This window comes from Flavobacterium sp. RSP49, from assembly GCF_003968735.1.
Classification (GTDB): Bacteria; Bacteroidota; Bacteroidia; order Flavobacteriales; family Flavobacteriaceae; genus Flavobacterium.
Genome location: NZ_RYDN01000004.1, coordinates 115,343 through 173,013, shown reverse-complemented (window position 1 = coordinate 173,013; position 57,671 = coordinate 115,343). Strand labels below are relative to the sequence as shown.

Genomic DNA, 57,671 nt, shown 5'->3' with positions numbered 1-57,671 from the left:
GGGATTTAACTGGACCGAGGAATTGTATTCTTCTGATTATTTTCAGCAATTGTATGACTGGGCAATTTTGATGATTAAAAAGGGAAAAGCATATATAGACAGCCAATCCTCGGAAAAGATGGCATTGCAAAAAGGAACGCCAACACAAGCAGGTGTAGATGGGCCTTTCAGAAACCGTACTATAGAAGAAAATCTCATTTTATTTGAAGGAATGAAAAATGGAGATTTTCCGGAAGGAAGTCATGTTTTACGTGCGAAAATTGATATGGCATCTACTAATATGTTGATGCGAGATCCATTGATGTATCGTATTCTACACCGTCACCATCACAGGACAGGCAATCAATGGAATATTTATCCAATGTATGATTATGCACACGGAGAAAGCGATTATATCGAGCAAATTTCGCATTCTATTTGTACGCTTGAATTTGTAATGCACCGAGAATTATACAACTGGTTTTTAGACCAAATTTATGATGACTCAAAAGTACGACCACAACAATATGAATTTGCCCGTTTGAACTTGAACTACACGGTAATGAGCAAACGAAAACTGTTGCAATTAGTACAAGAAAATATTGTAAACGGTTGGGATGATCCTAGAATGCCAACAATTTCAGGATTGCGAAGAAGAGGATATACCGCAGCTTCTATTCGTAAGTTTTGTGATAGTATTGGTGTTGCCAAAAGAGAAAATATAATTGATTTTTCACTTTTGGAATTTTGCCTGCGTGAAGACTTGAATAAAACGGCTCCAAGAGTTATGGCGGTTTTAGATCCTATAAAATTAGTCATCACAAATTATCCGGATGACAAAGAAGAATGGCTTGATGCTGAAAACAATCAGGAAGATGAAAGTGCAGGATTGAGGAAAGTTCCTTTTTCAAGAGAATTATTTATTGAAAGAGAAGACTTTCTAGAAGAGGCTCCTGCCAAATTTTTCCGATTGAGTTTAGGAAGAGAAGTACGTCTTAAAAACGCCTATATTATTAAAGGGGAGCGTGTTGTAAAAGATGCTGCGGGTAATATTACTGAAATTCATGTAACGTATGATGAAGACAGCAGGAGCGGGAGCGGGAGCGAAGCCAGTCAACGAAAAGTGGCCGGAACCCTGCATTGGGTCTCTATACAACATGCTCTAGAGACGGAAGTTCGGCTCTACGATCGCTTGTTTATCGATGAAGCGCCAGACAGTCATAAAGAGAAAAATTTCCTGGAATTTATGAATCCTGGTTCGTTACAAATTGTAAAAGGATTTGTAGAACCAAGTTTGGCAACGGTACAATCTGGGGATAAATTTCAGTTTCAACGATTGGGTTACTTCAATGTGGATAAAGATTCAACTGAAGGCAAAATTGTCTTTAATAAAACCGTTGGATTAAAAGATGCTTGGGAAGAAAAAGGCAAAAAAGAAGAAAATTTATTGATGAACACGCAAAAAGAAATCAATAAATATGTAAAAGAAAAGGATGAAAACAATGCCAATTTGATTTTAAACAACATTGTGACTAATATAAAAAGTATAGATAATTACAGTTTAATTATTCAGACTATTGTCAAAAATATTAAGAATGATAATAACTCGTTATTGTTTTCTAATTTGATTTTACTGCATTCTGATAAGGTTAATATAAAAGATATTGACGAAGAGTCTTTAACAAAATTATATTCGATGTCATTGAAAAGCCAATTGGCAGCGGTTCGAATTTTAGTTATCGAAAACTTACAAAAGGACGGCGGTAATTTTAGTCTTTTTCAATCACAACTTTCAGAAATGAAAAATAATGAAAAAAACGATAAAGTGCTACAGGTATTAAATGATCTTACATTTTAAGAACATATTGCTAAAATAGAGTTTACCAATCAAAAATCCTCTTTTTAGAGGATTTTTGATTGGTATAGTAATTTTTTATAGAAATACTTTTTTTAATATTTTTATCTAATCGGAAACAACATCCATATATTGATTTTAATCGTCTTTTATAGCATAAACAACATCTTTTATAGAATTTAAAAAAACACACAAGAGCTTGCTTTTATTTGCTTTTGGTCTTGTATAATTACACTTTAACGAGTTGTTAACGGGTTGTTGTTTATAAATATGTATCTTTATAAAACGAACATATAAAAGTAAGAATCATGTCGAATAATATAGGAAATACAGTATTGGCTCTTTTAACAGGTGTAGCCATTGGTGCAGGAGTAGGAATTTTATTTGCTCCGGATAAAGGATCTAGAACTAGAGAAAAATTTAAAGATGGTTTTGAGGATGCTAAAAATGAATTAAAAAGCAGATTTGATAGTGCATCTTTAGAATTGAAAGATAAGTTTTCGCTTGCTAAGTATGATCTGGAAGGAACTTATGAGGAGCTGGTGTCTAATATGAGTCACAAGACGGATGATGTCATTTCTTTCTTAGAAGAAAAATTGGCGGAATTAAAATCTCAAAATGCCAAACTTCAAAAGTAATTTTGATTTAATTTATTATTAAAATCTAAAAATAAGTACATGGCTTTTGAAGAACTAAAAGAAAACACAGAAAATATTCAAGAACAGGCTAAAGAATATTTGGAAGCTACAGCTGCTTATTATAAGTTAAGAGGCTTTAAGCTTGCAATGAAATCAACGACAATGATCATAAAAATGTCTTTGATTTTACTTTGCTTTAGTATGGTTTTATTGTTTTGTTCGGTTGCTGCAGCATTTGCAATTGGAATAGCTTTAGATAGTTATGCCTATGGGTTTTTAATAGTTGGTGGAATTTATCTTGTACTGACAATGCTTTTATTTACTATTAAAGATAGAATTATTGAAGGACCCATTTTAGAGAAATTTTCAGAAATCTTTTTTAACGACTAATTTATGGAAATCAAAAAATATTCATCCTATGCTCAAATTGAAAGAGAACTGGAAATTTTAAGGATTGAAAAAGAAATCAGTTATCAAAAATTAGCGTATGGTTTTCAAAAAACAAAAGATAGTATAACCCCCTCAAATATTGTGAGTGGTGTCATAGGATCATCCTTGAATGCATTTTCAGGTTCGTACGGGTCCATATTGACGATTATATTGCCATTTGTGATCAAGTGGATAAAAAAAATAAAAAGAGGCTGATTAGCCTCTTTTTTACAATTTAAATTTAAATTATTCTTCCGTTTCGGGAGTTTTCGGAGTTTCAGTTTTTTCAGTCAACTGATGATCTCTTTTGTTTTCTTTTCTTGCAACTTCTTTCCTATTAGTTTTTTTCATCATTTCACCCACTTGATTGGAAGCGCTAAACGAGGCAATCATATTATTAAGCATGTCACTTCCTGCTTGTGGAGAATTTGGTAATAAAATTAGATTTGAATTTGTGTCAGCACCAATAGCTTGCAGCGTATCATAGTGTTGTGTTACTACAATCAAAGCCGAAGCTTCTTGTGAGTTAATACCAACTCTGTTCAAAACATCTACACTTTCTACTAAACCTTTGGCAATTTCTCTTCTTTGGTTCGCAATACCTTGTCCTTGTAATCGTTTGCTTTCGGCTTCGGCTTCGGCTTTAGCTACAATCCTAATTCTGGAAGCTTCGGCTTCAAATCCTGCAACAGTTTTCTCTCTATCAGCTGCATTAATTCTGTTCATCGCATTTTTCACTTGAATATCCGGATCGATATCTGTTACCAATGTATTGATAATCGTATAACCATACGTAGTCATGGCTTCATTTAATTCTCTTTTTACGGCAATGGCGATATCGTCTTTTCTTTCAAAAACATCATCCAGTCTTAACTTTGGAACTTCGGCACGAACCACATCAAACACATAAGAGGTAATTTGATCGTGTGGATATTCCAGTTTGTAAAAAGCATCATAAACGGTTTCTTTGATAACCATAAATTGAACCGAAACTTTTAGTTTCACAAAAACATTGTCTTTGGTTTTTGTTTCAATTATAACGTCTAATTGCTGTATTTTAAGATTAACGCGACCTGCAATTCGGTCGATTAAAGGAATTTTTAGATGTAAACCTGATTGTCTAATGTTTAAAAACCTTCCAAATCGTTCTACTACTGCAGCTGTTTGCTGTTTGACCGTAAAAAAAGAGGAAAGTAAAATAAAAAATCCAAATACTAAGAGTACTATTAATGGAATGTTCATAATGTTTTTTTTTAGTTAACTAATTAACTGACAATTTACAAAAAATCTTTAGGTTTGTCCTTGTAGATTTCAAATAATATGAGAAATATTTTGTTTGCTTTAGTTTGCGTTTTCATTTCAATAAGTACTTTTGCCTAATACAAATAACAGGATTCCAATAGAGTAGGGATTAGTATTGGAGTCAACCAATTTGCCCTAAACACAAATAACTTTCAAACTAAACTTGAATTAAGTTAGAATGCGGGAATTTCCATGCGTGGAATTTTCTATAATAATTTGGACTTGGTGTATTCAATTTAGTTTAGCTAAAATAATTTTCTGTTGCTACGAACACTTTGATTATAGACCATGAACATGTCAACTATAAATTGTCGTCAGCTCAAGTGTCTTTAGAATTGAGTTACAGGCTTATTAAAAATCATTTGAGCATTGAATTTGGACTCGTGTTACAAGGTAAATGGAAAATTAAATACAAATAACACGGAGAAAAACAATGTGATTTGCGGAATAACTTTATTAGCTAAAGATATTTGGGAAATTTCAAATTTTAATTGTTATCCAACTGTTAGAATAACTTTTGGAATTCGTCATTTAAGAGCTAATATTTCTTATCAATATGGAGTCAATAACAAGCTTGAAAACTTAAACAACAAGATTTAGGAGTCCATTTTAAAGGAAATACTGGAATACTGAATGGAAATATGATAATTTATTTGTAAAATTTTTACTTGTGAATTGTATAAAATATAAAGCTTCTAGCCTTCAAAAGGCTAGAAGCTTTATTAGTTTTAAAGAGTAGCAATTGCTTTTTTAATTCTGTTAATCGTTTCGTCTTTTCCTATTACTTCAACGATATCAAATAGGTGAGGACCTTTCAGCGCGCCAACCAAACTCAAACGAAACGGTTGCATTACTTTTCCCATTCCAATTTCATTTTTTGTCATCCAATCTTTGACAATTGTTTCTATGTTCATCGAAGTGAAATCGGTAATTTCTTCTATGACAGAAATTAATTCTTGCATCAATGCTGGAGTTTCTACTTTCCAATTTTTGCTTGCTTTCTCATCATAGGCTGTTGGAGCCACAAAAAAGAAATCGCTCATTTCCCAAAATTCTGAAACGAAATCCGCACGTTCTTTGATTAAAGAAACTATTTTGGTCAACTTTGTCATTTCGAGCGCAGTCGAGAAACCTTTTTCAGCTAAAATAGGAGTATAGGCTTTCGCCAAAGTTGCATCTTCCTGCTTGATTAAATACTGGTGATTGAACCATTTGTTTTTTTCTGGATCAAATTTAGCTCCAGCTTTATGAACTCTGTTCAAGTCAAATGCTTCCACTAATTCTTCCAGCGAGATTAATTCTTTATCCGTTCCATCGTTCCAACCTAATAATGCTAAAAAGTTGATTACGGCTTCCGGGAAAAATCCTTTTTCTCTGTAACCCGATGAAATGCCTTCTGTAGTTTTCCAATCTAATGGAAATACAGGAAATCCCATTTTGTCACCGTCACGTTTGGATAATTTTCCGTTCCCAACAGGTTTCATAATCAATGGTAAATGTGCAAATTCTGGTGCTTCCCAACCAAATGCTCTGTACAACAAAACGTGCAAAGGCATTGATGGTAACCATTCTTCACCGCGAATTACATGTGATGTTTCCATTAAATGATCATCCACAATATTAGCCAAATGGTACGTTGGCATTCCGTCACTTTTGAACAGTACTTTATCGTCTAAAAGATTCGTTTCAAATTTCACATCGCCACGAATTATGTCATGCAGATGCAAGGTTTCATTCACTGGAGTTTTAAAACGGATGACATAATGCTCTCCATCAGCAATTCTTTTAGCAGTTTCATCTGCAGAAATTACTAGAGAAGTATCCAGTTTCTCTCTGTTATGGTGATTGTATATAAAGGTTTGTCCTTGTTCTTCTTCTAATTTTCTTGCTGCATCCAAAGCTTCGGCTGTATCAAAAGCATAATACGCATTTCCGGAATTGATTAATTCAGCAGCATATTGTTGGTACAAATCTTTTCTTTCGCTTTGACGGTATGGACTAAATTTTTCGTTTTTACCAATAGTCTCATCGGGTGCAATTCCTAACCACTCCAGTGCTTCCATGATATATTCTTCGGCTCCGGGAACAAAACGATTTTGGTCTGTATCTTCAATTCTCAGGAAGAATACGCCATTGTTTTTTTTGGCAAACAAATAATTGAATAATGCGGTACGAACTCCGCCAATATGTAAAGGTCCCGTTGGACTTGGTGCAAAACGCACCCGAACTTGTCTAGACATTGCTGTATTTTTTTTGCAAAGATACAAATTCAAGTAGGCAAACACATCAGCTTTTAAAAGAACCGCAAATCCGCAAATTTATTTTTAGAAAAACTAAATTTTGTGTTTTAGGATGTTAATTAGTGCAATTCTACATCAAGTGGTTTATTTAATATAGATTTTTTTATAAAAATTAGCGAATTAGCGGTAAAAACGTTGATTCTGTTTGCCAAGAGACTTCAATCTTTGATTCAGATATTTTGGAATTTGGATAATTGCCAGCATATAAATTATTACTTTTATTCGTTACAACAAACAAAGCATAAATTTTGGAAAGTCAGGAATTTATTTATCTAAAATTAGAAGCTTTCATCAGGAAGTTTTATACCAACGAATTGATACGGGGAACTATTTTCTTTGTCGGTTTAGGATTGTTGTATTTCCTTTTTACGCTTTTTGTCGAATATTTTCTTTGGCTCAAGCCAATAGGAAGAACCATTTTATTTTGGACTTTCATTGGAGTAGAAGTCTATTTGCTGTTCCGTTTTATTTTGTTTCCCATTTTTAAATTATTCAAACTTCAAAAAGGAATCGATTACAATCAGGCTTCGGAAATTATTGGAAATCACTTTACGGAAGTGAGTGATAAGTTGACTAATTTCCTGCAATTGGCAGATTCGGATATTCATCAAAGTAAATCGGAGTTATTAGCTGCTTCGATTGAACAAAAAGCCAATGCATTGCAACCAATTCCTTTTGGTAACGCCATAAATTATAATGTTAACAGAAAGTATTTCCCTTTTGCTTTAATTCCAATTTTGTTATTTTCTTTCTTTTATTTTTCTGGAAACAGCAGCATGATTTCTCAAAGTTTGAATAGAGTAGTGCATTTCAATTCGGCTTTTTTACCACCGGCTCCTTTTAAATTCGTAGTTTTAAATTCGAATTTACAAACTGAGCAAGGAAAGGATTTTATCCTTCGCATTAAAACCGAAGGAAAGATAGCTCCGGAGAATGTAATGATTTTCATTGGCGATGAAAGTTATTTCATGGAATCTACTAAAACAGGAGAATTTCAATTTAAGATGGGAAAGCCTTCAGGAAATATTTTGTTTCACGTGGAGGGAAATGCGATTGCTTCGCAGGATTATGAATTGAAAGTGATTACCGTTCCTTTGATTGCTAATTTCGAAATGCAATTGAACTTTCCTTCATATTTGAATAAAAAAACAGAAACTATAAATGGAACTGGAAATGCTGTTATTTCTGAAGGAACGCGTGTAACTTGGAAAATAGAAACTCAAGCGACCCATAATATTGCGTGGATGAGCGGAATTTCCAAATCTTCTTTTTCGAAAACAGAAAACTCCTTTATTTTATCCAAAAATATACTTCAAAATACAGATTATCAAATATTTACTTCAAATGATAAGGTAAAAAACCACGAAAAACTCAATTATCAGCTTACAGTTATCAAAGATCAGTTCCCAACGATCAATGTGAATAATACACCGGACAGTTTGAAGATTGCTAAGAACTATGTTTTAGGCCAAATCACGGATGATTATGGATTGTCTAAACTTCAGATTGTTTATTACGAAATAGAGAAACCACAAACCGCAAAACGTGGAACAATTGCTATTAAGAAAAGTGCTTTTGACCAATTCGTGTTTTCGTTTCCAAGTAATCTTTCGGTGGAGCAAGGGGTTTCTTATGAGTATTATTTTGAAGTTTTTGATAACGATGCGATTCACAATTTTAAAAGTACGAAGTCTTCGGTTTTCTTTAATCGTGTTTCCACAGATGAAGAAAAGGAAGATCAAATTTTGCAGCAGCAAAACGACAACATTAACAGTTTAGAGAAGTCTTTAAAAAACCAGGACAAGCAAATGTCCGATATAGAAAAGTTGCAAAAAACCGGAAAAGAGAAAGAAAATTTGGATTTCAAAGATCAGCAAAAAATAAATGATTTTATCAAGCGTCAAATGAAACAGGATGAGATGATGAAAGAATTTACAAAAAAAATGAATGACAACTTGGAGCAATTCAAAACGGATAAAAAAGATGAATTAAAAGTAGTGCTTCAAAACCGAATGGACAAAGCGGAAAGAGAATTGGAAAAAACCCAAAAGCTTTTAGACGAGTTGAAAGAATTGAACGATAAAATTCAGAATGAAGAGTTGTTGACCAAGTTGGATAAATTTAAACAAAACAGTAAAAACCAGACTAAGAATTTAGAACAGTTGGTAGAGTTGACTAAGAAGTTTTATGTTGAAAAGAAAGCGGAACAGTTAGGTGAAAAACTAGACAAGCTTTCTAAAAAACTAAACAAATTATCTGATGATGAAAATGAAAATAAACTCGATAAACAGGAAGATATTAATGCGGAGTTTGATAAAATTCAATTAGATTTAAATGATTTGGAAAAAGAAAATAAGGAATTAAAATCACCATTGGATTTACCAAAGGATGATGCTAAAGTAAAAAGTATTGATGATGATTTAAAGAAAGCTGCTGAGGAATTGAATAAAGATAAAAAGGATAAAGCGAAACTAAACCAAAAAAGTGCTTCTAAAAAGATGAAAGAAATGGCGCAAAAAATGGCGCAAACTTTGGATAAAGGAGATATGGAACAGTTGCAGGAAGATGTTGTCATGTTGCGACAAATCGTAGATAATTTATTAGCTTTTTCTTTGTCACAGGAAGATTTGATGAATCAGTTCAAAAGGCATAAATCAGGGTCTCCAGCGTTCAATAAAAACATAAAAATTCAACAGGATTTAAAGCAACAGTTCAAGCATGTTGACGATAGTTTATTTGCGATGTCCTTGCGTAATCCTAAAATTGCGGAGGATATTACCAAAGAAATTGGTAATGTAGTTTACAACGTCGACAAATCGTTATCTAGTTTAACCGACGCTCAAGTTCCAAAAGGTTTGTCTCACCAACAATATTCGATTTCATCGGCTAACAAACTAGCAGATTTTCTCAGTGACATGCTTTACAATATGCAAATGCAAATGTCAGGAATGGGTTCTGGGAAACCGAAGCCAGGTCAAGGACAAGGAATGCAACTACCGGATATTATTAAAAAGCAAGAAGGTCTTGGCAAGAAAATGAAAGACGGAATTAAGAAAGGAGAGAAGCCTGGTGACGGTCAAAAAGGACAAAATGGTAAACAAGGAAAACAAGGAGAAACCAGACAAGAAAGGGAGGGTGGCGAAGGTGATGCACAAGCTATAATGGAAATTTATAAAGAGCAAAAGCAATTAAGGGAAGCATTGCAAAACGAATTGAATAAACAAGGATTGGGTGGTAACGGACAAAGCGCTTTGGAACAAATGAAGCAAATTGAAAAGCAATTATTGAATAAAGGCTTTATGAACGAAACGCTTCAAAAGATATTGAATGTGAAACAGGAATTGTTGAAATTAAATTCCGCTATTCAGCAACAAGGGGAGGAAAATAAGCGTCAATCTGAAACCAATAAAAAGGAGTTTAACAATCAATCTAATGCGCTGCCAGCTGCTTTATTAGATTATTTGAATAGCATAGAAATATTAAATAGACAATCGTTACCTTTGCGCTCGAATTTTAATAAAAAGGTTCAAGAATATTTTAATAAAAAATGATCAATTTTAATTACGAAACCGACTTTAATTTAGACAACGAAGAAGCTACAGTTGCTTGGTTGGGAAATGTTATTACCTCCGAGAACAAGAAAGAAGGAGAGATAAATTATATCTTTTGTGATGATGAGTATTTGCACAAAATCAATGTTGAGTATCTCGATCATGATACATTAACGGACATCATTAGCTTTGATTATTCTATGGGTAATGAGTTGCACGGTGACATTTTTGTTTCTGTCGAAAGAGTGAAAGACAATGCTGCTGATTTCAATGTCTCTTTTGAGCAAGAATTAAAGCGCGTTTTAGTTCACGGAATTTTACATTACTGTGGCTACAAAGACAAAGGAGAGTCGGAGGAGCTTTTAATGCGTAGTAAAGAAGATGAAAAAATCGCTATGTTTTAGTTGAAATAATAGTATTTTCTTTATTTTAATCCAAAGTGTTTCACGTGGAACATTTAGTTTAGATCTATAGATTAATGAAGCAATGTTTCACGTGGAACAATATGATGAATTTGAAAATCACAATCCTTAATACGGATTAAATTATAAAAGAAGATGTTTTTAAATGAATATGATGTGATAGTTGTGGGCGCAGGACACGCCGGTTCTGAGGCTGCTGCCGCTGCTGCAAATCTGGGTTCAAAAACTTTGTTGGTAACAATGAGTTTGCAGAATATTGCCCAAATGTCGTGTAACCCTGCAATGGGCGGAATTGCCAAAGGACAAATTGTGCGTGAGATTGATGCGCTTGGTGGGTACTCGGGAATTGTTTCAGATAGAACTGCAATCCAGTTCAAGATGCTGAACAAATCCAAAGGCCCTGCAATGTGGTCTCCGCGTGTTCAAAGTGATCGAATGCGTTTTGCCGAGGAGTGGAGAATGATGCTTGAAGGAACTCCAAATCTTGACTTTTATCAGGAAATGGTGAAAGGTTTGATTATTGAAAACGGAAAAATAAAAGGAATCCGAACTTCGCTTGGAGTAGAGATTCGGTCTAAGTCGGTTGTGTTGACTAATGGAACTTTCCTGAATGGATTGATTCATATTGGCGAAAAACAATTTGGTGGCGGAAGAGCTGGCGAGAGTGCTGCACATGGAATTACTGAAGACTTAGTTGCTGCTGGGTTTCAATCAGGGAGAATGAAAACAGGAACGCCTCCAAGAGTTGATGGACGATCTTTGGATTATTCAAAAATGAATGAAGAAAAAGGAGATGCGAAGCCGGATAAATTTTCCTATTCTGATGTGACCTCGCCGTTGATTCATCAAAAATCGTGTCATATGACCTATACATCTCTTGAAGTTCACGATATCTTGAGAGAAGGTTTTGATCGCTCGCCGATGTTTAACGGTAGAATAAAAAGTATGGGACCAAGATATTGTCCGTCGATTGAAGATAAAATTAATCGTTTTGCGGATAAAGAAAGACATCAACTGTTTGTAGAACCAGAAGGATGGAATACCTGTGAAGTTTATGTGAATGGATTTTCAACGTCGCTTCCAGAGGATATTCAATTCAAGGCATTGAGTTCTGTTGTAGGATTTGAAAAAGTAAAATTCTTTCGTCCGGGGTATGCAATTGAATATGATTATTTCCCGCCAACACAATTGAAGCATACTTTGGAAACAAAACTTATTGAGGGATTGTATTTCGCTGGTCAAATAAACGGTACTACAGGATATGAGGAAGCAGCTTCTCAAGGACTGATGGCCGGAATAAATGCGCATTTGAAAGTGCATGAAAAAGCACCCTTAATTTTAAAAAGAGACGAAGCCTATATCGGAGTTTTAATTGATGATTTAATTACGAAAGGAACTGAAGAACCATACAGAATGTTTACGTCTCGAGCAGAATACAGAACGCTGTTGCGTCAGGATAATGCCGATTTTAGATTAACTCCCATGTCACATGAAATAGGTTTGGCCTCAGAAGCACGTTTGCGCAGAATGGAACACAAACTAAATGAATCTAAAAAAATGGTTGCCTTCTTCAAAGAAACGAGTGTTTCGGTTGCGGAAGCAAATCCAGTTTTAGAAGCAAAAGAGACGGCGCTGATTTCGCAAGGGGATAAGATGTTCAAAGTGTTTTCTCGTCCGCAAATTGATTTAGAGGACATGATGAAATTCGAGAAAGTAGCAGCTTATGTTGCCGCCAATGATGTGGATCAAGAAATTTTAGAACAAGCCGAAATCCAAGTGAAATATTCTGGTTACATAGAAAAAGAAAGAAATAATGCTGATAAGTTACTTCGTTTAGAAGATGTTAAAATCCCTGAAAATTTTGATTATGATAAAATTAAGTCCATGTCAATTGAGGCCAAACAAAAACTAAGCAAGATTCGCCCTGTAACCATCTCTCAAGCTTCAAGAATCAGTGGCGTTTCGCCAAGTGATGTTTCAGTATTGTTGATTTATATGGGGCGTTAGAAAGTGATCAGTAGTCAGTTTATAGTGATCAGTTTAATTGTCGATTTATACTGAATACCGCCTCTGAACACGGAACACTAAAATTTGTTCCACGTGAAACTACGCTGTGAAGCCTTGGAATTATTAAAGAATCATAAAAATAAATAATTCAGCCCTGAAAGCATTCGTATGTGTTTTCAGGGTTTTGTTTAAAATTAAAAATATAAAAGACTATTAATTAATGAACATTTCAACCCAACAGCCTTTTTTAACCGTTAAAGATTATTCTGTTTCTCAGGAGATTTTCGACTTGTATCATGACGAGAAGTTGGATATGCTGATTACGTCTCCACAACCCAGTTTAGAAAATTTAGGCAAGTATTACGAAAGCGTGGATTATATTTCGCACACCGATAGCAAACGATCTCTGTTTGAAAAAGCATATCATTTTATAAAAATTATTGCACTTAAAAATAAATTGAATTTAATTAATTCATTACAATCCAACAAAGGGAGTATTTTAGATATAGGTGCCGGAACAGGGGATTTTTTATCTGTGGCCAAAGAAAACGGTTGGCATGCCATAGGAGTAGAGCCAAGTGAAAAAGCAAAAGCAATTGCCAAAAAGAAAGGCGTTTCATTTGTTGGTGAAACCAGTGAGTTAGATAATCATTCTTTCGATGTGATTTCGATGTGGCATGTTTTGGAACACGTTCCTAATTTGGAAAACCAAATCAAAGAACTCAAACGATTATTAAAACCTAATGGAACTTTAATTATTGCTGTTCCAAATTTTAAATCCTTCGATGCAAAACATTACGGAACGTTTTGGGCCGCTTATGATGTGCCAATTCATTTTTGGCATTTTTCTAAAACGGCTATAAAAATGCTTTTCGAGAAAGAAGAAATGAAATTGGTACAAGTGCTTCCCATGAAATTTGATTCGTTTTATGTTGCTTTGCTTTCGGAAAAATACAAAACCGGAAAAATGAATTATATAAAAGCCTTTTTTGTTGGATTGCAATCAAATTGGGAAGCGAAGAAGAATTCTGAGTATTCTTCACACATTTACATCCTAAAAAACACCTAAAAATCATTTTAAGTGTATTTAAGCGTGTTTTTTAATGAAATCGAAGGTGATATCAGATTTTTAAACTAATTCGTTTATTTAAAAGATATGAAGCTCGTTTTTAATAGTCATAGATTATGCATTTGTGAATCACAATAATAAAATCTTATATCATAAAAAAGCAGCATTTTTCAAACTTTATGTCAATACTATCTATTTTTTTATATTTTTGTCACCAATACTCAAAACTAGAAATCCATCAAAATGAAATCGAAGATTCACGACACGAGCGTTAGCGAACTGGCAACGCAATACCAAAAAATAAATATTAAAAACATGAGTAAAAAAGCATTAGTAATTATCGCATTATCAATTTCAATTGTTGCTTGTAACAAACCAGCAGAAATTAAGGAAGTGAAAACTGCTTACGTAGATACTTCTGAATTAATGAAGGAATATACAGAGGCCAAAGATCTTGAAGCAAAATACAAGACAAAAGCAGAAGAAAAAGGAAGACAGCTAGAGGCTGAAATTAATCGATTCAAGCAAGAAGCAGCAGGTTTCCAAGCTCAGGCACAAGCTAACGGGCAGGCTTGGGCACAACAAAAAGGAGCTGAACTGCAAAAAAAAGAACAACAATTGAGCTACGCACAACAAGCGTTGTCTCAGGAATTGCAGCAAGAAAGCGGGAAAGAAATGGATTCTCTGGTAAGTGGTGTGAAAAAATTTATTAAATCCTACGGTAAAGAAAAAGGATATGCCTACATCTATGGAACCGGTGACGCAGCCTCAATTTTATACGCAGAAGATAAATTTGATATCACAAAAGAAATTATCAAAGCCTTGAACGATAAATATAAAGCTCCTGCAAAAACGGAAGAAACAGCAGCGGATAAAAAATAAATTTTTTTATTATTAATTCAAAAGATTGCCTTCGTCTATAGTTAGATTGAAGGCTTTTTTTTTGAAACCATATCCGGCTATCCGCGATAAACGTAGTTCACTGAACTCCAATTGAAATAAAGTATAGTGAAGTAATCTCTCGTGTAGCAAGTGTTTTTTCTAGATTTCTCCGATTTTCGCTGCTATCCGGGCTAAAAAGCAGTCGAGTTATAATCGTAATTGTTTTCCAATTATTCCAATAGTGTTCTTAATTTTCAATACTTTAGCTTTATATACACACGCCCAATGCAAACCATTTCAGAAGCCGCCGCTTATACCTTACGATTCATCAATCAAACCCATCGATCCATTTTCCTGACCGGTAAAGCAGGAACGGGAAAAACCACCCTTTTACGGGAAATTATCCAAACCACGCACAAAAACACCGTTGTGGTGGCACCAACAGGAATTGCGGCGCTAAATGCAGGAGGTGTTACGATTCACTCTATGTTTCAGTTGCCGTTTGGAGGATTTATTCCAGATAATTCATCACCTCAATTTTCCGAAAGTACTAAATTTGAAACCAAAGCTACCTTGCGCAGGCATTTCAAAATGAGTGGTTTGAAGAAATCGGTGATTCGCAATATGGAATTATTGATTATCGATGAAGTCAGTATGCTTCGTGCGGATTTGCTGGATGCAATGGATTATATGATGCAAACAGTACGTAAGCGCAACACCGCTTTTGGAGGTGTTCAAGTCTTATATATTGGTGATTTATTGCAGTTACCGCCGGTCATTCGGGACGAAGAATGGCGTACGCTGAAAACCTATTACAAAGGAAAATTTTTTTTTCATTCGCACGTCGTGCAACAAAATCCGCCTTTATACATTGAATTGTCCAAGATTTTTCGCCAGACTGACGATACATTTATTTCAGTTTTGAATAACCTGCGCAACAATGAGATTTCACAGCAGGACATTCAAACCCTAAACCAATATGTAAAACCCGATTTCGATTTAAAAGCAAATAAAGGATACATCACATTAACCACGCACAACAACAAAGCCGATACGATGAACGCGCAGGCTTTACAAGATCTGGAGGGAAAGCTGGTGGTTTATAAGCCGGAGATTACCGGAGATTTTCCGGATAAGATATTTCCCGTCGAACAACAATTGCAGTTAAAAGTGGGCGCGCAAATCATGTTTGTAAAAAATGATTTATCCTTTGATAAACACTATTTCAACGGAAAAATGGGCGTTATCAAATCCCTTTCGAGTAAAGAAATTCTGGTTCATTTTCCGGAAGAAAATAAAACTATAGAAGTTGAAAGATATGAATGGCAAAACATTCGATACAAAGTAGATGAAACCACTAAAGAAATTGATGAAGAGGTTTTGGGAACTTTTGTGCACTATCCCATCAAATTAGCATGGGCGATTACGGTGCATAAAAGCCAGGGACTAACCTTTGATAAAGCAGCACTGGATGTTTCGCAAGTTTTTCTACCCGGACAGGCTTATGTGGCATTATCTCGTTTGCGCTCACTAGAAGGGCTTATTTTACTATCTCCGTTGCGTATGAATGGCATTTCAAACGATCAGGATGTCATGGATTACTCATTGAATAAAGCTTCGGATTCGTTTTTAGAGAATGCCTTGCATTTTGAAACCAAAAATTTCATCCATAACTATCTGACAAACACCTTTGATTGGAACGATTTGGCTCAGGAATGGCGCAATCATAAATTCAGTTATAACGAAAAATCAGAAATTTCAGAGAAATCCAAACACGCCGTTTGGGCCAAAAAGCAAACAGAAATCATTGAACAGCTTTTAGATCCATCCAAAAAATTCATTTCGCAGTTGAATACCCTTTTTGGTCAGGAAACGGTCGATTTGAATCATGTATCGGAACGCATTCAAGCCGCTTTCAGTTATTTCCTAAAACCAATGGACGAGCTGGTTTTTGAGATTCTTTGGAAAATTGAAGAAGTAAAGCGCATCAAAAAAGTAAAAACGTTTTATGATGAATTAATCGTGCTGGAAGAATTGCAAACCAAAGCCGTTTTACGCTTAATGAAGGCCAAATTATTGATAGAAACCGTTGTGGCAGGAGAAGCCATTTCGAAAGAAAAATTGACCTCTTCAGAAATAAAAAATTACATCATCCGCAAGACCGAAGCCATACAAAATCAATTCAAGGAATTAAATATAACCTTGATTGCCGATGATAAAGACATAGAGCGTTATACTTCGAAAAAAGCAAAAACAACGGTACCTAAAAAAACAACGGTGCAGGAAACCTATGAATTGTGGGTCGAAAAGAAATCAATTGCGGATATTGTAACTATCAGAGTGCTGACCAAACAAACGATTTACACCCATTTTGTAAAGCTGATACAAACCAAAGCGGTCTCAATTACAGAGGTTTTATCGGAGGATAAAATGCAGTATTTAGCAGCTGCTTTTGCAGGATATAAAGAAGAATCACTGAATGCTTTGATGGAAAAATACGGTCATAAATTCTCCTGGGAAGAAGCGAGGATGTACAAAGCAAGTTTGAATTAAAAACGAATAGCCTTAAAACTAAAAAACCCTATTCGGTAAGAATAGGGTTTTTTAGTTATAGTGATTGAATCAATATCCAAGCTTCTGGATTGTGCTTTTCATTGATTTCTTTTTTTGCTTTTTCTGCTTCAGAAAATGTGGCGTAACTGCCATACAAAACCGGAAAATAACCGTTTCGGTTAGGAGCGATTCGCTTGGCATCATATCCTAAGCGATTTAAAATCCGCAGTGTTTTATCCGCATTTTTTTCTTCCCTGTACACTCCGGCCATAATGTGATACGGCATTTTTGCTTCGATAGTCGATTTTACGGATAGTGTAACAGCAGGAACCGGACTTTCGATGAAGAATGTGGCTTGCTGAATTTTATTTTGAACTTGTTTTTGAACGGCAGTTTCAACAAGAATCGTTTCTGAGGCAATTTGATTTTGATACATTGGATAACCAACACTTCCCGCAAGTCCTAATCCTAACACAAAAATAGCGGCGTATTTTAAATATGGATTTGCTGTTCTGGTTTCAGGAACCATAGTGATGGTTGCTTTTTCTTCAATTGTTTCTACTTCTTTTTCGAAGATTGCTCTTTTTACAAGTGGTGAAACAAAGGGAGCCAACCCAAAAGAGCTGGTTAAGTAATTCGTTTGGTCGTATGGAGTGAAAACTATATTTTTATCCGCGTTCAAATGAAGATCACCTACATTTTTGATAGAAAAAAGCTCATTTTCTTCTAATGTTTTTTTCCAAGTAAAAACTTCATATTGAATGGCACTAACGGCATATTCATAAGACGTTTTCTCTGCTAAAGCGATATGATTGGCTAATAAACCATCATTGTTTTTCAAATTAGCATTGAAAGCGATCTTTTTTTTGGGAGGAGAAAATGAATTTGTACTTTCGTTTAGTTTAGCCGATTGAATTTCGGTCAAAAAAGCTCCGAAACCCGGAACGGTTACACATTGATAACGGTATAAAAGCTGCGCGATGTATAGTTCGATTTTCATACTCACAAAGTTATACAACGAAAATAGGTATCAAAATTTTATTTACAATTTTTATTAACAATCCGCATAAAAATTTATACATTTCACCTTCAAATAATTAGCATGAAAGAGCAGGATTTATTTTATTTATTGGCATTGCAAAGAATAGAGGGCGTGGGCGACATCATAGCCAAAAAACTGCTTACCCATTTTGGAACAGCAGAAGCGGTTTTTAATACAAAAGCATCGCAACTCGCTGCTATTGATGGAGTAGGATCTGTTTTGCTGAAAAATTTAAAAGATAAATCAGTTTTCGAAAAAGCGACTCAGGAACTGGAGTTTATAAAAGCAAATGAAATCAATGCGGTTTATTTTCAGGACGAAGAATATCCAGATCGGTTGAAACATTGTATTGACGGACCACTTTTATTATTCACATCTGGAAATATCAATTTAAAAAACAGAAGAATAATCAGCATTGTAGGAACGCGCCAAATTACCTCGTACGGTACTGAATTTTGTAGAAAACTGATCGAAGATTTGGCTCCACTCGATCCTATAATCGTAAGTGGATTTGCCTACGGTGTCGATATTGTGGCGCATCAATTGGCAATGGAAAATAACCTACAAACCATTGGTGTTGTTGCTCATGGTTTAAACCAAATTTACCCGAAAACCCATAAAAAATATGTTGCTAAAGTCGAGCAAAACGGTGGTTTTATGACTGAGTTTTGGAGTTCCTCCAATCCGGATAAAGAAAATTTCGTGCGAAGAAACAGGATCGTTGCAGGAATGTCTGAAGCGACGATTGTAATTGAATCTGCCGATAGAGGTGGATCGTTAATCACTGCAAACATGGCGAATGATTACAATCGTGATGTTTTTGCGGTTCCGGGTCGTGTTACAGATAAGTATAGCCAAGGCTGCAACAACCTCATAAAGACTCAAAAAGCAAATGTATTGACTAGTGCCGCTGATTTGGTTTATATTTTGAATTGGGACATTCAGAAGGAATCCAAACCCATACAAAAACAATTGTTTGTAAGCTTAGAGGAAGACGAACAAAAAGTATACGACTACCTCCTTAAAACAGGGAAAGAACTAATGGATATTATTGCTTTGCGCTGTGATTTTCCTATTTATAAAATCTCAGGAATGCTGTTGAATATGGAATTGAAAGGCGTGATACGGCCTTTACCGGGGAAATTGTTTGAGGCGATTTGATTTTAACATATAAGTCATGAAAGCTTTAATAAAATAGTATTAAACTTAAAAAAACTTATATGACTTATATGTTTTAAAAATTGATTGTTTAAACCTCAAATCCTAATTTCTCTCTCACTTTTGCCAACACTCCATTGGCAACAGCCGAAGCTTTTTGAGCACCAATTTTTAGTAAAGCATCTACTTCAGGAAGGTTGTTCATGTAATAATTGTATTTTTCTCTTTCGGTTTTGAAAGTTTCTATAATCAACTCAAACAACGCTTGTTTGGCGTGACCGTAACCGTAATTTCCATTTAAGTAATTGGCAGTCATTGTGTCGATTTGTTGTTGATTTGCCAATAATTTATAAATGGCAAACGCATTGCACGTATCCGGATTTTTAGGATCTTCCAGCGGCGTGCTGTCGGTTTCAATGCTCATAACTTGTTTGCGTAAGGACTTATCATCCAAGAATATATTGATAATATTATTAGCTGATTTACTCATTTTTCCGCCGTTAGTTCCGGGAATCAGCATGCTGTCTTCCTGAATTTTTGCTACGGGAAGTATAAAAGTCTCTCCCATTTGGTGGTTGAAACGGGACGCTACATCACGCGTGATTTCAACATGCTGCAATTGGTCTTTTCCTACGGGTACAAACTCGGCGTCGTATAATAAAATATCTGCCGCCATCAGCATTGGATACGAAAATAAACCAGCGTTGACATCTTCCAGTCTATCCGCTTTATCTTTGAAAGAATGCGCTAATGTCAAGCGTTGAAAAGGAAAAAAACAGCTTAAATACCAGGATAATTCTGCTGTTTGTGGCACATCTGATTGTCTGTAGAAAACGACTTTATCTACATTCAAACCACAGGCAAGCCAAGCAGCAGCAGTACTGTAAGTATTTGTTCTTAAAGTTTCGCCGTTTTTTATTTGCGTGATTGAATGCAAATCAGCAATGAAAAGAAACGATTCGTTTTCCGGTTTATTTGATAGTGCTATTGCGGGAATGATTGCACCAAGTAAGTTTCCTAAATGCGGAGTTCCGGTACTTTGAACGCCTGTAAGTATTTTTGCCATTATGATTTTTAACTATTACCGCAAAGTTCGCAAAGTTTTTTATTTTTTACCGCAAATTTGCAAATTATAAAAATCAAGTTACTTTAAATCGTGTTAGTAATTTCTTTTAACCATATCAGACATTTAAGTCAATAAAACCTTGGTGGTTAAACGAAGATATTATAATTGAGCAGTAAATTAGAACTTACTAATACTTATATGTTGAAAAACGCAAGAATATTTTTGAGTATCATAACATCTGATTTCTTACTTTTGACCTTATGAGAGCATTAAAAATTATTTTCTGGGCGCTATGGCGTGTATGGTTTTATATTTTGATGACCATTCCTATATTGGTGATGTTTCCTTTTCTGGTGCTGTCTATTTTGACTGAAAACGGGTATCCTTATTTTTTTAAGATGGCTCGTATTTGGGCAAAATTCATTCTTTTTGGCATGGGTTTTCATTATAAAATAGATAGAACACAAGCAATGGAGTACCAAAAAAGTTACATGATTGTTGCGAATCATACCTCCATGGCTGATATTATGCTGATGCTTGTCCTGACAAGAAATCCGTTTGTTTTTGTAGGTAAAAAAGAACTTTCAAAAATTCCGTTGTTTGGCTTTTTCTATAAAAGAACCTGTATTTTGGTGGATAGAAATTCTTCAAAAAGTAAAATGGAAGTCTTTAATCGCGCTCAAAAAAGAATTAATCAAGGACTGAGTATCTGTATTTTTCCAGAAGGTGGCGTTCCATGTGATGAATCAGTCTTGCTGGACACTTTCAAAGATGGTGCTTTCCGATTGGCAATTGAGCATCAAATACCCATTGTTCCCATTACTTTTGGAGACAATAAAAAAAGATTTCCATATGCTTTTTGGGGAGGAAGTCCAGGATTTATGCGGGTAAAAATACATTCTCATGTGGAAACTTTGGGAAAAACAGGGGCAGACAGGAAACAAATTCGAGAAGAAGTACGCGAAATCATTTACGACCAATTAGTTGCTTTCGACTCTAAATAAATTTTAAAAACTGTAACTGATCCTGGAATACAACTCAATAAATAGCGGTTTAAAGTCTCTAGAGTTGTTTGAAAAAGTATTTATTTGATACTTTACCATAGGTTCAAAATTAATCTGAAATGATTTTACAATTCGGTATTTAAAGCCGGTACTCACATTAGTGCTAAAATGGATTTGCTTCAAATCTGTAAATTTTCTTCGGCATCCGGATAACTACTCGAATGTATCAAGTAAACTCCTAATAGCTTTTTACAGTCAATAATTTATTGGTCTAACCGCAACAATTTTATTCAAGAATTAATTCATAACGACTGGAACTTCTACTTCTTCAAAGATATTTTCTCCATTAGCATCCTCTCCTTTATAAAATTTAAAAATATAAGAACCGGTATTGGTTACATAAAAATTAAAAGAAACCTCTGATGGTGAAGGTATTTGTTGCGTACAAACTTGACTAGTATTCACTGCCGTTTGAATGCCTATGGTTCTTACATTCAAATTTTTGTCATAATAAATCCCTTGAAATAAATGACATTCGGTTGGTCTTGTATATTTTAATTTTATCTCATAGGTATTTCCCAATATGAATTTTTCAGGTAATGTGTAGCTATCTATAGGCAGCACTTCAAAGCTATAAGAATCTTGATTATCATTATCAATGGAACATCCGGTCAAGGTTGTAATGAACAGAATAAAAAGCACAATTTTTTTCATTTCTTAATTTTTTAAATTTATACAATTCAGTTTCTTAATTGAATTCTAAGCTGTTTTGCAAAAGATCAAAATTTCAACAAAAGGTTGCGTGTAAAAATAAAAAAATCCGTCTCGTTTTTTAGGTACGAGACGGGTTTTACTTTTTATGCTTCTGCCAATTCTTTTATTCTGGCTTTAATCTTTTCTTCTAATTCATCCGCTAATTCCGGATTGTCTTTAATCAAAGACTTAACAGCATCCCGACCTTGTCCTAATTTAGTTTCACCGTAACTGAACCAAGATCCTGCTTTTTTGATGATTTCAAACTCAACAGCAAGATCAAGAATCTCTCCTGTTTTTGAAATTCCTTCCCCATACATGATGTCAAATTCCGCGATTTTAAATGGCGGAGCGACTTTGTTTTTCACCACTTTTACTTTGGTTCTGTTCCCAAGGACGTTATCTCCATCTTTAATTTGAGTAGAACGACGAATATCCAAACGAATCGAAGCATAAAACTTCAATGCATTTCCTCCCGTTGTCGTTTCTGGATTTCCAAACATCACACCAATTTTCTCTCTCAATTGATTAATAAAGAAAACTGTACAATTTGTTTTACTGATGGTTCCCGTTAATTTACGCAATGCTTGAGACATTAAACGGGCGTGTAATCCCATTTTAGAATCTCCCATTTCGCCTTCAATTTCACTTTTTGGAGTCAAAGCTGCAACCGAGTCAATGACAACAATGTCAATTGCTCCGGAACGAATCAAGTTCTCCGCAATTTCTAACGCTTGTTCTCCATTATCAGGTTGTGATATGATTAAGTTTTCAATATCTACGCCTAATTTCTCCGCATAGTTTCTGTCGAAAGCATGTTCTGCATCAATAAAAGCTGCAATTCCACCTGCTTTTTGAGCTTCAGCAATAGCATGAAGCGTCAATGTGGTTTTTCCAGAAGATTCCGGACCGTATATTTCAATAATTCTACCTCTTGGATAGCCTCCAACTCCTAATGCCAAATCGATTCCTAAAGACCCGGAAGAAATAGTTTCTACTTCTTCAATGGCTTTGTCGCCCATTTTCATTACTGTCCCTTTTCCGTAGGTTTTGTCTAATTTATCAAGCGTAAGTTGTAGCGCTTTTAATTTAGATTCTTTCTCTGAACTCATCTTTTCTTTTACCTTTTCTTTCATCTATTTGTATTGGTTTATAACGGTAAGAAACTGACAGGATGATTACTTATCCCATAATTTCATTTGTATATTGAATATATGTTTTGTAAAAATACTTCTTTTTTGATTTAAAATTTTCTCTTTCAAGAATATTTTAAATCTATTTATCAATTAAAAATAGTCAGTTGTATTTTGCTTCTTACACGAACAACGCTTTTAATTCGGTTGCATCATGGGGGTTCATTTTTCCGGCTAAAACTAAACTCAGCTGTTTGCGTCGCAATGCAGCTTCAAAACGTTGTTTTTCTATTTCGGTTTCCGGAACAATTTGGGGTACTTCAACGGGTCTTCCCGTATCGTCTACTGCTACAAAAGTGTAGATCGCTTCATTGGCTTTGGTTTTATTACCGGATTCTCTGTCTTCAACCCAAATGTCAATGAATATTTCCATTGAACTTTTGAAAGCTCTGGAAACTTTAGCTTCAACAGTAACGACACTTCCCAACGGAATGGCTCTGTTGAACGCAACATGATTTACGGATGCTGTAACTACAATTCTTCGGGAATGTCTGCGTGCCGCTATACTTGCTGCGCGATCCATACGGGCTAATAATTCGCCACCAAAAAGATTGTTCAAAGGATTGGTCTCGCTTGGTAAAACCAAATCAGTTAATATCGTCAGGGATTCTGAAGGGTGTTTTGGTGTCATTTTTTTATTTAAAAAGGAATTATTGTTCAAAATAATAAGTTGTAAAGTCTAGTTTAACCAATAAACGGCCAATATTGCAGGGATAAAATAAATAACAATTGTTCTGGCTCCATCATAATCTTTGGCCAATCGCTGTCCGAAAAGCAACATCAACAACGTGATACAAGAGAAAACGGCTCCGTAAAAACCAAAAATCCTTCCGTTATTCACGAACAGTTCCACACAGCCTACTACACATAAAATACCGGAAATTAATTCTAAAATCAAGATATTTAGTAATGCTAAAGGTACATGGTTTTTTAATGGTGTTTTAGCGAAATGACCTTTTAACCATTCGACATTATCTTTCCAATAAAACAATTTGTCGTATCCGGACTGTAGGAAAGTGATGGCCAGGAAAATTAAAATCAAAATAGAAGTAATATTGTTCATTTTTTTATTTTTTGTGAATTAAACGAGTAAGTTTTATTGATAAATCGGTTAAAATAATTTTAGCGTTTCCGTTGCGTTCAATGTGATACATCGCCTCTGAAAGTTCTTTAAAAATATCATTTATGTTGTTGCCATTTACAAAAGGTGCAAAATTCTCCAGTTTGAATTTTTCCACTTGTGGTTCCATGTAGACTAAACTTGGCGTTTGGTAATTGAGCAACAAGGCCTGACGAAACATATCAATACAAAAATGTAAAAACTTTTTTTGGGTTTCTCTTCCCAAACCAGCAATTTGCTCGCTCCACTGGATCAAATCCTGAATGGCAGCGGCGTTTCCTTTTGCTCTAAAAGCCGCACGAACCCAATCGACAAACCATTTTTCAAAAAAAACAGATTCGCTGTCCGGTTGTATTAATTGCAATGCTTTATTGAAATTTCCTTGTGCCTGATGCGCTATTTTTAAAGCTATTTTAGAATTCGTATTTTCTTTTGAAACCAAGGCCTCCGCAATGACAGTTTCACTCAAACCATTAAAATGTAGTACTTGGCAACGGGAACGAATCGTTTGAATAATATCTTCTTCATTTTCTGAAATCAGGATAAAAACCGTTCTGTCTGTAGGTTCTTCCAATAATTTCAGTAATTTATTAGAAGCAGCGATATTCAATTTATCAGCCATCCAAATAATCATTATTTTGTATCCGCCTTCATAAGATTTTAAAGCCAGCGATTTCAAGATTTCCTGCGCATCATCGACCCTAATTTCTCCTTGCTTGTTTTTAACACCTAGCATTTGGTACCAATCAAACAAACTTCCGTACGGATTTTGTTCTATAAACTGTCGCCATTCCGTTATGAAATCAATGCTTTTGGGTTTTGTTTTTACTTCTTCAGTACTGACAGTCGGGTAAATAAAATGCAAATCAGGATGGGAAGTTTTCTGAAATTTCAGGTTGCACGCTTCATTTGAACCGGAATTCTCTCCGTTTTGATTGCTGCAAATGATGTATTGTGCATACGCAATCGCCATGGGTAAAGTACCACTGCCTTCCGGACCTACGAATAGTTGTGCGTGGGGAATTCTGCCCAAATCAGCACTTTTTGTCAAATGACTTTTGATGTGTTCTTGTCCTAAAATTTCTGAAAATTGCATGAAGCAAAGATAGCAGAAAATGGTGTAGTCTAAAATTTTAGCAGGCAAAGTTTCAGCAGAAGCTAGTTTATAGAAGTGTCAATTTATGTTTTATTTTAAAAATTTAACAAGCCTTTATTTAAAACAATATCCAGATAAATCAACAAATAAAAGCATTATTTATTAATTTACATCGATTTCGTTACTAAAAATTGATTTTATATGATTTTCCCTAATTTATTAATAATTTAAAAGTTCTATATTTGTTTCTCTTTCAAAAAAACAAACTAAAAAACAGACTGATGAAAACCATAAGTGATTTCAATTTTGCAAATAAAAAAGCCATAATTCGGGTTGATTTTAATGTGCCGTTGGACGAAAAGTTCAATGTAACGGATGCCACGCGTATTGAAGCTGCAAAACCTACTATTGACGCGATTCTTGCGCAAGGCGGAAGCGTGATTTTGATGTCGCATTTAGGTCGGCCAAAAGGAGTGGAAGAAAAATACTCTTTGAAACACATTTTGAAAACAACTGCTGAAATTCTTGGAGTTCCGGTTCAGTTCGCTTCAAACTGTATTGGTTCAGAAGCGAAAGCTGCGGCCGATAAATTGCAAGCTGGAGAAGTTTTATTGTTAGAAAATTTACGTTTTCACAGCCAAGAAGAAGCGGGTGATGTTGCTTTTGCAAAAGAACTGGCGTCACTTGGTGATATTTTTGTAAACGACGCTTTTGGTACAGCGCATAGAGCGCACGCATCGACTACAATTATTGCGCAGTTTTTTCCAAGCGAAAAATGTTTTGGATTATTATTGGCCAAAGAAATAGAAAGCTTGAACAAAGTTTTAAAAAACAGCGAAAAACCAGTAACAGCAGTCCTTGGTGGATCAAAAGTATCTTCTAAAATTACCGTAATCGAGAATATTCTGGATAAAGTAGACCACATGATTATTGGTGGCGGAATGACTTTTACTTTTGTGAAAGCATTAGGCGGTAAAATTGGCGATTCGATTTGTGAAGATGACAAACAAGAATTGGCTTTGGAAATCTTGAGATTAGCTAAAGAAAAAGGAGTTCAAATCCACATTCCAGTTGATGTCGTAGCGGCAAATGCTTTTTCAAATGATGCTCAAACCCAGATTGTGGATGTCAAAGCAATTCCTGACGGGTGGCAAGGATTGGATGCTGGACCAAAATCATTGGAAAACTTCAAAAAAGTAATCATGGATTCTAAAACGATTCTTTGGAACGGTCCATTGGGTGTTTTTGAAATGGAAAATTTTGCTAACGGAACAATTACATTGGGTAACTTTATTGCAGAATCTACTGCAAACGGAGCATTCTCTCTTGTAGGTGGAGGGGATTCAGTGGCAGCTGTAAAACAATTTGGGCTGGAGGATAAAGTGAGTTACGTTTCTACAGGCGGAGGAGCAATGCTAGAGATGCTCGAAGGCAGAGTATTACCCGGAATTGCAGCTATTTTAGACTAATAAATACAGTAAAAATAAAAGCCGTTTTGATATTTAAATAGAATTCAAATCCAGCAGCTATTTTATCACATGCGTAAAAACCTCAGCGACACCTTATTATCACTGAGGTTTTTTTTAAGTTTCACAATTGGATCTTTAAAGCAATTTTACCCACAAACAAGTATAAATTCAGCACTAAGGACCTAAAAATTATATTTTTAACAATATTTAAAGGAAATTTTAGTTTTAACCTACTAAGTTTGTAAAAATAAGACTTCTAATCATTTGAAATATAGGTCTTTGATCTTTAAAATATGACTATAAAAAATACCACATTATCGCTTTTTCTGTTGTTATCAATTCATTTGTTTTCGCAGGAAGCAACTGAAAATAAAGCGATTGAAAAAATTGACACCAAATTATCCTATTTAGATTCTATTAAAAATTCCTTTGTTGAATATGATCTGGCATCTTGTGTAGACAGTTTGTGGATGAACGAAATGACCAACTTAGATTTATATAATAATCTTACAGAAGACATCGAAAACATAAATATAGATGAAAAAGTAGATTATGAGTTACCAACAGCACTGCTGAAAGAAAGACTGGCGGCAATGAATGCAAAATCGCCGTTTAATATTGAGTACAATCAAGGTTTGGAAAATATTATTAAATCATTTTTAAAATACCGCAAAAAATCTTTTGAACGATTAATGGCCACTTCGGAATACTATTTTCCCATGTTTGAGGAGGCTTTGGCCAAACAAAATGTTCCTTTGGAGATAAAATATTTAGCCGTTGTGGAATCTGCTTTAAATCCAAAAGCAGTTTCAAAAATGGGAGCAACTGGACTGTGGCAATTTATGTATCAAACCGGAAAACAGTATGGGTTGAAAATTGATTCGTATGTGGATGAACGCAGCGATCCCTTAAAGGCTTCCGAGGCAGCAGCCCAATATATGACCAATATGTACAAAATATTTGGAGATTGGGATTTGGTTTTGGCCTCTTATAATTCTGGTCCGGGAAATGTTTCCAAAGCGATCAGACGTTCCGGTGGTCAGCAAAATTATTGGAATATCAGGAAAAATCTTCCCAGAGAAACCCAAGGATATGTACCTGCTTTCTTAGCAACCATGTATCTTTATGAATACCATAAGGAACACGGAATCGTGCCCCAGCGGGCTACCATAAAGCATTTTACTACGGATACTATCCTGATCAAGAAGCAAATTACATTCAAGCAAATATCAGATTTACTTGATGTTCCTGTGGTTCAATTGCAGGTTTTAAATCCCTCTTACAAGCTTGATATAATTCCTTTTTATCATGATCAAAATCATTATTTGAGATTGCCCCAAGAAAAAATTGCTGTTTTTGCCTCTAATGAAAGTCCGATTTATGCCTATACAGAATACGAATCCGGCAAACGAGAGAAGCCCTATTTTGCTACAAAAACAACAACCAAAAAAGAACGCGAAGATACTGGTAGTCAAAGAATAGCGCAATCCCATACAACCCAGTATTACAAAGTGAAAAAAGGAGATAATCTGGGAGCTATTGCCAGTAAATACGATGTTAGTATTGCTGATTTAAGACAATGGAATGCGCTAAGCAGCAATGTTATCGTGTATGGTAAAAACCTAAAAATTAGCAGCAACGAAGGGACTGTTTCTGATGAAGTAAAAAAGAATTCAGATCCAATACAAGCCCTTTCGGAGAAGCAAATTGCCGCGTCATTAGAGGAAAACGCAGCTGTAGCATCTACTGAAAGCAAGGCGTATTACATAGTTCAAAAAGGAGATAATTTAAATACCATTGCCAAAAAAAACAAGGTTACTGTCGCTGAAATTCAACAATGGAACAACCTTTCGGACGCTAATGTGCTATTAGGAACATCATTAAATATGGGCAGTAGCAATGCTGCGCTTACAAATGATTTGACAGTTACTCCGGTTGTAAAGAATATTGAATACGAAGTCCAAAAAGGAGACAATTTAGAGCGTATTGCTAAGAAATTTGGCACCTCTGCGTCTACTCTGAAACAATGGAATAAAATTTCCGGACAGACCATCGTTTTAGGAAGTTCTTTGATTGTTGCCAAAGGGGAGCCTGTAATAAATACAAATAGACCAACGATAAGTTATTTTAAGAAAAAAACAAATGGTTCTGGGTTATCCCAAAAAGAAACCGTTGATTACTACGTAAAAAAAGGAGATTCGTTGTATAGTATTTCAAAAAAATACCCAGGCGTAACTATTTCTGATCTGAAAAAATGGAACGGTATTCGCGGAGAAGAACTCAAACCAGGAATGAAACTTAAAATTAACGGATAATAGAATTATCTTATCTAAATTTGGGTTTTATTTTATAATTGAAATACAATGAATAAAGCCCTTCTTTTATTGCTTTTTACTGCCATTTTTCTGGGTTCTTGTAACGAAAAAAAAGATCCCCAACCACGCGCTACAACAGGAAAAATTAATACTATTTCAGTTATCATAGACGACCAGTTGTGGAATGGTGAGATTGGCGACAGCATTCGAAATAAATTTGCCTCCGCCGTTATAGGATTACCTGAGGAAGAACCGCTTTTTACGATAAATCAGTATCCTACTAAAATTTTAGAAGGATTTATGACGGATAGCCGTACGATTATCGTAGTCAAAAAAGAGGAGCAAAATAAATTTGAAATTAAAAAAAATCAATACGCATCTCCCCAAAATGTGTTTCATATTTCTGGAAAAACAAGCGCAGATATTCTAGAAATAATAGAGCGAAATTCGCCAAAAATAATTGAAATTATTAAGGAAACTGAAATTTCCGAAAACCAACGCATTATAAAACAGTCTATTCTTAATCCAAAAATCATCAAGAATAAATTTCAAATTTCGATTAATATTCCTTCTTCATATCAATACGTTCTGCACAAACCACATTTTATATGGTTAAAAAACGAAATTATCAGCGGTAACACGAGTTTGTTGATTTATCAAGTTCCCATAAATGCTCTCACTAAAAAGGATACAGATCTGATTACGAATATTATTAAAATGAGGGATTCTATTGGCAATCTCTACATTAGCGGAAAAGAGAATAACACTGCAATGATTACCGGAGAAAGCTATTCACCTTATTTTTTTAAGATCAGCCTGGACGGAAAGGAAACGTATGAAACAAAAGGAACATGGGAATTGAAAAATGATTTTATGTCAGGCCCTTTTATCAATTATGCTATTTTGGATACAGAACACAACAGGATTTTAGTTTTGGAAGGTTTTTGTTATGCGCCCTCCAAAGAAAAAAGAGATTTAATGCATGAGTTAGCAGCAATCATAAAATCAGTTGAGGTTTTGAAAAAATAGTTTTATTTTCTTTTATTTGCAGTCTAATAAAAACTAAAAAAAATAAAATGTTAAAATGGAGTATAAAGTCGTTTAAGGAACTTTCTGTGGATGAGTTATACGATCTGCTGAGATTGAGAAGCGAGATTTTCGTGGTGGAGCAAAACTGTGTATATCTTGATCTTGACGGAAAGGACAAAGTGGCTTTGCATCTTATTGGAGAATTTGAAGGTAAAATTGTAGCGCATTCCAGACTTTTCAAACCAGGAATCAGTTTTGACAATGCCTCAATTGGCCGAGTAACAGTTGATTCAAATTACCGCGACAAAAAATGGGGGCACGATCTAATGCGGGAATCTATTGCAGGAATAGCGCATCATTTTGGCGAGAGCCACATCACTATTGGAGCACAATTGTACCTAAAGAAATTCTATGAGAGCCATGGTTTTGAGCAAACCAGTGAAATGTATCTAGAAGACGATATTCCGCATATTGAGATGAAAAGAGAGGAACTAAATTTTTAGAATCAGAAATTCAACTCTGCGGTCTAATGCTTCTCCTTTGCCTAACGGAAATTTGTTTCCTCTTCCTATGTAATGCATCCTAAGGCTGTTTACGCCTTTATTTATCAAGTATTTATAAACGTTTTTTGCACGGTTCAAGGAAAGCTTGCGTTCTCGGGTTCTCTTATCTATGGCGTCCCGGTAATAGCTGGGTGTGCAACAAACGTGGCCTCGGATTTCGAATTCCAACGTTTTTTGTTGCTGCAAAAGAATCACAATCTTATCTAATTCTTTCTTAGATTTCTCCGTTAATATGCTGCTACCAAGCGGAAAAAGGAGGTTTTCTAGATAAATACGGTCGCCTACTTTATGCTTTTTCTGAAACGAATTGTAAATGCCGTTTCCAAAACTGTTTTTTTTGACAAGAAACAAGTCGACACGCCTATTTTTAGAACGGGTTTCCGATAGGTTTTCCAGCATATTTTTTTTCAGAATCACACGCCCTTTGCCTTCAATAATGACAATTTTGTTTTTACTGAAACCATTTTGGATCAGTATACTTTGTACCGTAATTACTCTGTTTTGTGATAATTCATAATTATAATCGTTAGCACCCCGATCGTCACAGTATCCATAAATTTGTATCGACTCTACTTTTGAAGTGTCTGTGTTTTTTATAAAATCAACTATCGTTTGTATTTGGTCGTTATAAAGTGTGAATTTGTCAAATTCAAAATAAACCGTTTCTATAGGTTGTCCCTGAGCCACTACGTAGCTCGAAAAAAGTAATAGTACTATGGAGAACGATTTTTTCATTTTAAGATAGACTGATACTCCATATTGGAATTCAAAATAGTAATGGCTCGTTTGATTTCGTAATTATTTTTGATGTAATACTGATACAGCCCTTCCTGATATTGATAGCGTTTAATGATTTCATCGACCATCAGGTTTTTGATTTCTTTTTGGTTTTTGTCCAATAAGGCATTTTCGCTTTTTTGAAGCGCAACACGTAATTGTTGGTATTCTACCAGAATAGATTCCTCTAGTTTTTCTTTTTTGGCCATAGCCAAAGTGTTTTTTAAGGCCAATTCCGTTTCCGTGTCAAAGGAGAATTTCTGTACTTTTAGGAACTGTTTGAACTCTAGATACTCCACATCAGAAATAACAGGAACACGATTTCCTAAATTTGGATTTTTGTAAAAATATGTAGTGGCATAATTAAAAATCCCGTCGTTGCGAAGCAAAGCATTTGCTATTGGACTTAATTTAGTTTCTTCCAGTTCTACATCCGGCTGAATTCCTCCGCCGTCATAAACGGTTCTGCCTTTTCTGGTTTTAAAGACATTGTAGTTTTTCTCTTCTGTTTTTAGAACCATTCCGTTTTTGTCTTTTCGTGAATAATCTAAAGCTTGAATGCATCTTCCGGATGGCGTGTAATAACGGGAAATGGTTACTTTTAGTTGCGTTCCATACGTTAAATCTACCGGTCTTTGCACGAGTCCTTTCCCAAAACTGCGACTACCCACCACTATAGCGCGATCTAAATCCTGAAGTGCCCCAGCCACGATTTCGGATGCTGAGGCGCTGCGACCGTTAACAAGAATTATCAAAGGAATGACAGTATCTACAGGATCTTTGGTTGTTTTGTATGTGCTGTTGTGTTGCTCTATTTTTGATTTTGTAGTAACAATAATCTCGTTTTTTGGAACAAATAAATTACAAATATTCACAGCTTCATTCAAGAGTCCGCCAGGATTGTCTCGGACATCCAGTATAATGCGTTCGGCACCTTCTTTTTTGAGTTGTTCTAAGGCTTCTTTGGTTTCCAGGTATGCTTTTTTATTAAAATGCGATAATACGATATAGCCGGTCTTGTCGTCTATTTTTGCAAAAAAGGGCACCGATTTGATTTCGACTTCGTCCAGGATAATCTGGGTACTTTGTACTTTTCCTTGTCGGATGTATTTGATGTCTATTTTGGTGTTTTTGGTACCTTTGAAAAGCTGAGAGGCCTCGTCCTTAAAATCAGACAAAAGGACATCGCCCACTTGAATAATTTCGTCACCGGCTTTAAGGCCAGCTTTGTCGGCGGGAAAATTTTTATAGGGCTCTTTAACGATCAATTTATCTTCTTTTCGAGTCAGTAAAGCGCCTATTCCGGTATATTCTCCAGTGTTGTTTATCTTGAATCGCACTACATCCTGCTCGTTGAAATATACGGTGTATGGGTCTAAATTAACCAGCATTCCTTTGATGGCCTTGTCCATTAATTCCCCAGGATTCGTTTCATCGACATAATTTCGATTTAATTCCTTGAAAAGGGTCGTGAATATCTCGATTTGCTTGGCGATTTCAAAAAAATCATCTTTGAAGCTGGTTCCAATAAACAGAAATGCCGAAGCGACAACGGGAATTAAAAATTTTTTTTTGAAGAAGCTCATGGGTTTAATTAACTAAATTTGAGACCACTAAAATAACAATAAATCACGAAATAATTATGCAGGACTGAATCTAAAGGCGATTTTGTTTAATTGGGATAGGTTAATTGTTTATATTTCAGAAATAGAATCGCTTTCGGATACTGGTTTTTTAATATTTTGAGCAACAAATTTCTCAAACAATTGAATGGTTTTGGTATTAATTTCGGCGTACGTCAATCTGTCTTTAGTTTGATAAAAAAACATAAAGGAATAGGGTTGGTCCAGATGGTCAATCAAAAGGTGTTTGTTCAGCCGGTAGGTTTCGCGCAGGACGCGTTTGAAATAATTGCGGTCTACGGCTTTCTTGAAATTCTTTTTGGAAACTGAAACGCCCATTTTTATCTTTTCTCCCACCCCGAAATTTCGGGATTCGGGATCGCCAAAAGAGCTGGCTTTATACACCAATCGCAGCGGATATTTTGATACTGATTTCCCTTCGGTAAACAATAATCCAATAGTGGTCTTGCTTTTTAGTTTTTCGTTTTTTGAGTAAGTAAAATTCATTTTAATAGAAAAAAGGACATGGATTTTGACTGGCAAAGTTACGATTAAAGGTTGAGTTCATATATTGTTTGGGATTTAAAATCGGGCTAAAAATATATTTCTTACTTTTACGGCAAATTTTTAAAGCATGAAAAAACTAATTTCGTATCCCATATCCGTAATCTATTATTTATGTTTTGGTCTTACCTTGGTTATTTTTCACCCAATTCAATGGGTTTGCTTTCATGTTTTTGGGTATCAAGCTCATAAAATAAGTGTCGATTATTTGAATTTTTTTCTGGTTTTGTGCACAAGACTGTTAGGAACATCGTATCAGTTTGATAATGTGGAAAGCATTCCAAAAAATGTTCCGTTAATTTTCGTTTCCAATCATCAAAGTATGTACGATATTATTGCTATGATTTGGTTTTTTCGCCGATTTCATTGTAAATTTGTCAGTAAGAAAGAATTGGGAAGCGGGATTCCCAGCGTGTCGTTTAATTTACGACATGGCGGTTCGGCTCTTATTGATCGTAGTGATCCCAAGCAAGCCATTCCTGCGATCAAAAATTTGTCTGAATATATTGAAAAACACAATCGTTCTGCAGTTATTTTTCCGGAAGGAACACGAAGCAAGACTGGCATGCCAAAGGAATTTGCGCAAAGTGGATTCAAAATTTTATGCAAATACGCGCCTTCGGCTTATATAGTTCCGATAAGCATAAACAATTCTTGGAAAATTGTTAAATATGGATTTTTCCCTTTAGGTATAGGAAATCACCTTACCTTTGTGGTACATACACCCTTAGAAGTGAAAAACTATGATTTTGCTGAATTGATGCATAAAACAGAAGCGGCAGTAGTTCAAGGAATAAAAATTTAATTTATATAATAATGTCAATAAAAAACATTCGATTAGAAGTAATGCAGTTTTTGGAAAAAAACGTAGATAGTTTTGTCGATCAGTATCTGATACCAGTAGAAAAAATATGGCAGCCAACGGATTTCTTGCCTAATTCTCAAAGTGATACTTTTTTTGATGAGGTCAAAGAATTGCGTGAAATTGCAAAAGAGTTACCCTATGATTTTTGGGTAACTTTAGTAGGTGACACCATTACTGAAGAAGCCCTACCGACCTACGAATCTTGGTTAATGGACGTAGATGGAATAGATAATGTAGAGCGAAACGGTTGGTCCAAGTGGATCCGACAATGGACTGGTGAGGAAAATCGTCACGGCGACATGCTCAACAAATATCTGTACTTGTCAGGTCGCGTGAATATGCGTGAAGTAGAAATGACTACCCAACACCTCATCAACGATGGTTTTGACATAGGAACCGGAAGAGACCCTTATAAAAACTTTGTTTATACTAGTTTTCAAGAGTTGGCAACCTATGTTTCCCATAACCGAGTAGCGCAAATGGCTAAGAAATATGGGGATAACAAATTGTCTAAAATGTGCAAAATGATTGCGGGTGACGAGATGCGCCACCATCATGCTTACAGTGAATTTGTAACTCGTATTTTTCAGGTGGATCCTAGCGAAATGATGCTTGCTTTTCAATATATGATGAAAGCAAAAATCGTTATGCCAGCACATTTCTTGAGAGAATCCGGTGAAAAAATAAGTACTGCTTTCGAACAGTTTTCTGATTCGGCACAACGAATTGGGGTGTACACTGCAGCGGATTATGTAGACATTATGCAAAAATTAATTGACAAATGGGAAATTGATAAAATTACAGGCTTAACTGATGAAGCAGAAAAAGCCCGGGATTATTTGATGAAATTACCCGGAAGAATGGCACGAATTTCTGAGCGATTGGTCATTCCACAAGAATCCCATATTTTCAAATGGGTAGAACCCGCTTTAGTACGATAGCTTTTTGAATGCAAAAATAAAGAATAAAAAAGTTGGATTTTGAAGTTGTAGAACTTTGAAATTCAACTTTTTTTTAAAAGTATATAAAGAATGATACATGCCGATTTAATACCAAAAACGATTCTTTTTGTAAAAGAAAAACTAAAAAATGCCGAAGGCGGACACGACTGGTTTCATATTGAAAGAGTATTTAACAATGCTGTTCTGATTTCAAAAAATGAAGTTTGTGATGTTACGGTGGTTCAATTGGGTGCTTTGCTGCATGATATTGCAGATAGTAAGTTTCATGACGGTGATGAAACTGTAGGGCCAAGGTTAGCGAGAGCATTTTTAGAATCAGAAAATGTTCACGCAGATATCATTTCACATGTGGTCAAGATCATTGAAAACATCTCATATAAAGGCGGTAATTTTGAAAATAAATTCTCTTCCATAGAATTAGATGTGGTGCAGGATGCAGACCGATTAGATGCGATTGGTGCCATCGGAATTGCCAGAACATTCAATTATGGCGGATTTAAAAATAGAGCGCTCTACGACCCTGAAATTGCTCCAAACTCCAGTATGAGCAAGGAAGAATACAAGAAGAACGATTCTCCAACGCTCAATCATTTTTATGAAAAGCTATTGCTCTTGAAAGATAAGATGAATACCGAGACGGGAAAACAAATTGCACAAGAAAGACACCAGTATATGGAAGGATTTCTAACGCAGTTTTATGCGGAATGGGAAGGGGAAAAGTAAGTAAACAGTGTCCAGTTTTTAGTATTCAGTCTGTTGACGTCTAAATACTGCTGCTTTAATTAAAAAAGATCGATTTCAGTCTTTTTACACCCAAGCCATAAACTGATTACTAAATTGTGGTCCCTAACCACTATTTTAAATTTCAGATATTTTTTGGATTGCTGGTTTTTTAAATCAAAAATCAGTCCCGATAGTTATCGGGATTAATCAAAAATCTTAAATCGAAATCCCTTTCGCTTTCATTTCCAGAATCACATCCGAAGCGTTTTTAAAAGTAGGCGCTTGTTCCAAAATGCTTCCCACTCTTTTTTTATTGAGTTTAAAGGTGATGTCATTTTCCGTTGTAAACAGTAAGGCAGTTAAAAATGGATTGTTCATAAAAGGCGCCAGTACCATAAAAGTTTCGTCAAGAGTATGAAAACTTTCTATTTCTTCGGTTTTGTAACGCGCCGTAACGGAAAGACTGAATAGGTCACTTTCTGACAAAACGGGACGAACATAGATGTTTTTCAGTTCCGTATCACCAATTGTTTTGGCAAGTGTTAGTTTAGCGTAAGTTCCATTTTGGATGCTTTCTTTTACTTTTTCCCAGAAAAGTGCAAATACAGGTTGGAAGGACATAGTTTAATTTTAGATGGTTATATTCCGAAAGAAGAGTGCAAAATTAAGTTTTGTCAAGCAGATAATCTGTTTTTTGAGCAAAGATTATTTTAAAGGAAGATCATTTATAAACTAAAAAGCGAACCAACGTGGTTCTCTTTTGTTATTATTTCCCAGTAAACACTGCTTTTCTTTTCTCTAAAAATGCTGCTGTTCCTTCTTTAAAATCTTCGGTTCCAAAACATTTTCCAAAAGCTTTTATTTCGGTTTCATACCCATTTTTTCCTTCTTTAAAATTAGCATTGACCGCTTTTATGGCTTTGCCGATAGCATAAGGAGAGTTCTTGATTATTTTATGGGCTACAGTAACACAGTAATCTAAAAGTTCAGCTTCAGGGACTACGTGATTTACCAGTCCCGTTCTGTAAGCATCTTGCGCTGTTACCATTCCTGCGGTCATGATCATTTCCATAGCGCGTCCTTTTCCTATCAATTGCGACAAACGCTGCGTTCCTCCATAACCCGGAATGAGGCCCAGCGAAACTTCAGGCAATCCCATTTTGGCGTTTTCTGAAGCCACTCTGAAATGGCAGGCCATGGCTAATTCTAATCCACCACCCAATGCAAAACCATTGACTGCTGCAATTACTGGAGTTTTTAAATTCTCTATGAAATCAAATAATTTTTCTTGTCCCTCTGCAGCTAGTTGCGTTCCTTCCTCAATCGAAAAACCAGCAAATTCAGAGATATCTGCTCCGGCCACAAAAGCTTTTTCACCACTTCCAGTTAGAATTATAACCCGAATTTCGTCATTTTTTCTTAATGTTTTGAAAGCTTTGTTTAAATCAGAAATGGTGGCAACATTCAACGCATTTAGTTTTTTCGGACGATTAATGGTAATTGTTGCGATGTTGTTTTCGGTTGCAATTAAAATGTTTTCGTAATTCATAATTGTATTTTTAAGTATTAATTATGGGAAGCGAAACAATAAAAGTAGTTCCTTTTCCAAATTCAGTTTCAAAGGTAATTGTTCCTTTATAATTTTCAATAATGTTTTTTATAATTCCAAGACCAAGGCCCATTCCACTGCTTTTAGTGGTGAATTTTGGTTCAAATATACGATCGATGTCTTTGTGTTGAATCCCAATTCCGTTATCGGCAACGGTTATCAAAACGTTGTTTACTTCTTTTTTTACCGTTACTATAATAGACTTTTTTTCCTGCTGTTCCGGAATAGACTGAATGGCATTCTTTGCTAAATTTGTGATGATTCGAATGAGTTGTGTGCGGTCAATTTTCGAAATAATTTTCGGGGAATCGCTTTGAAATTTAATGTATTCTTCATTGAAAATGTCCATCGCAAGTTCTACTACGGCGACAACATTCAAGGTTTCATTTTGCTGTGCCGGCATCGATGCAAAATTCGAAAACGCAGAGGCAACGGCACTCATAGTGTCAATTTGTTGAATTAAAGTTTCGGAGTAATCGTTCATTTTTTGTTTTACATTGGCATCGTTTGGATCAAATTTTCGTTGAAAATTCTGTACCGTTAATCGCATTGGCGTAAGCGGATTTTTGATTTCATGAGCGACTTGTTTGGCCATTTCGCGCCATGCTTCTTCTCGTTCGCTATGGGCCAGTTTGATCGCACTTTTCTCCAGTTTGTCCACCATTCCGTTGTAGGCATTGATCAATAAGTTGATTTCCTTACTGTTTGCTTCCAGAACAATTTTTTCATTCTTTTGATTTAAACTCGTTCCACTTAACTTATCTGATATTGTTTTTAATGATTTTGTAATGTAAGAGGAGAGGAAATACGCGACAGCAAAAGCAATAATAAGCATAAAAGCATACACCTGTCCCAGACGAATTAGGAAACTTTTTAATTCGTTTTCATAATATCCATCATCTTCTACATAAGGTAAGTTCAATATCCCCAAGGGTTTGAATTTATGATCTTTAATTTGGCTGAAAGCGGAACGGTTCTTTTTGTCATCTATAGTTTTGATGTCGACGTATCTTTTTTCGATAGAAGAACGAACTAGTTTTAAAATGTATTTCGGAATAGGAGGCGCCACTATATCCACGGAAAAAGACTCTTTAGAAGACTTTAGTAATTTTCCGTCCAGACCATAGATGTTTATTTCCGCATTATGAATGTGGGCTAATTCATGGATTTTATCTTTAAAAATCAAACTTAAATTGGCTGAATTTAGGGGATATGTAGTGGTAGAGAGTACATAATTGATGTGCTCTTTTACAGAATTCTCATTGCGTTCTAAGCGTTCTTGGTGGTACTCTTTGGCTTCGTTTTTAAATTGAATGATGGATATAGAAGCTAATAAAACAGACGCTATTAATATCAACACAATCATCGAAAGGAAGATTCTGATTCGTAACGAGAGTACTACTTTTTTTAAACTTCTGAACATAATTAAGATTGATTTCTTTGTCGAATCCGTTTGTAAAATTTAAAACCCAACATAATTAAAATGGAAAACAAAAAGATTCCAATTACACCATAAATCCAGTTCACTGCATCTTTGACAATGATTAAAAAAACGACTGCAAATAAAATTATGGTCGCACCTTCATTCCACAACCGCATAAAGTTTGAACTGTATTTTATTTCATCATTTTGCAAATGATTGTAAATTTGTTGGCATTTTCCATGGTATAAATAAAGTGCAAAAACAAAGCCAAATTTTACTTGCATATAATCTAACTGAATTAAACTTGGATTCAGATAAAGTAATGAAAAGGCAAATATACTCGCTAAAACAGCCGAAGGCCAAGTGATAATATACCACAAGCGATAGGTCATTATTTTGTATTGTTTTTGCAGAATTTCTTTCTCTGGCGAAGGTTTTTGCGCCGCTTCAATTTGGTACACGAATAAGCGTACAATATAAAACAATCCTGCAAACCATGTAATTACAAAGATGAGGTGCAGAGATTTAAGGTAATTATAGTATTCCATCGTTAGTTTGAATCAGTTTTGTATTCATTTCTTTTTTTAGAAAATAACCGGTAAGTATTGTGGAGAGCACATCCGCAATTGGGAATGCAAACCACACTCCAAAAATACCTAAAAAATTTGGTAGAATCAGCACTAGTGGAATTAGGAAAAACCCTTGTTTGCTTAGTGTCAAAAGCAAAGCTTTTTTTGCCTTTCCCGCCGCTTGAAAATAAGCCGCGCCAATGAGTTGAACGGCAATAATTGGCGAAGCTGCAAATACCCAGCGCAACGCTTCCGGAGTTTGGTCGATTACAAGTGGGTCAGTTGTGAAAACAGCCACAATAGGTTTAGCAAAAATTAGAATTACAACAAAAATCAGCGAGGCTAATATGGCGGCATATTTTATTGAAAGTTGTACAATTTCTTTCACTCTTGAATAATTTCCCGCACCATAATTGAAACCGGCAATTGGCAGAAATCCTTGCGTAATTCCCAGGATAGGAAACAAGGCGAACATCAACATACGGCTGATAATCCCATAAATAGCTACAGAATGCGCACCTCCAAACGTATATAAAGTATGATTCAGGATGATGGCTAAAATGCTCACAACTCCTTGTCTTGAAAAAGTCACAAAACTCAACTCCGCAATTTCTTTGACAATGGGCATTTTAAATTTAAAATGCTTCATTTTCAGTTGAAGTTCACTTTTGAACACAAAAAACCAAAGTACAAACAAGAAACAGGTAAAATAAGATATGGCCGTCGCCAAAGCAGCTCCAAACATGCCTAAATCTAAGTATTTGATGAAAATAATATCCAATGCAATATTGACAAATGCAGGAATAATCATGGCAACCATTGCAAATTTGGCCTTGCCTTCGGCGCGAATCACGTTGTTTCCCATCATGCAAAGTGCTAAGAACGGAACGCTTATAATTATGGGGATAAAAAATTCTTTTGCGGGTTCTATTATGGTTCCTTTTGCACCAAAAAGCATCAGCATGTCGTCACTAAAAAAAAGACCAAATACCACAAAAACAGAGGCCAATAAAAAAGTCATCATGATTTGGTTACCAAAAGTTTGAAGTGCTTTTTCCTTGTGAGTGGCTCCCAATGCTCTGGAAAGTACAGAGCCTCCGCCCACACCAATAGCCATTCCCAGGGAAGAAATCAAAAAAGTGATGGGCAGTACTACGGTTACCGCCGCAATGGCCAAAGAACCAATCCATTGCCCAACAAATATGGTATCAATCAAGATATTAACCGACATGAATAAAATTCCAATAGAAGACGGAACCGCCTGTTTTATCAAGAGTTTTTTAATGTCTTGCGTTCCTAGCTCATCGGTTGACACAGCCATTTAGGCAATTGTTTTTTCAGAAGTAACTTCCTTTTTGGTAGACGAAGTGGCATTTGACCAGTTTGAAATCCAGGTGCTTACCGTTTTACACCAGTCATCGGTATCATTTAAACAGGGAATGGCTTTGAAGTTTTCTCCCCCGTGAACCTTAAACTCATGATTGGCTTCCATGGCAATTTCTTCCAATGTTTCCAAGCAATCCGATACAAAAGCAGGCGTTACAACAGCCAGGTTTTTGATTCCTTTTTCAGGCATTTTGTTGACTTCAACGTCCGTGTAGGGAGTCAACCACTTGTCTCCTGCTAAACGCGATTGAAAGGTCTGGCTGTATTTTCCTTCTGGGATTCCCAGTAATTTTACCACCTGTTTGGTGGTTTCGTAACATTGGTGACGGTAACAAAATTCATGCGCCGGTGAAGGAGTGTTGCAACAGGAGCCGTCAATTTTACAATGTGATTTCGTAATATCCGTCTTGCGAATGTGACGTTCCGGAATTCCGTGATAAGAAAATAATAAATGATCGTAATCATAGCCTTCTAAGTGCCCTTTAATGGAATCAGCAAGGTTTTTGAGATAATCTGGTTTGTTGTAAAACGCAGGAACGATGGTGAATTTCATCCCCGGAAAATACTTTTTACGGTGCTCTTCGGCCAGTTCTAGTATTGTGGTGGTTGAGGCCATTGCATGTTGCGGGTACAAAGGAAAAAGTAGCACCTCGGTCACGCCTTTGTCATGTAACTCTTGTAAGCCGGACAATAAGGATGGATTTCCATAACGCATCGCCAGGGAAACGGGCACATCAACTAATTTTTGTACTTTTTCGTGCATTCTTTTGGAAATAACCACTAGCGGAGACCCTTCGTCCCACCATATTTTCGCGTAAGCGGCAGCAGATTTTTTAGGTCTTGTTTGCAAAATTATACCACGTACTAATAATGCTCGTAACAAAAACGGAACGTCAATTACGTATTTGTCCATTAAAAATTCATCTAAATACGGTTTTACATCCTTGGGAGTTGGACTTTCCGGAGAACCTAAATTAACTAATAATACACCTTTCATGTTATCTTTTTTTTGTTGGAACAAAAGTAAATAAACTTACTTTTTTATAAATTGCGATTAACTATTTTTTATTTATTGTTTAATATATGAAATCAATTGTTTAGGACATATTTGGATTTATCGACATCAAATATTTTTTTGGCGTGGTGGCAAATTTTTTCTTAAATGCCGCTATGAAATGGCTTCCTGTGCTATAACCAATTTTCAATCCTACTTCGTTTACATTGTAGGAGCCGCTATCGAGTAATTTTCGGGCAAAATCCATTTTGTAGTCAAACAGAAAACCATAAACGGTATCGCCATAAATTTGTTTGAAACCCATTTTTAGTTTCTTTAGATTCAATCCTATTTCATCCGCCAATTCTTGTAATCCAGGTGGTTCAGCCATATTGGCTATGATGATTTCTTTGGCTTTTTTAATTTTCATGACATTGTCCTCATCAATTAGAAATGGACATTGTTCTGCGTTTGGATCTTCAGTTCTATTGAAATACAAACTCAGTAATTCGTATCCCTTGCCTTTGTAGTACAAGTTTTTTATGGAAGGATGCAAGTTATAATGAAACAATTGCGATAAAACAATCGCCATCGAGGGACTGATATTGCCGTCGTTATAATATTTTTTGTCCTTATTATCTGCGCTTAAAAAAGTAATATAATCGGCTTCGGTCGAAAACAAAGCATGAAATTTCTTGATTGAAATAATCACAGAGATTACCCAGGAATTTGGTGCTAACTCTAGATTTAAAGGGAGTTCTTTTTGTGGGTTGTACAACAGCAATGATTTTTCCTCTTTCAGCTCCAAAGCATAATTGCCTTGGTTGAAAATGAATTTCGCTTTTCCTTTGATTCCAAAATGAAACTGAATCAAACCGCTGCTCACTTCCCGTTGCGCATTAAAAGAATCGTTGCTGTCATTCTGAAAGCGAATGAGTGTGAAATCATCCTCAATTTTTATAATTTCCTGAGAACCCATAGCGATATTTTTTTTAAATGAAAATGATATTCATCAAGTTATTTTATTTAGAATCGCTTTAAATAAAACAATTCAAACAACTTGCATTCATTACAAAAGTAGCCTTTTTTGCAGTATTCTAACCATTTAGAATTAAAAAATCACTGAGCGATACAAATAGAACTTCTAGCGTTACTTTTATAAATACTATAGTGATAATTTTGCCTCACTTTTAGGAAAAGTGCAAATATGGAAAACAATAACACATCAAAGCATCATTATTTTTACTCCGTAGGATTAAGTTATAAAAAAGCAGATGCTGAGATTAGAGGAAAGTTTAGTTTAGATGCCGCAGCAAAAACACGGGTATTGGAACAAGCTAAGAATGAAGGAATAGAGAGTTTAATAGTTACTTCTACCTGCAACCGTACAGAGATTTACGGTTATGCAGAACATCCGTTTCAATTGATTAAATTAATCTGTGAGAACAGTCAAGGCTCAGTTGAAGCTTTTCAAAAAGTGGGTTTTGTCTATAAAAATCAAGAAGCCGTCAGTCATATGTTTCGTGTAGGAACGGGTTTAGACAGTCAAATTCTGGGTGATTTTGAAATTATTGCCCAAATAAGAAACTCATTTTCACAATCAAAATCATTAGGCTTAGCTAATGCTTTTATGGAACGGTTGGTGAATGCGGTGATTCAAGCCAGTAAAAAAATAAAAACCGATACCGAAATTAGTTCTGGAGCTACTTCAGTTTCTTTTGCTGCAGTTCGCTATATTATCAACAATGTGCAAGACATTGGAAACAAAAACATTTTATTGTTTGGTACTGGAAAAATTGGTAGAAATACGTGTGAAAATTTAGTAAAACACACTAAAAACGAACACATTACACTTATCAACAGAACCAAAGAAAAAGCAGAGAAACTAGCCGGAAAACTGAATCTAATTGTGAAAGATTATTCGGAACTGCATTTGGAACTGCAAAAAGCAGATGTTGTTGTTGTAGCTACCGGCGCACAGAATCCTACTATTGACAAAGCGATTCTGAATTTGAAAAAACCAATATTGATTTTGGATCTATCAATTCCTAAAAATGTGAATGAAAATGTCGAGGAATTAGAAGGCGTTACGCTGATTCACATGGATTATTTGTCGCAATTAACAGATGAAACTTTAGAAAATAGAAAAAAACACATTCCCGCTGCTGAAGCCATCATTGAAGAAATCAAAGAAGAATTTACTACGTGGACCAAAGGCAGAAAATTTGCCCCTACTATCAATGCTTTGAAAGCAAAATTGAATGCGATAAAAACATCCGAATTGGATTTTCAAAGCAAGAAAATTTCAAATTTCAACGAAGAACAAGCAGAGATTATCAGCAACAGAATTATCCAAAAAATAACTACACATTTTGCCAACCATTTGAAAGATGATGATACGATGGTGGATGAAAGCATCGATTGGATTGAGAAAGTTTTCAAAATAGGAGCGACTACAAAATAAAATTTACACCATTAAGGAATTAAATTTCATTAAAATAAACCTTTAATTCCTCTTGGTTTGAAAAAATAAAAATGGCAAACAAAACAATACGCATAGGAACCCGAGACAGTGAACTCGCACTCTGGCAAGCCCATACCGTCGAAAAAAAACTAAATGATTTAGGCTATAAAACCGAAATTATAGCGGTAAAATCGCAAGGAGATATTATCCTTGACAAACCACTTTACGAATTAGGAATCACAGGAATTTTCACTAAAACACTTGATATTGCCATGATCAACGGTCAGGTTGATATTGCGGTGCATTCCATGAAAGATGTTCCTACAGCTTTGCCAATAGGAATTGTACAAGCAGCAGTTTTGGAGAGAGCCAATACGTTAGATATCCTAGTGTATAAAGGGACCCTTGATTTTCGTAATGGAGCAGGAACAATTGCTACAGGCAGTTTGCGTCGTCAGGCACAATGGCTCAATAAATACCCCAACCATAAAGTAGTTGATTTACGTGGAAACGTCAATACGAGAATGCAGAAATTGCAGGAAAGCGATTGGAACGGAGCTGTTTTTGCGGCAGCAGGTTTGGAAAGAATCAACTTGAAACCTTCTAATTATATCGACTTGGATTGGATGATTCCGGCGCCAGCTCAAGGCGCAATGGTGGTTGTTGCGATGGCAAAAGATGAATTTTGCAGAGAGGCCGTTTCTGAGTTAAATGATATTGATGCCGAGGTATGTACACACATTGAAAGACAGTTTCTGAAAACACTCGAAGGCGGTTGTACGGCACCAATTGGCGCTTTGGCAGTATTTACAGATGAGGAAATAGTATTCAAAGGCGTTTTGTTTTCAATTGATGGGAAACAAAAAATCGAAATAGAAAAAACCGTTCCGATGCAGGAATGGAAGAAATTAGGCTTTTATTGTGCCAAAGAAATTTTAGAAAATGGCGGAGCAGAATTGATGACAGCAATTAAAATTAATTTGAAGAAATAATGAGCCAAACAAGCATTTTATCCACCAAAACATTATCGGCAGAACAAAGGCAAGTATTTATTGATGCTAATTTTGATCTTTTGGAACAAGATTTCATCGAAATAAAAAACAACCTTTTCGAACTCAGTACCATCAACAACAACTTAATTTTTAGCAGCCAAAATGCGGTTTTAAGTTTGATAGAACAAAACAATTGGGAAGTTTTAAAGACGAAACCTGTTTTTTGTGTAGGTATTAAAACCAAGGAATTACTAGAATTGCATGGCTTTACAGTCGATGTTTATTTAGATTATGCCTCTGAATTAGCCGAAATAATCACTTTAATTTACAACAAGGAAAGCTATACTTTTTTGAGCGGCAATTTGCGTAAAGAGACTTTGCCAGAAGCATTAAAAAGCGCAGGAATAACTTTTAACGAAATCGAAGTGTATCAAACAACACTTGCGCCTTTTAAAGTATCAGATCAAGAAAATTTTGACGGGATTCTGTTTTTTAGCCCATCTGCCGTTGAAAGTTATTTGACAAATAATAAAATCAAGAATGAAGTTTGTTTTTGCGTAGGCACTACTACAGCAGCAGCATTAGAAACAAAGAAAGTTAAAAACATAGTAATTCCCGAAACACCAACTATCGAAGCCGTGATTTTGGAAGTTATTGAATATTATACACCGGAAAGCATCTAGCAATCCGCTAAAATTTAAATACATGATCAAAAACGACCTATTTTTAAGAGCACTAAAAGGAGAAACAGTACAACGTCCGCCAGTTTGGATGATGCGTCAAGCCGGACGGTTTTTGCCAGAATTTATCGCATTGCGTGATAAATATGATTTTTTTACCCGTTGTCAGACTCCGGAATTAGCAGCCGAAATAACGATGATGCCGATTCGCAGAATTGCTCCGGATGCGGCGATTTTGTTTTCGGATATCTTGGTAATTCCGCAAGCCATGGGAATTGAAGTGTTGATGAAAGAAAATTTCGGGCCGTTTTTACCAAATCCAATTCGTACGATTCAAGATGTAGAGAAAGTAATTGTTCCAGATGTACATGAAACATTAGGGTACGTTTTTGATGCTATTAAATTGACCAAAGAAATGTTGAATGATGAGGTGCCATTAATTGGTTTTGCAGGTTCACCTTGGACAATTATGTGTTACGCGGTGGAAGGGAAAGGTTCTAAAAGCTTTGATATGGCCAAAGGATTTTGTTTCGAACATCCAGAAGCTGCTCATGTTTTATTGCAAAAAATCACTGATACCACGATCTTATATTTGAAAGAAAAAGTGAAATCAGGAGTGGATGCTGTTCAAATTTTTGACTCTTGGGGCGGAATGTTATCTCCAGTTGATTATCAGGAATTCTCTTGGAAATATATCAATCAAATCATTGAAGCTTTGGCTGATGATGCACCGGTTATCGTTTTCGGAAAAGGATGTTGGTTTGCATTGAATGAAATGGGAAAAAGTAGGGCTTCGGCACTTGGTGTAGATTGGACGTGTTCTCCAAGAAATGCAAGATACTTGTCTGGCGGAAACATCACATTACAAGGAAATTTTGATCCTTCCAGATTGTTATCTCCAATTCCGGTTATCAAGAAAATGGTACATGAAATGATTGACGAATTCGGAAAAGACAAATACATCGTGAATTTAGGTCACGGAATTTTACCAAATATCCCCGTGGATCATGCGAAAGCGTTTATTGATGCGGTGAAGGAGTACGGGAAATAGTATACAGTAGTTAGTGTTCAGTTTGCAGTCTTTACTACAAGGTTTTTTTAACCTTGTAGGGGTGTTTAATTATATGAAATTTTAAAAAACGTGGAAGATGAGAAAGCCCTTAATTATTGGAGATAAAACATACCAATTCAAAAAAGATGCAATTAGTCATTATCGAACGATTTTAAATTCTTATGACTTTGGACAATCTTTGAATGAGGAGGATTTCAACGATATAGTTGATTTGTTTTTATTGGAGGATGATAATAATTCAGAAACAGATTCAGAAACTACTAATATAAAAGAAACTTTTACTTTTGATAAAAATCATTTTTCTAATTATCAAATAGCAGTTTTAGAAAATGAAGATAAAAGATATATTAAGTGTCCGACAAGTAAAACTAAAATCATTAACTATGAAAATGTTGAACAATTAAGTAGAGATATACAGATTTTTAAAAATGAAAGGTATTTTTGTATTATCGATGGAGACTTTATTTTTGGAGACTTTATCGAAACTTTTTTGGTGTGTAGGAATATGAAAGCTAAAGAGTTAACTATTTCTACTTCATCTATGTCTCAACATAATGTTGACAGCCTTTATAGTTTATTGGAAGAGGGGTTCATTGAAAAATTAAATTTAATTGTATCCGACCGTTTTTTTACTTATGAAAGAGATAACCTCATAGAATATATTTATGAAACTTTAGATGTAGAAAAAAAGTTTCAATTATCCGTTTGCAATAATCAATCAAAGATAGTATTAATTCAAAGTGATGATAATGGAGGAAGAAAATACCTTATTCAAGGTTCTGCTAATTTGAATAGTTCTAATTGTATAGAACAATTTTCTATAGAAGAAAATGAAGAATTATTTGATTTCAATAAAATTGTCTTTGATGAAATAATAGAAAAGTTTAAAACTATAAATCATTTAAGGGACGTCGATTCTGACGAAGTTAGAGAAAATATAATTTTAGATGAAAGAGCAAGTTTTGATGAGTATTTTGAAAAGGAAATAGAAATAACTGATATTAAAGTTAGCCAAGTTCAATATGGCACAAAATGTTTTGAAATATTTTATGATGATTTGTCAAGCCATTACATTTCATATTTAATGATTTTAAACAAGACAAAATATAATCCAGAAACTTTGTTTTACAAAGCTTGTAGAAATGCTATTCAAAAAGATATGCTTTTAGTAAAACAAGATTTTTTCAATGCCAATTCCGTAAAAGGATATGTAAAATGTCAAGAAACAAATGAATTGTCAAAATGGGAAGATTTAGCGGTTGACCATAGACAGCCGAATACTTTCTCTGTAATACTTGATAGGTTTAAAGAAGTGAAAAATATCAACCTAGAAACAGTTGAATACACACTTGGAGAGAATAATTTTATTGTATTTAAAAATCAAGACTTAACTACTGAATTCATCAATTATCATAAAGATAAAGCTAATTTAAGAGTAATAAGAAAAGAATGCAACTTAAGTCGAACAGGAATGGGAAGGCTGAAAAGAAGTGCGAAAGATTTAACTATTAAATAATAAAGTCAGATAACAAAATAAAGAATACCTACAAGGTTAAAAAAACCTTTCAGGAAAGAAAAAATAAAACGAATGCATATAACAGAAAACTTCACCATAGACAAATTAAAACTAACAGATGCAAATCAGTTGTATCAATTTATGATTGACAATTATCAAAGATTACTCCTATTTTTCCCACTTACACTTTCAAGTAATTCAAGTATTGAAAAGACAAAAGAATATATTTCAATAAAGGAAAAAGAGATTCAGGAAAAATCAAATTTCACTTTAGCAATTCGAGAGAAAGATTCTCAAAATATTGCAGGATTAATTATTATTAAAAAAATTGATTGGGAGAAAAGAATAGCAGAGTTAGCATATTGTATTGGTTCAGAATATGAAGGAAGAGGCATGGTGTCATTTGCTGTAAAAGGAATTTCAAAGTATTCTTTTGATGAATTAGAGTTAAAAACTCTTCATATTATTTCTCATAAAACGAACCTTGGAAGTGTTAAAGTAGCTCAAAAATGCGGATTTGTATGGAGCGAAACATTAAAGAATGAGTTTACTCCAACAAATGGACTCCCGTTAGATATGGAATTATATGAACTAACAAGATGAAAGAACAATTCTACACCTACATACAAAACCTTCAAGACACCATCGTCGCAGGACTTGAAGCTGTTGATGGCCAAGCCAAATTCCGTGAAGACCTTTGGGAACGGCCGGAAGGAGGAGGAGGAAGAACCCGCGTGATCGAAAACGGAAAAGTTTTCGAAAAAGGTGGCGTGAATATTTCGGCAGTTCACGGGAAATTACCCGAAGCCATGCAGAAAATGTTCAATGTGGGCGAAGCTGATTTTTTTGCCTGTGGATTAAGTTTGGTAATGCATCCAAAAAATCCAATGGTTCCTACGGTTCATGCCAACTGGCGCTATTTCGAAATGTACGATGACAACGGAAATGTAATTCAGCAATGGTTTGGTGGCGGACAAGATTTAACACCCTATTATCTGTTTGAAGAAGATGCAATTCATTTTCATCAAACCTGTAAAACGGCTTGCGACAAACACAATCCGGAGTTTTATCCAAAATATAAGAAACAATGCGATGCCTATTTCTGGAATGCGCATCGCAATGAAGCACGAGGAATTGGCGGCTTGTTTTTCGATTATTGCAAAGTAACTCCAGAGATGAGTATGCAAGATTGGTTCAATTACGTTTCGGAAGTGGGGAATAGTTTCCTCGAAGCCTATGTTCCAATTGTAGAAAAAAGAAAAGATTTACCCTATACGCCAGAACAAAGAACGTGGCAGGAAATACGCCGCGGTCGTTATGTCGAGTTTAATTTGGTTCATGACAAAGGCACTTTATTTGGACTAAAAACCAACGGAAGAATCGAAAGTATCCTGATGAGTTTGCCACCAAATGTACAATGGGTGTACGATCATCATCCGGAAGCGGGAAGCGAAGAAGAAAAATTAGTAAACGTATTAGAAAACCCAAGAGATTGGCTTTAGATTTATTTTAAATTCTGAATTTTAAATTTTAAATGGGTTTAACTTTAAACTTTTAAACCTGAAACTTTAAACGAAAATATATGTTCCCATTACACAGAGGCAGAAGATTAAGAACAAACGAATCCATAAGGAGTTTAGTTCGTGAAACGAGTTTAAGTCCATCGGATTTTATGTTTCCTATGTTTATAGCTGAAGGCGAAAATGTACAAGTAGAAATTTCTTCCATGCCGGGCATATTCCGTCGTTCGATAGATTTAACAGTAGAAGAAGTCAAAGAAATATTTGCATTGGGCATTCGTGCGGTAAATATTTATGTAAAAGTCAGTGAAAATTTAAAAGACAATACGGGACTGGAAGCGTGGAATCCAAACGGATTGATGCAAAATGCTATACGTGCCATCAAAGCTGCTTGTCCGGAAATGATTGTAATGCCTGATGTGGCTTTGGATCCTTATTCTATTTATGGACATGACGGAATCATTGCAAATGGAGATGTAGCAAATGATGCAACGAACGCAGCCTTGGTAAAAATGGCTGTTTCTCATGCGCAGGCCGGAGCCGATTTTGTAGCGCCATCAGACATGATGGACGGACGTGTATTGCGTTTGCGCGAGGGTCTGGATACTGCCGGTTTTCATAACGTAGGTATTATGAGTTATTCGGCAAAATACGCATCTGCTTTTTACGGGCCGTTCCGTGACGCGTTAGACAGCGCTCCTGTTGACGCCACTGAAATTCCAAAAGATAAAAAAACATACCAAATGGATTGTGCCAATCGCATAGAAGCTATCAAAGAAGCGTTATGGGACGTGGAAGAAGGCGCTGATATGGTCATGGTAAAACCTGGAATTGCCTATTTAGACATTGTTCGCGAAGTTAAAAATGCGGTAAATGTGCCGGTAACAGTCTACCACGTTTCGGGTGAATATGCAATGATCAAAGCCGCTGCCGAAAGAGGTTGGCTCGATCACGATAAAATTATGATGGAGCAATTAATGTGTATCAAACGAGCGGGAGCCAGTTTGATTTCGACCTATTTTGCGAAAGAGGCTGCAATACTCCTTAACAAATAGAAATGAAAAAATGTTTAATAATAGTGGTTTTATTGCTTTCCAATAGCATTTTTGCACAAGCGGAAGTAGTTTCTACTTTCATAGAGAAATGGGATAATTCCAAAGATTATTTAGTGGCCGTTGCAGAAGCTATGCCGGAAGATAAATATGATTATAAACCCGCTGAACGTGAAATGTCCTTTAAAGAACAATTATTTCACATACAAGATAACATGAATTGGTTGGGCACAACTTATTTTTCGGAAGAGAAATATGTGAAAAAAGAAGCCGCAAAAGGGCTTTCAAAAGCACAAATAATCCAAGAGATAAAAACCTCTTTTGATACAGCAAAAAGAGTTGTCCAAAAAACCAATGATGCTGAATTATCCCAAAAAGTTACTTTTTTTGCGGGTCAAAAATCAAAATTGCAAATACTTAATTTGATGCAAGACCATGTTACCCATCACAGAGCACAAATTTTAGTATATTTGAATCTGAATCAAATTCAGCCACCCAAGTATATTGGATGGTAATTCTAGCCACTGAGCCACCTATAATTAAAGAAATTAACATGAGAAAGACATTATTTTTATTAGCCGTTTTAGCCTTAACTTCTTGTAAAAAAGAAGAAGCCAAAAAAGAACCGTTATACCCAACCACTACCGAAGAAATTGCTCAAACTCCAGAGGAATTAGGAGAAGAAATTTTCAATGGAAAAGGTAATTGTGTCGCCTGTCATCAAGTAGACAAAAAGGTAATAGGGCCTAGTCTGCAGGATATTGCTAAGATTTATAAAGATAAAAACGCAAGTATCGTAACGTTTTTGAAAGGCGAAGGCGAGCCTATTGTTGATCCTAGCCAGTATGAAGTGATGAAAACAAACTTCGGGGTTACCAAAGCCATGTCTGATGACGAATTGAAAGCCTTGGAAGCATACGTATATTCCAATTTGAAATAATCCTGGCGTTTTTCAGGAGCTACTCCCGCTATCCGCTGTATTCCCGATAAATAAAAACTACGGATAAAAAGCCTTGTTTTTCTAAATCGCGAGATGCCGCTGCTATCGGGGCTAAAATACAAGAACCATTCGTCTCTGCGAATGGTTTTTTTATGCTCAAAACACTTTAAGTGCATTTATTTCTGAACTTTATTACTTCTTTAGGAACAATGTGGGTAATTTTTTTATCTTTAAAATATGGAAACCGCATACATCAAAACGCCATTGGGAATTGCCAAAATCATAGGCGATGAAAGTGGAATATCACGAATTTCAGTCACCGAAGAAGGGTTGTGTTCAAATACAATTCAGGCTGTTTTACAACAAGCCGTTGTACAACTCAACGAATATTTTGAAGGCAAGAGAACCGATTTCGATTTTAAATTAAATCCAAAAGGGACTGAATTCCAACAAAAAGTCTGGAAATCTTTATTGGATATTCCTTATGGGAAAACGAGAACATATCTCGAACAATCCAAAATTTTGGGTGATGTCAAAGCCATTAGAGCCGTTGCATCTGCTAACGGGAAAAATCCGCTTTGGATTGTCGTGCCCTGTCACAGAGTCATTGGAACAGATGGTTCACTAACAGGATATGCAGGCGGATTATGGCGAAAAAAATGGTTATTGGAACATGAGAATCCAACGGCGCAACAAAGTTTGTTTTAGTTGTTGATGAATAAATTTGGTATATTCGTTTAAGAAAATCTGAATAAATCTGTAAAATCCACGTAAGCTGCGTGCCATCAAATGATAGAAAAAATAAACCTCAATAACATTCTGTTTCTGGACATCGAAACCGTTCCGGAAGCCGAAGATTTCAATGCATTAGATTCTGAAATGCAAGATCTTTGGGAACATAAAACCCAATACCAGCGTAAAGACGAATATACTCCCGAGGATTTCTACGATCGTGCGGGAATTTGGGCCGAGTTTGGGAAAATCGTTTGTATCTCCGTGGGTTATTTTACTATCAAAGGCGATATTCGGAATTTTAGGGTGACTTCTTTTTTTGGTGAAGAAAAGAAACTATTGTTAGATTTTAATACTTTGCTGAATACTCATTTCAACCAGCCGCAACATGTTTTGTGTGGGCACAATGCCAAGGAATTCGATATTCCGTTCCTTGCCCGACGCATGATTATCAACCAAATCGCCATTCCAAACAAACTGAATTTATTTGGAAAAAAACCATGGGAAATTCCCCATTTGGATACCTTGGAATTATGGAAATTCGGGGATTACAAGCATTTTACTTCTTTGAAATTGATGTGTAAAGTCCTTGGAATTCCTTCGCCAAAAGGCGATATCGACGGTAGCCAGGTAGGACATGTATTTTATGTAGACAAAGATATTGATCGTATTGTAACCTATTGTGAGAGAGACACCATTGCCGTGGCGCAGATTTTCTTGAGATTAAGACGGGAAGAATTATTGATTGAGGATGAGATTATTCATGTATAGATGAAGTAACACAGGTTTAATCTGCGTAAATCCGTACAATCTGTGTTTGAATTTTTGGTGCTTTGTATGCTTAAATAATTACATTTACAAAAATTATAGATTATGGTATTGAGTAGATTTTGGTTGGTCATTTTTATTTCAGCAATTGTATTTGTAGTGTTTAGCTTGTTTTCGGGAGACAGTTATACTATTGACCACGTTTTGAACGGAAAGAAAGATGATCCAATTCTGGTTTCGGAGAAATTTCCCGAAGAACTTCCTGCCTTTATTAAAGACAGCATCAAAAAAGCACCCGAACAAACCATGATAATTAATCGTGATACGCTAAATGCGGATACGACTTATGTTTATAAAAACAAAACCGTAAAAATATACAGTGGCGTTCAAAAATCAGATGGTTTACTGCCAACGTGCAAAAGTACTTTGCTTGATTTAGTCCTTCCGTTGATGGCTTACTTGGCCTTTTTCTGTGGATTAATGGAGCTTTTAATCATTTCCGGAGCTTCTGGAAAGTTAGCGAAAGCATTGAGTCCAGTTTTTGTAAAAGTGTTTCCTAGTATTCCTAAAAATCATCCTTCCATTTCCTATATGACCTTAAATTTTGCTGCTAATTTCTTAGGATTAGATTCTGCTGCAACTCCTTTTGGTCTTAAAGCCATGGAGAGCTTGCAAGAAATAAATCCTGATAAAGACAAGGCCAGTGATGCACAAATTATGTTTATGTGTTTGCATGCTTCGGGTCTTACTTTGATTGCAACCTCTATTATAGGGTATCGTGCTGCGGCTAATGCCAGCAATCCGGCGGATGTGATGTTACCTTGTATTATCACTTCTTTTATAGGAACTATTGCAGCATTTCTAATTGTTGGAGTGAAGCAAAAAATCAATTTCAAAAGTGCTTCTCTAGTGATTGTATTGATGGTTTTAATAGCTGCAATTGTTGGTTTGTTGATGTATGTAAACCATTTAGATTTAATCGGGAAAAACTATTTTACGGCTAATCTTTCTGCTTTAATATTAATTGGAATTATTGCTTTTACCCTGATTTTCTCCTTTATAAATGAGAAGAAGTTTACGGTCGCAAGTACTACAGTTTTTGATTCTTTTGTAGTAGGGGCAAACAATGGTGTGAAAACTGGAGTAACTATTTTTCCTTATGTATTGGGAATGTTGGTTGCCATTTCTTTATTTAGAAACAGTGGTTTATTTGAAATTATTAGCAATTGGATCGCTTTTATTTTCTCAAATATGGGTGTTAGCAAGCAAATCACGGATGCCTTACCAGTTGCGTTGCTTCGTCCCTTTAGTTCTGCAGGATCAAGAGGATTTTTGATTGACTCAATGAATACTTTTGGTGCTGATTCCTTAACGGCAAGATTGAGTAGTATTTTTCAATGTAGTGCCGAAAGTACTTTCTATGTGATAGCCGTTTATTTTGGTTCCGTAAATATTAAAAATACGCGTTATGCATTAGGAACGATGCTTATAGTCGATTTGATTTGTGTGATTACGGCTATTTTTGTGGCGACTTGGTTCTTTTAAAAATAAGAATTTTGAAGCGATTTGATTCATGGATGTAATCGCAAATCGAAGTATAAAAAAAACCACAATCTCAAATAGTATTGAGATTGCGGTTTTTGTGTATTTTAAGAGCAGTTGTTAATCAATAACCATCTCCGGAACATCACCTTCAATAATTAAATCAGCTTCCGTAGAAGCGATAATATGTTCTACAGTTACACCCGGTGCGCGTTCCAAGAGTTTGAAACCTTGAGGGGTTACTTCTAAAACGGCTAATTCAGTTACTATTTTTTTAACACAGCCAACACCTGTTAAAGGCAAGGTACATTTTTTAAGTATTTTAGATTCGCCAGCTTTGTTAACGTGCATCATGGCTACAATAATATTCTCGGCAGAAGCCACTAAATCCATTGCGCCACCCATTCCTTTGACCATTTTACCAGGAATTTTCCAGTTGGCAATATCACCATTTTCGGAAACTTCCATTGCACCAAGGATTGTTAAGTCAACATGTTGTCCCCGAATCATTCCAAAACTGAATGCGGAGTCGAAGAAACTGGCTCCAGGCAAAGTAGTTATGGTTTGTTTTCCGGCGTTGATTAAATCAGCGTCTTCATCGCCTTCAAAAGGGAATGGACCCATACCGAGAATTCCGTTTTCACTTTGAAATTCAACGTCAATTCCTTCTGGGACATAATTAGCAACTAATGTTGGAATCCCGATTCCGAGATTCACATAGTAGTTGTGTTTTAATTCTTTTGCAATGCGTTTTGCAATTTGATTTTTATCTAAAGCCATAATCAGAAAATTTTTCTCACGGTTCTTTGTTCAATTCTTTTTTCATATTTCATACCTTGAAAAATTCTATTTACAAGTATTCCTGGAATATGAATTTCGTTTGGATCGAAACTACCTACAGGCAACAATTCTTCTACTTCGGCGATGGTTATTTTTGCTGCTCCGGCCATACAAGGATTAAAGTTTCGTGCGGTTCCTTTGAAAACTAGGTTACCGGCTTCATCACCTTTCCACGCTTTTACGATGGCGAAATCAGCTTTGAAAGCGTATTCCATAAGATGCATTTTTCCGTTGAATTCCCGTGCTTCCTTCCCTTCGGCTACTTCAGTTCCATAACCGGCAGGGGTGAAAAAAGCTGGAATTCCTGCTTGTGCCGAACGACAACGTTCTGCAAGAGTTCCTTGCGGGATTAATTCTACATCGAGTTCTCCAGATAGCATTTGACTCTCAAATTCGGCATTTTCACCTACGTAAGAAGAAATCATTTTTTTGATTTGGCGTTTTTGCAAAAGCAATCCAAGGCCAAAATTATCTACTCCTGCATTGTTTGAGATACAGGTTAAATCCGTAGTTTCTTTTTTTACTAATTCGGCGATGGAATTTTCTGGAATACCGCATAATCCGAAACCGCCCAGCATGATGGTCATCCCGTTTTCAATTCCTTGAAGGGCTTCATGAACGTTATTTACTTTTTTGTTAATCATAAAATTGAATGCTAGTTGACGAATTTTAATTTAAAGAAGAACCCAATCTGTTTGTAGTATTAATAACAACAAGATTTAATTTTAAGAACAAATTGCCTAGCCCAGATAGAAGCGACATCCTTTTAGTCTCCTTTTTTAAGGAGACTAAAAGATATAGCGGATGGCTGGATTAGCTCCAGATGAAAATTTTACAATTCAAATTCATCGGTATTTTGTTCAATATTAGTGGTGTCTATTACTTTTGGAGCGGTGTAGCAGTCTACTTTTATGGATAGATTTGCGGGTCTTTCAAAGGATGCTTTGGATACTTTTAGAGCGGGATCTTCGTAACAAAGTTTCATAAAATAACCCCAAACCGGCAGTGCTGCTGTGGCACCTTGTCCGTAAGTTATGCTTTTGAAACGGGCAGAACGGTCCTCGCAACCCACCCAGACTCCAGTTACAAGATTAGGAACCATTCCCATAAACCATCCGTCAGATTGGTTTTGTGTAGTTCCTGTTTTACCTGCAATAGGATTTTTAAATTGATAGGGATATCCTGTCCAGCGTTTGTCTCCGTTTCCGCCGCCGGTGGTGCGCAAACGATCTCCGGACCCGCCTTCCGTAACGCCTTCTAATAA

At 35.5% G+C, this 57,671-nt stretch carries 54 protein-coding genes (2 of these 54 running past the window's edge); 32 read left to right on the top strand and 22 right to left on the bottom strand.

Annotated features, from left to right (window positions below; genetic code table 11):
• The 4 genes from EKM02_RS03995 to EKM02_RS03980 all read left to right on the top strand — a co-directional run.
• Positions 1–1,837, top strand: the 3' portion of a protein-coding gene (locus tag EKM02_RS03995) for a glutamine--tRNA ligase/YqeY domain fusion protein (RefSeq protein ID WP_126452314.1). 266 nt of this gene lie to the left of the window's left edge; the window shows 1,837 of its 2,103 coding nt (coding positions 267–2,103); the start codon falls outside the window, past its left edge; its stop codon occupies positions 1,835–1,837.
• 305 nt (positions 1,838–2,142) lie between these two features.
• Entirely contained in the window at positions 2,143–2,472 is a 330-nt protein-coding gene (locus EKM02_RS03990) for a YtxH domain-containing protein (RefSeq protein WP_126452312.1), read from the top strand.
• A 39-nt stretch (positions 2,473–2,511) separates the two neighbouring features.
• Positions 2,512–2,862: a competence protein gene (locus EKM02_RS03985; protein WP_126452310.1), complete on the top strand. Its 351-nt coding sequence runs from the start codon at positions 2,512–2,514 to the stop codon at positions 2,860–2,862.
• A gap of 3 nt (positions 2,863–2,865) precedes the next feature.
• Complete coding sequence (locus tag EKM02_RS03980; RefSeq protein ID WP_126452308.1) at positions 2,866–3,117, top strand: DUF6327 family protein; 252 nt, start codon at positions 2,866–2,868, stop codon at positions 3,115–3,117.
• Positions 3,118–3,147: 30 nt separating this feature from the next.
• On the opposite strand, the gene EKM02_RS03975 is transcribed toward EKM02_RS03980, so the two are convergent.
• Together EKM02_RS03975 and gltX are read right to left on the bottom strand one after the other, a co-directional pair.
• Positions 3,148–4,143: an SPFH domain-containing protein gene (locus EKM02_RS03975; protein WP_234423149.1), complete on the bottom strand. Its 996-nt coding sequence runs from the start codon at positions 4,141–4,143 to the stop codon at positions 3,148–3,150.
• Between the two features lie 788 nt (positions 4,144–4,931).
• Positions 4,932–6,443 carry a glutamate--tRNA ligase gene (gltX, locus tag EKM02_RS03965; RefSeq protein WP_126452306.1) on the bottom strand — a complete coding sequence of 504 codons (1,512 nt, stop codon included), beginning with the start codon at positions 6,441–6,443 and terminating at the stop codon, positions 4,932–4,934.
• A gap of 308 nt (positions 6,444–6,751) precedes the next feature.
• Between gltX and EKM02_RS03960 the strand changes: the two genes are divergently transcribed.
• The 6 genes from EKM02_RS03960 (at position 6,752) to EKM02_RS03935 (ending at position 16,987) form a co-directional block, all read left to right on the top strand.
• Complete coding sequence (locus EKM02_RS03960; protein ID WP_126452304.1) at positions 6,752–10,054, top strand: hypothetical protein; 3,303 nt, start codon at positions 6,752–6,754, stop codon at positions 10,052–10,054.
• Positions 10,051–10,458, top strand: coding sequence for an rRNA maturation RNase YbeY (gene ybeY / locus EKM02_RS03955; RefSeq protein ID WP_126452302.1), 408 nt, complete (start codon positions 10,051–10,053; stop codon positions 10,456–10,458). The genes EKM02_RS03960 and ybeY overlap by 4 nt, the downstream gene beginning before the upstream one ends.
• Before the next feature lie 153 nt (positions 10,459–10,611).
• A complete protein-coding gene (gene mnmG, locus EKM02_RS03950; protein WP_126452300.1) occupies positions 10,612–12,483 on the top strand; it encodes a tRNA uridine-5-carboxymethylaminomethyl(34) synthesis enzyme MnmG in 1,872 nt (623 codons plus the stop codon).
• A gap of 220 nt (positions 12,484–12,703) precedes the next feature.
• Positions 12,704–13,552, top strand: coding sequence for a class I SAM-dependent methyltransferase (locus EKM02_RS03945; RefSeq protein ID WP_126452298.1), 849 nt, complete (start codon positions 12,704–12,706; stop codon positions 13,550–13,552).
• A 315-nt stretch (positions 13,553–13,867) separates the two neighbouring features.
• Positions 13,868–14,434 (top strand): OmpH family outer membrane protein, encoded by a 567-nt coding sequence (locus tag EKM02_RS03940; protein WP_126452337.1) that lies wholly within the window; start codon positions 13,868–13,870, stop codon positions 14,432–14,434.
• 285 nt (positions 14,435–14,719) lie between these two features.
• Entirely contained in the window at positions 14,720–16,987 is a 2,268-nt protein-coding gene (locus tag EKM02_RS03935) for a helix-turn-helix domain-containing protein (RefSeq protein ID WP_126452296.1), read from the top strand.
• Between the two features lie 55 nt (positions 16,988–17,042).
• Here EKM02_RS03935 and EKM02_RS03930 read toward each other — a convergent pair whose 3' ends face one another.
• A complete protein-coding gene (locus tag EKM02_RS03930; protein WP_126452294.1) occupies positions 17,043–17,987 on the bottom strand; it encodes an SPOR domain-containing protein in 945 nt (314 codons plus the stop codon).
• 102 nt (positions 17,988–18,089) lie between these two features.
• On the opposite strand from EKM02_RS03930, the gene dprA reads away from it, so the two are divergent.
• Positions 18,090–19,190 carry a DNA-processing protein DprA gene (gene dprA / locus EKM02_RS03925; protein WP_126452292.1) on the top strand — a complete coding sequence of 367 codons (1,101 nt, stop codon included), beginning with the start codon at positions 18,090–18,092 and terminating at the stop codon, positions 19,188–19,190.
• A gap of 88 nt (positions 19,191–19,278) precedes the next feature.
• On the opposite strand, the gene trpS is transcribed toward dprA, so the two are convergent.
• Positions 19,279–20,253, bottom strand: coding sequence for a tryptophan--tRNA ligase (gene trpS / locus EKM02_RS03920; RefSeq protein ID WP_126452290.1), 975 nt, complete (start codon positions 20,251–20,253; stop codon positions 19,279–19,281).
• A gap of 260 nt (positions 20,254–20,513) precedes the next feature.
• On the opposite strand from trpS, the gene EKM02_RS03915 reads away from it, so the two are divergent.
• Positions 20,514–21,257: a lysophospholipid acyltransferase family protein gene (locus EKM02_RS03915; RefSeq protein ID WP_126452288.1), complete on the top strand. Its 744-nt coding sequence runs from the start codon at positions 20,514–20,516 to the stop codon at positions 21,255–21,257.
• Between the two features lie 297 nt (positions 21,258–21,554).
• Here EKM02_RS03915 and EKM02_RS03910 read toward each other — a convergent pair whose 3' ends face one another.
• The 5 genes from EKM02_RS03910 to EKM02_RS03890 all read right to left on the bottom strand — a co-directional run bounded on the left by EKM02_RS03910 (position 21,555) and on the right by EKM02_RS03890 (position 25,419).
• On the bottom strand, positions 21,555–21,971 hold the full coding sequence (locus EKM02_RS03910; protein ID WP_126452286.1) for a membrane lipoprotein lipid attachment site-containing protein: 417 nt from the start codon (positions 21,969–21,971) through the stop codon (positions 21,555–21,557).
• Between the two features lie 143 nt (positions 21,972–22,114).
• Positions 22,115–23,122 (bottom strand): recombinase RecA, encoded by a 1,008-nt coding sequence (gene recA, locus EKM02_RS03905; protein WP_126452335.1) that lies wholly within the window; start codon positions 23,120–23,122, stop codon positions 22,115–22,117.
• 202 nt (positions 23,123–23,324) lie between these two features.
• Positions 23,325–23,834: an acyl-CoA thioesterase gene (locus tag EKM02_RS03900; RefSeq protein ID WP_126452284.1), complete on the bottom strand. Its 510-nt coding sequence runs from the start codon at positions 23,832–23,834 to the stop codon at positions 23,325–23,327.
• 48 nt (positions 23,835–23,882) lie between these two features.
• Entirely contained in the window at positions 23,883–24,266 is a 384-nt protein-coding gene (locus EKM02_RS03895) for a DoxX family membrane protein (protein WP_126452282.1), read from the bottom strand.
• Between the two features lie 4 nt (positions 24,267–24,270).
• Positions 24,271–25,419, bottom strand: coding sequence for an ATP-binding protein (locus EKM02_RS03890; protein WP_126452281.1), 1,149 nt, complete (start codon positions 25,417–25,419; stop codon positions 24,271–24,273).
• A 281-nt stretch (positions 25,420–25,700) separates the two neighbouring features.
• On the opposite strand from EKM02_RS03890, the gene EKM02_RS03885 reads away from it, so the two are divergent.
• The 4 genes from EKM02_RS03885 to EKM02_RS03870 all read left to right on the top strand — a co-directional run bounded on the left by EKM02_RS03885 (position 25,701) and on the right by EKM02_RS03870 (position 30,735).
• The gene (locus EKM02_RS03885; RefSeq protein WP_126452280.1) at positions 25,701–26,888 is read left to right on the top strand and encodes a phosphoglycerate kinase; all 1,188 of its coding nucleotides are present in this window, start codon (positions 25,701–25,703) and stop codon (positions 26,886–26,888) included.
• 293 nt (positions 26,889–27,181) lie between these two features.
• Entirely contained in the window at positions 27,182–29,203 is a 2,022-nt protein-coding gene (locus EKM02_RS03880; RefSeq protein WP_126452278.1) for a LysM peptidoglycan-binding domain-containing protein, read from the top strand.
• Between the two features lie 48 nt (positions 29,204–29,251).
• Positions 29,252–30,232 (top strand): DUF4837 family protein, encoded by a 981-nt coding sequence (locus EKM02_RS03875; protein WP_126452276.1) that lies wholly within the window; start codon positions 29,252–29,254, stop codon positions 30,230–30,232.
• Between the two features lie 47 nt (positions 30,233–30,279).
• The gene (locus tag EKM02_RS03870) at positions 30,280–30,735 is read left to right on the top strand and encodes a GNAT family N-acetyltransferase (RefSeq protein WP_126452274.1); all 456 of its coding nucleotides are present in this window, start codon (positions 30,280–30,282) and stop codon (positions 30,733–30,735) included.
• On the opposite strand, the gene EKM02_RS03865 is transcribed toward EKM02_RS03870, so the two are convergent.
• The 3 genes from EKM02_RS03865 to EKM02_RS03855 form a co-directional block, all read right to left on the bottom strand.
• A complete protein-coding gene (locus EKM02_RS03865; RefSeq protein ID WP_126452272.1) occupies positions 30,724–31,530 on the bottom strand; it encodes an OmpA family protein in 807 nt (268 codons plus the stop codon). The genes EKM02_RS03870 and EKM02_RS03865 overlap by 12 nt on opposite strands.
• Positions 31,527–33,158 carry a S41 family peptidase gene (locus EKM02_RS03860; protein WP_126452270.1) on the bottom strand — a complete coding sequence of 544 codons (1,632 nt, stop codon included), beginning with the start codon at positions 33,156–33,158 and terminating at the stop codon, positions 31,527–31,529. Before EKM02_RS03860 ends, EKM02_RS03865 begins: the two co-directional genes overlap by 4 nt.
• A gap of 108 nt (positions 33,159–33,266) precedes the next feature.
• Positions 33,267–33,701: a ribonuclease P protein component gene (locus EKM02_RS03855; RefSeq protein WP_126452268.1), complete on the bottom strand. Its 435-nt coding sequence runs from the start codon at positions 33,699–33,701 to the stop codon at positions 33,267–33,269.
• A 127-nt stretch (positions 33,702–33,828) separates the two neighbouring features.
• On the opposite strand from EKM02_RS03855, the gene EKM02_RS03850 reads away from it, so the two are divergent.
• The 3 genes from EKM02_RS03850 (at position 33,829) to EKM02_RS03840 (ending at position 36,308) form a co-directional block, all read left to right on the top strand.
• On the top strand, positions 33,829–34,563 hold the full coding sequence (locus EKM02_RS03850) for a lysophospholipid acyltransferase family protein (protein WP_126452266.1): 735 nt from the start codon (positions 33,829–33,831) through the stop codon (positions 34,561–34,563).
• 11 nt (positions 34,564–34,574) lie between these two features.
• Positions 34,575–35,564 (top strand): acyl-ACP desaturase, encoded by a 990-nt coding sequence (locus tag EKM02_RS03845; RefSeq protein ID WP_126452264.1) that lies wholly within the window; start codon positions 34,575–34,577, stop codon positions 35,562–35,564.
• A gap of 90 nt (positions 35,565–35,654) precedes the next feature.
• Positions 35,655–36,308: an HD domain-containing protein gene (locus tag EKM02_RS03840; RefSeq protein WP_126452262.1), complete on the top strand. Its 654-nt coding sequence runs from the start codon at positions 35,655–35,657 to the stop codon at positions 36,306–36,308.
• 216 nt (positions 36,309–36,524) lie between these two features.
• On the opposite strand, the gene EKM02_RS03835 is transcribed toward EKM02_RS03840, so the two are convergent.
• The 7 genes from EKM02_RS03835 to EKM02_RS03805 form a co-directional block, all read right to left on the bottom strand.
• The gene (locus tag EKM02_RS03835; protein WP_126452260.1) at positions 36,525–36,929 is read right to left on the bottom strand and encodes a hypothetical protein; all 405 of its coding nucleotides are present in this window, start codon (positions 36,927–36,929) and stop codon (positions 36,525–36,527) included.
• A gap of 145 nt (positions 36,930–37,074) precedes the next feature.
• A complete protein-coding gene (locus EKM02_RS03830) occupies positions 37,075–37,857 on the bottom strand; it encodes an enoyl-CoA hydratase/isomerase family protein (RefSeq protein WP_126452258.1) in 783 nt (260 codons plus the stop codon).
• A gap of 10 nt (positions 37,858–37,867) precedes the next feature.
• On the bottom strand, positions 37,868–39,283 hold the full coding sequence (locus EKM02_RS03825) for an ATP-binding protein (protein ID WP_126452333.1): 1,416 nt from the start codon (positions 39,281–39,283) through the stop codon (positions 37,868–37,870).
• A gap of 59 nt (positions 39,284–39,342) precedes the next feature.
• Positions 39,343–39,888, bottom strand: coding sequence for a CopD family protein (locus EKM02_RS03820; RefSeq protein ID WP_126452256.1), 546 nt, complete (start codon positions 39,886–39,888; stop codon positions 39,343–39,345).
• Positions 39,875–41,230 carry an MATE family efflux transporter gene (locus EKM02_RS03815; protein ID WP_126452254.1) on the bottom strand — a complete coding sequence of 452 codons (1,356 nt, stop codon included), beginning with the start codon at positions 41,228–41,230 and terminating at the stop codon, positions 39,875–39,877. Before EKM02_RS03815 ends, EKM02_RS03820 begins: the two co-directional genes overlap by 14 nt.
• Positions 41,231–42,292 (bottom strand): ferrochelatase, encoded by a 1,062-nt coding sequence (gene hemH / locus EKM02_RS03810; RefSeq protein ID WP_126452252.1) that lies wholly within the window; start codon positions 42,290–42,292, stop codon positions 41,231–41,233. It lies immediately after the preceding gene.
• Positions 42,293–42,392: 100 nt separating this feature from the next.
• The gene (locus EKM02_RS03805) at positions 42,393–43,268 is read right to left on the bottom strand and encodes a helix-turn-helix domain-containing protein (protein ID WP_126452250.1); all 876 of its coding nucleotides are present in this window, start codon (positions 43,266–43,268) and stop codon (positions 42,393–42,395) included.
• Between the two features lie 228 nt (positions 43,269–43,496).
• Here EKM02_RS03805 and hemA point away from each other — a divergent pair, with 228 nt between their 5' ends.
• The 13 genes from hemA (at position 43,497) to EKM02_RS03740 (ending at position 55,570) form a co-directional block, all read left to right on the top strand.
• Positions 43,497–44,753, top strand: a complete 1,257-nt coding sequence (gene hemA / locus EKM02_RS03800) for a glutamyl-tRNA reductase (protein ID WP_126452248.1) — start codon at positions 43,497–43,499, stop codon at positions 44,751–44,753.
• 71 nt (positions 44,754–44,824) lie between these two features.
• On the top strand, positions 44,825–45,745 hold the full coding sequence (gene hemC / locus EKM02_RS03795) for a hydroxymethylbilane synthase (protein ID WP_126452246.1): 921 nt from the start codon (positions 44,825–44,827) through the stop codon (positions 45,743–45,745).
• A complete protein-coding gene (locus EKM02_RS03790) occupies positions 45,745–46,428 on the top strand; it encodes a uroporphyrinogen-III synthase (RefSeq protein ID WP_126452244.1) in 684 nt (227 codons plus the stop codon). The genes hemC and EKM02_RS03790 overlap by 1 nt, the downstream gene beginning before the upstream one ends.
• A 22-nt stretch (positions 46,429–46,450) precedes the next feature.
• Positions 46,451–47,476 carry a uroporphyrinogen decarboxylase gene (hemE, locus tag EKM02_RS03785; protein WP_126452242.1) on the top strand — a complete coding sequence of 342 codons (1,026 nt, stop codon included), beginning with the start codon at positions 46,451–46,453 and terminating at the stop codon, positions 47,474–47,476.
• A gap of 97 nt (positions 47,477–47,573) precedes the next feature.
• A complete protein-coding gene (locus tag EKM02_RS03780; RefSeq protein WP_126452240.1) occupies positions 47,574–49,013 on the top strand; it encodes a hypothetical protein in 1,440 nt (479 codons plus the stop codon).
• A 72-nt stretch (positions 49,014–49,085) separates the two neighbouring features.
• Complete coding sequence (locus tag EKM02_RS03775) at positions 49,086–49,616, top strand: GNAT family N-acetyltransferase (protein WP_126452238.1); 531 nt, start codon at positions 49,086–49,088, stop codon at positions 49,614–49,616.
• Positions 49,613–50,515: an oxygen-dependent coproporphyrinogen oxidase gene (gene hemF, locus EKM02_RS03770; protein ID WP_126452236.1), complete on the top strand. Its 903-nt coding sequence runs from the start codon at positions 49,613–49,615 to the stop codon at positions 50,513–50,515. Before EKM02_RS03775 ends, hemF begins: the two co-directional genes overlap by 4 nt.
• Before the next feature lie 80 nt (positions 50,516–50,595).
• On the top strand, positions 50,596–51,588 hold the full coding sequence (gene hemB, locus EKM02_RS03765; RefSeq protein ID WP_126452234.1) for a porphobilinogen synthase: 993 nt from the start codon (positions 50,596–50,598) through the stop codon (positions 51,586–51,588).
• 2 nt (positions 51,589–51,590) lie between these two features.
• Positions 51,591–52,100, top strand: a complete 510-nt coding sequence (locus EKM02_RS03760) for a DinB family protein (protein ID WP_126452232.1) — start codon at positions 51,591–51,593, stop codon at positions 52,098–52,100.
• A 38-nt stretch (positions 52,101–52,138) separates the two neighbouring features.
• Positions 52,139–52,525, top strand: coding sequence for a c-type cytochrome (locus tag EKM02_RS03755; protein WP_126452229.1), 387 nt, complete (start codon positions 52,139–52,141; stop codon positions 52,523–52,525).
• Between the two features lie 237 nt (positions 52,526–52,762).
• Positions 52,763–53,233 carry a methylated-DNA--[protein]-cysteine S-methyltransferase gene (locus EKM02_RS03750; RefSeq protein WP_126452227.1) on the top strand — a complete coding sequence of 157 codons (471 nt, stop codon included), beginning with the start codon at positions 52,763–52,765 and terminating at the stop codon, positions 53,231–53,233.
• Between the two features lie 81 nt (positions 53,234–53,314).
• On the top strand, positions 53,315–54,028 hold the full coding sequence (locus EKM02_RS03745; RefSeq protein ID WP_126452225.1) for a 3'-5' exonuclease: 714 nt from the start codon (positions 53,315–53,317) through the stop codon (positions 54,026–54,028).
• A gap of 102 nt (positions 54,029–54,130) precedes the next feature.
• The gene (locus tag EKM02_RS03740; RefSeq protein WP_126452223.1) at positions 54,131–55,570 is read left to right on the top strand and encodes a nucleoside recognition domain-containing protein; all 1,440 of its coding nucleotides are present in this window, start codon (positions 54,131–54,133) and stop codon (positions 55,568–55,570) included.
• Between the two features lie 117 nt (positions 55,571–55,687).
• Here EKM02_RS03740 and EKM02_RS03735 read toward each other — a convergent pair whose 3' ends face one another.
• The 3 genes from EKM02_RS03735 to EKM02_RS03725 all read right to left on the bottom strand — a co-directional run.
• Entirely contained in the window at positions 55,688–56,347 is a 660-nt protein-coding gene (locus EKM02_RS03735) for a CoA transferase subunit B (protein ID WP_126452221.1), read from the bottom strand.
• A gap of 2 nt (positions 56,348–56,349) precedes the next feature.
• Positions 56,350–57,051, bottom strand: a complete 702-nt coding sequence (locus EKM02_RS03730; RefSeq protein ID WP_126452219.1) for a CoA transferase subunit A — start codon at positions 57,049–57,051, stop codon at positions 56,350–56,352.
• 188 nt (positions 57,052–57,239) lie between these two features.
• A protein-coding gene (locus EKM02_RS03725) for a penicillin-binding protein 1A (protein ID WP_126452217.1) crosses the window boundary here: on the bottom strand, positions 57,240–57,671 show its 3' portion. Its footprint extends 1,878 nt past the window's final position; the window shows 432 of its 2,310 coding nt (coding positions 1,879–2,310); the start codon falls outside the window, past its right edge — the gene reads right to left on this strand; it ends in the stop codon at positions 57,240–57,242.

What these genes read in the sequence shown, in the direction of transcription:
- EKM02_RS03915 (WP_126452288.1), top strand. Translation starts at nt 20,514, where the DNA reads ATGAGAGCATTAAAAATTATTTTCTGGGCGCTATGGCGTGTATGGTTT.
- EKM02_RS03730 (WP_126452219.1), bottom strand. Translation starts at nt 57,051, where the DNA reads ATGATTAACAAAAAAGTAAATAACGTTCATGAAGCCCTTCAAGGAATT.
- EKM02_RS03815 (WP_126452254.1), bottom strand. Translation starts at nt 41,230, where the DNA reads ATGGCTGTGTCAACCGATGAGCTAGGAACGCAAGACATTAAAAAACTC.
- EKM02_RS03940 (WP_126452337.1), top strand. Translation starts at nt 13,868, where the DNA reads ATGAGTAAAAAAGCATTAGTAATTATCGCATTATCAATTTCAATTGTT.
- hemH (WP_126452252.1), bottom strand. Translation starts at nt 42,292, where the DNA reads ATGAAAGGTGTATTATTAGTTAATTTAGGTTCTCCGGAAAGTCCAACT.
- EKM02_RS03895 (WP_126452282.1), bottom strand. Translation starts at nt 24,266, where the DNA reads ATGAACAATATTACTTCTATTTTGATTTTAATTTTCCTGGCCATCACT.
- EKM02_RS03820 (WP_126452256.1), bottom strand. Translation starts at nt 39,888, where the DNA reads ATGGAATACTATAATTACCTTAAATCTCTGCACCTCATCTTTGTAATT.
- EKM02_RS03755 (WP_126452229.1), top strand. Translation starts at nt 52,139, where the DNA reads ATGAGAAAGACATTATTTTTATTAGCCGTTTTAGCCTTAACTTCTTGT.
- EKM02_RS03860 (WP_126452270.1), bottom strand. Translation starts at nt 33,158, where the DNA reads ATGAGCTTCTTCAAAAAAAAATTTTTAATTCCCGTTGTCGCTTCGGCA.
- EKM02_RS03850 (WP_126452266.1), top strand. Translation starts at nt 33,829, where the DNA reads ATGAAAAAACTAATTTCGTATCCCATATCCGTAATCTATTATTTATGT.
- EKM02_RS03945 (WP_126452298.1), top strand. Translation starts at nt 12,704, where the DNA reads ATGAACATTTCAACCCAACAGCCTTTTTTAACCGTTAAAGATTATTCT.
- EKM02_RS03910 (WP_126452286.1), bottom strand. Translation starts at nt 21,971, where the DNA reads ATGAAAAAAATTGTGCTTTTTATTCTGTTCATTACAACCTTGACCGGA.
- EKM02_RS03740 (WP_126452223.1), top strand. Translation starts at nt 54,131, where the DNA reads ATGGTATTGAGTAGATTTTGGTTGGTCATTTTTATTTCAGCAATTGTA.
- EKM02_RS03735 (WP_126452221.1), bottom strand. Translation starts at nt 56,347, where the DNA reads ATGGCTTTAGATAAAAATCAAATTGCAAAACGCATTGCAAAAGAATTA.
- EKM02_RS03870 (WP_126452274.1), top strand. Translation starts at nt 30,280, where the DNA reads ATGTTAAAATGGAGTATAAAGTCGTTTAAGGAACTTTCTGTGGATGAG.
- EKM02_RS03990 (WP_126452312.1), top strand. Translation starts at nt 2,143, where the DNA reads ATGTCGAATAATATAGGAAATACAGTATTGGCTCTTTTAACAGGTGTA.
- hemC (WP_126452246.1), top strand. Translation starts at nt 44,825, where the DNA reads ATGGCAAACAAAACAATACGCATAGGAACCCGAGACAGTGAACTCGCA.
- EKM02_RS03760 (WP_126452232.1), top strand. Translation starts at nt 51,591, where the DNA reads ATGAAAAAATGTTTAATAATAGTGGTTTTATTGCTTTCCAATAGCATT.
- EKM02_RS03780 (WP_126452240.1), top strand. Translation starts at nt 47,574, where the DNA reads ATGAGAAAGCCCTTAATTATTGGAGATAAAACATACCAATTCAAAAAA.
- EKM02_RS03840 (WP_126452262.1), top strand. Translation starts at nt 35,655, where the DNA reads ATGATACATGCCGATTTAATACCAAAAACGATTCTTTTTGTAAAAGAA.
- EKM02_RS03865 (WP_126452272.1), bottom strand. Translation starts at nt 31,530, where the DNA reads ATGAAAAAATCGTTCTCCATAGTACTATTACTTTTTTCGAGCTACGTA.
- EKM02_RS03985 (WP_126452310.1), top strand. Translation starts at nt 2,512, where the DNA reads ATGGCTTTTGAAGAACTAAAAGAAAACACAGAAAATATTCAAGAACAG.
- EKM02_RS03975 (WP_234423149.1), bottom strand. Translation starts at nt 4,143, where the DNA reads ATGAACATTCCATTAATAGTACTCTTAGTATTTGGATTTTTTATTTTA.
- EKM02_RS03825 (WP_126452333.1), bottom strand. Translation starts at nt 39,283, where the DNA reads ATGATTGTGTTGATATTAATAGCGTCTGTTTTATTAGCTTCTATATCC.
- ybeY (WP_126452302.1), top strand. Translation starts at nt 10,051, where the DNA reads ATGATCAATTTTAATTACGAAACCGACTTTAATTTAGACAACGAAGAA.
- EKM02_RS03930 (WP_126452294.1), bottom strand. Translation starts at nt 17,987, where the DNA reads ATGAAAATCGAACTATACATCGCGCAGCTTTTATACCGTTATCAATGT.
- EKM02_RS03775 (WP_126452238.1), top strand. Translation starts at nt 49,086, where the DNA reads ATGCATATAACAGAAAACTTCACCATAGACAAATTAAAACTAACAGAT.
- mnmG (WP_126452300.1), top strand. Translation starts at nt 10,612, where the DNA reads ATGTTTTTAAATGAATATGATGTGATAGTTGTGGGCGCAGGACACGCC.
- trpS (WP_126452290.1), bottom strand. Translation starts at nt 20,253, where the DNA reads ATGGCAAAAATACTTACAGGCGTTCAAAGTACCGGAACTCCGCATTTA.
- hemA (WP_126452248.1), top strand. Translation starts at nt 43,497, where the DNA reads ATGGAAAACAATAACACATCAAAGCATCATTATTTTTACTCCGTAGGA.
- EKM02_RS03835 (WP_126452260.1), bottom strand. Translation starts at nt 36,929, where the DNA reads ATGTCCTTCCAACCTGTATTTGCACTTTTCTGGGAAAAAGTAAAAGAA.
- hemB (WP_126452234.1), top strand. Translation starts at nt 50,596, where the DNA reads ATGTTCCCATTACACAGAGGCAGAAGATTAAGAACAAACGAATCCATA.
- EKM02_RS03980 (WP_126452308.1), top strand. Translation starts at nt 2,866, where the DNA reads ATGGAAATCAAAAAATATTCATCCTATGCTCAAATTGAAAGAGAACTG.
- EKM02_RS03790 (WP_126452244.1), top strand. Translation starts at nt 45,745, where the DNA reads ATGAGCCAAACAAGCATTTTATCCACCAAAACATTATCGGCAGAACAA.
- EKM02_RS03880 (WP_126452278.1), top strand. Translation starts at nt 27,182, where the DNA reads ATGACTATAAAAAATACCACATTATCGCTTTTTCTGTTGTTATCAATT.
- dprA (WP_126452292.1), top strand. Translation starts at nt 18,090, where the DNA reads ATGAAAGAGCAGGATTTATTTTATTTATTGGCATTGCAAAGAATAGAG.
- EKM02_RS03935 (WP_126452296.1), top strand. Translation starts at nt 14,720, where the DNA reads ATGCAAACCATTTCAGAAGCCGCCGCTTATACCTTACGATTCATCAAT.
- EKM02_RS03890 (WP_126452281.1), bottom strand. Translation starts at nt 25,419, where the DNA reads ATGCAATTTTCAGAAATTTTAGGACAAGAACACATCAAAAGTCATTTG.
- EKM02_RS03855 (WP_126452268.1), bottom strand. Translation starts at nt 33,701, where the DNA reads ATGAATTTTACTTACTCAAAAAACGAAAAACTAAAAAGCAAGACCACT.
- EKM02_RS03900 (WP_126452284.1), bottom strand. Translation starts at nt 23,834, where the DNA reads ATGACACCAAAACACCCTTCAGAATCCCTGACGATATTAACTGATTTG.
- EKM02_RS03845 (WP_126452264.1), top strand. Translation starts at nt 34,575, where the DNA reads ATGTCAATAAAAAACATTCGATTAGAAGTAATGCAGTTTTTGGAAAAA.
- hemE (WP_126452242.1), top strand. Translation starts at nt 46,451, where the DNA reads ATGATCAAAAACGACCTATTTTTAAGAGCACTAAAAGGAGAAACAGTA.
- gltX (WP_126452306.1), bottom strand. Translation starts at nt 6,443, where the DNA reads ATGTCTAGACAAGTTCGGGTGCGTTTTGCACCAAGTCCAACGGGACCT.
- EKM02_RS03830 (WP_126452258.1), bottom strand. Translation starts at nt 37,857, where the DNA reads ATGAATTACGAAAACATTTTAATTGCAACCGAAAACAACATCGCAACA.
- EKM02_RS03745 (WP_126452225.1), top strand. Translation starts at nt 53,315, where the DNA reads ATGATAGAAAAAATAAACCTCAATAACATTCTGTTTCTGGACATCGAA.
- EKM02_RS03885 (WP_126452280.1), top strand. Translation starts at nt 25,701, where the DNA reads ATGAAAACCATAAGTGATTTCAATTTTGCAAATAAAAAAGCCATAATT.
- EKM02_RS03875 (WP_126452276.1), top strand. Translation starts at nt 29,252, where the DNA reads ATGAATAAAGCCCTTCTTTTATTGCTTTTTACTGCCATTTTTCTGGGT.
- recA (WP_126452335.1), bottom strand. Translation starts at nt 23,122, where the DNA reads ATGAGTTCAGAGAAAGAATCTAAATTAAAAGCGCTACAACTTACGCTT.
- EKM02_RS03805 (WP_126452250.1), bottom strand. Translation starts at nt 43,268, where the DNA reads ATGGGTTCTCAGGAAATTATAAAAATTGAGGATGATTTCACACTCATT.
- EKM02_RS03750 (WP_126452227.1), top strand. Translation starts at nt 52,763, where the DNA reads ATGGAAACCGCATACATCAAAACGCCATTGGGAATTGCCAAAATCATA.
- hemF (WP_126452236.1), top strand. Translation starts at nt 49,613, where the DNA reads ATGAAAGAACAATTCTACACCTACATACAAAACCTTCAAGACACCATC.